General features: G+C 67.0%; 49 protein-coding genes and 3 tRNA genes. 26 read left to right on the top strand and 26 right to left on the bottom strand.

The features are described 5' to 3' along the window. The 3 genes from NA10_RS28065 to NA10_RS28055 form a co-directional block, all read left to right on the top strand. Positions 1-939, top strand: a 939-nt coding sequence (locus NA10_RS28065; protein ID WP_067573250.1) for a DUF4129 domain-containing protein, incomplete at its 5' end; no start/stop codon positions are given. Beyond that, entirely contained in the window at positions 936-1937 is a 1002-nt protein-coding gene (locus NA10_RS28060) for an AAA family ATPase (RefSeq protein WP_373862435.1), read from the top strand. The genes NA10_RS28065 and NA10_RS28060, both read left to right, overlap by 4 nt. Positions 1938-1940: 3 nt before the next feature. After that, a complete protein-coding gene (locus tag NA10_RS28055; RefSeq protein WP_067573246.1) occupies positions 1941-3236 on the top strand; it encodes a DUF58 domain-containing protein in 1296 nt (431 codons plus the stop codon). Positions 3237-3535: 299 nt separating this feature from the next. Here NA10_RS28055 and NA10_RS28050 read toward each other — a convergent pair whose 3' ends face one another. Further along, positions 3536-4321 (bottom strand): RDD family protein, encoded by a 786-nt coding sequence (locus NA10_RS28050; protein ID WP_067573244.1) that lies wholly within the window; start codon positions 4319-4321, stop codon positions 3536-3538. A gap of 60 nt (positions 4322-4381) precedes the next feature. Here NA10_RS28050 and NA10_RS28045 point away from each other — a divergent pair, with 60 nt between their 5' ends. Beyond that, positions 4382-5458, top strand: a complete 1077-nt coding sequence (locus tag NA10_RS28045) for a stage II sporulation protein M (RefSeq protein WP_084515318.1) — start codon at positions 4382-4384, stop codon at positions 5456-5458. 681 nt (positions 5459-6139) lie between these two features. On the opposite strand, the gene NA10_RS28040 is transcribed toward NA10_RS28045, so the two are convergent. Continuing rightward, positions 6140-6222 (bottom strand) — tRNA-Leu (locus NA10_RS28040). 255 nt (positions 6223-6477) lie between these two features. On the opposite strand from NA10_RS28040, the gene NA10_RS28035 reads away from it, so the two are divergent. The 7 genes from NA10_RS28035 to pknB all read left to right on the top strand — a co-directional run bounded on the left by NA10_RS28035 (position 6478) and on the right by pknB (position 16534). Continuing rightward, positions 6478-7959, top strand: coding sequence for an FhaA domain-containing protein (locus NA10_RS28035; protein ID WP_067573242.1), 1482 nt, complete (start codon positions 6478-6480; stop codon positions 7957-7959). Positions 7960-8164: 205 nt separating this feature from the next. Beyond that, the gene (locus tag NA10_RS28030) at positions 8165-8632 is read left to right on the top strand and encodes an FHA domain-containing protein FhaB/FipA (protein WP_067573240.1); all 468 of its coding nucleotides are present in this window, start codon (positions 8165-8167) and stop codon (positions 8630-8632) included. Further along, positions 8629-10077 (top strand): PP2C family protein-serine/threonine phosphatase, encoded by a 1449-nt coding sequence (locus NA10_RS28025; protein ID WP_067573238.1) that lies wholly within the window; start codon positions 8629-8631, stop codon positions 10075-10077. Before NA10_RS28030 ends, NA10_RS28025 begins: the two co-directional genes overlap by 4 nt. Next, complete coding sequence (locus NA10_RS28020) at positions 10077-11546, top strand: FtsW/RodA/SpoVE family cell cycle protein (protein ID WP_067573236.1); 1470 nt, start codon at positions 10077-10079, stop codon at positions 11544-11546. Before NA10_RS28025 ends, NA10_RS28020 begins: the two co-directional genes overlap by 1 nt. Beyond that, positions 11543-13030 carry a peptidoglycan D,D-transpeptidase FtsI family protein gene (locus NA10_RS28015; protein ID WP_067573234.1) on the top strand — a complete coding sequence of 496 codons (1488 nt, stop codon included), beginning with the start codon at positions 11543-11545 and terminating at the stop codon, positions 13028-13030. The genes NA10_RS28020 and NA10_RS28015 overlap by 4 nt, the downstream gene beginning before the upstream one ends. A gap of 34 nt (positions 13031-13064) precedes the next feature. Then, the gene (locus NA10_RS28010) at positions 13065-14627 is read left to right on the top strand and encodes a serine/threonine-protein kinase (RefSeq protein ID WP_067573232.1); all 1563 of its coding nucleotides are present in this window, start codon (positions 13065-13067) and stop codon (positions 14625-14627) included. Further along, complete coding sequence (gene pknB, locus NA10_RS28005) at positions 14624-16534, top strand: Stk1 family PASTA domain-containing Ser/Thr kinase (protein ID WP_067573230.1); 1911 nt, start codon at positions 14624-14626, stop codon at positions 16532-16534. Before NA10_RS28010 ends, pknB begins: the two co-directional genes overlap by 4 nt. Before the next feature lie 75 nt (positions 16535-16609). On the opposite strand, the gene NA10_RS28000 is transcribed toward pknB, so the two are convergent. The 3 genes from NA10_RS28000 to NA10_RS27990 are packed head-to-tail and all read right to left on the bottom strand — an operon-like array spanning position 16610 to position 18394. Continuing rightward, positions 16610-17071 (bottom strand): cytidine/deoxycytidylate deaminase family protein, encoded by a 462-nt coding sequence (locus tag NA10_RS28000; protein WP_245677950.1) that lies wholly within the window; start codon positions 17069-17071, stop codon positions 16610-16612. Further along, complete coding sequence (locus NA10_RS27995) at positions 17061-17759, bottom strand: RibD family protein (RefSeq protein ID WP_067573228.1); 699 nt, start codon at positions 17757-17759, stop codon at positions 17061-17063. The genes NA10_RS28000 and NA10_RS27995 overlap by 11 nt, the downstream gene beginning before the upstream one ends. Beyond that, positions 17756-18394 carry an aminodeoxychorismate/anthranilate synthase component II gene (locus NA10_RS27990; RefSeq protein WP_067573260.1) on the bottom strand — a complete coding sequence of 213 codons (639 nt, stop codon included), beginning with the start codon at positions 18392-18394 and terminating at the stop codon, positions 17756-17758. The genes NA10_RS27995 and NA10_RS27990 overlap by 4 nt, the downstream gene beginning before the upstream one ends. 137 nt (positions 18395-18531) lie before the next feature. On the opposite strand from NA10_RS27990, the gene crgA reads away from it, so the two are divergent. After that, entirely contained in the window at positions 18532-18798 is a 267-nt protein-coding gene (crgA, locus tag NA10_RS27985) for a cell division protein CrgA (protein ID WP_067573226.1), read from the top strand. 73 nt (positions 18799-18871) lie between these two features. Next, on the top strand, positions 18872-19309 hold the full coding sequence (locus NA10_RS27980) for a PH domain-containing protein (protein ID WP_245677948.1): 438 nt from the start codon (positions 18872-18874) through the stop codon (positions 19307-19309). Between the two features lie 10 nt (positions 19310-19319). Here NA10_RS27980 and NA10_RS27975 read toward each other — a convergent pair whose 3' ends face one another. Both NA10_RS27975 and NA10_RS27970 read right to left on the bottom strand, forming a co-directional pair. Then, positions 19320-20189, bottom strand: a complete 870-nt coding sequence (locus NA10_RS27975) for a rhomboid family intramembrane serine protease (protein WP_067573222.1) — start codon at positions 20187-20189, stop codon at positions 19320-19322. Between the two features lie 28 nt (positions 20190-20217). After that, positions 20218-20745 (bottom strand): peptidylprolyl isomerase, encoded by a 528-nt coding sequence (locus tag NA10_RS27970; protein WP_067573220.1) that lies wholly within the window; start codon positions 20743-20745, stop codon positions 20218-20220. Between the two features lie 138 nt (positions 20746-20883). Between NA10_RS27970 and NA10_RS27965 the strand changes: the two genes are divergently transcribed. The 3 genes from NA10_RS27965 to NA10_RS38300 all read left to right on the top strand — a co-directional run bounded on the left by NA10_RS27965 (position 20884) and on the right by NA10_RS38300 (position 23284). Next, complete coding sequence (locus tag NA10_RS27965; RefSeq protein ID WP_067573218.1) at positions 20884-21153, top strand: hypothetical protein; 270 nt, start codon at positions 20884-20886, stop codon at positions 21151-21153. A gap of 34 nt (positions 21154-21187) precedes the next feature. Beyond that, a complete protein-coding gene (gene glmS / locus NA10_RS27960) occupies positions 21188-23026 on the top strand; it encodes a glutamine--fructose-6-phosphate transaminase (isomerizing) (protein WP_067573216.1) in 1839 nt (612 codons plus the stop codon). Positions 23027-23101: 75 nt separating this feature from the next. Next, on the top strand, positions 23102-23284 hold the full coding sequence (locus NA10_RS38300) for a hypothetical protein (RefSeq protein WP_067573215.1): 183 nt from the start codon (positions 23102-23104) through the stop codon (positions 23282-23284). 49 nt (positions 23285-23333) lie between these two features. On the opposite strand, the gene NA10_RS27950 is transcribed toward NA10_RS38300, so the two are convergent. The 13 genes from NA10_RS27950 to dnaA all read right to left on the bottom strand — a co-directional run bounded on the left by NA10_RS27950 (position 23334) and on the right by dnaA (position 39082). Next, positions 23334-24176: an ABC transporter permease gene (locus NA10_RS27950; protein WP_067573213.1), complete on the bottom strand. Its 843-nt coding sequence runs from the start codon at positions 24174-24176 to the stop codon at positions 23334-23336. Then, the gene (locus tag NA10_RS27945; RefSeq protein WP_067573211.1) at positions 24173-25165 is read right to left on the bottom strand and encodes an ATP-binding cassette domain-containing protein; all 993 of its coding nucleotides are present in this window, start codon (positions 25163-25165) and stop codon (positions 24173-24175) included. Before NA10_RS27945 ends, NA10_RS27950 begins: the two co-directional genes overlap by 4 nt. Positions 25166-25580: 415 nt before the next feature. Then, the gene (locus NA10_RS27940) at positions 25581-26606 is read right to left on the bottom strand and encodes an adenylate/guanylate cyclase domain-containing protein (protein WP_067573209.1); all 1026 of its coding nucleotides are present in this window, start codon (positions 26604-26606) and stop codon (positions 25581-25583) included. A gap of 74 nt (positions 26607-26680) precedes the next feature. Continuing rightward, positions 26681-26753 (bottom strand) — tRNA-Ala (locus tag NA10_RS27935). A gap of 8 nt (positions 26754-26761) precedes the next feature. Then, positions 26762-26869 carry a DLW-39 family protein gene (locus NA10_RS38295; RefSeq protein WP_218021599.1) on the bottom strand — a complete coding sequence of 36 codons (108 nt, stop codon included), beginning with the start codon at positions 26867-26869 and terminating at the stop codon, positions 26762-26764. A gap of 29 nt (positions 26870-26898) precedes the next feature. Then, a tRNA-Ile gene (locus tag NA10_RS27930) sits at positions 26899-26972 on the bottom strand. Between the two features lie 125 nt (positions 26973-27097). Next, complete coding sequence (locus NA10_RS27925) at positions 27098-28057, bottom strand: DUF3566 domain-containing protein (protein ID WP_245677947.1); 960 nt, start codon at positions 28055-28057, stop codon at positions 27098-27100. A gap of 44 nt (positions 28058-28101) precedes the next feature. Next, positions 28102-30615, bottom strand: a complete 2514-nt coding sequence (gyrA, locus tag NA10_RS27920; RefSeq protein ID WP_067573207.1) for a DNA gyrase subunit A — start codon at positions 30613-30615, stop codon at positions 28102-28104. Between the two features lie 83 nt (positions 30616-30698). Beyond that, positions 30699-32738 carry a DNA topoisomerase (ATP-hydrolyzing) subunit B gene (gene gyrB, locus NA10_RS27915; protein ID WP_067573205.1) on the bottom strand — a complete coding sequence of 680 codons (2040 nt, stop codon included), beginning with the start codon at positions 32736-32738 and terminating at the stop codon, positions 30699-30701. 442 nt (positions 32739-33180) lie between these two features. Further along, on the bottom strand, positions 33181-33747 hold the full coding sequence (locus tag NA10_RS27910) for a DUF721 family protein (protein WP_067573203.1): 567 nt from the start codon (positions 33745-33747) through the stop codon (positions 33181-33183). Between the two features lie 242 nt (positions 33748-33989). Next, positions 33990-35162 (bottom strand): DNA replication/repair protein RecF, encoded by a 1173-nt coding sequence (recF, locus tag NA10_RS27905; protein ID WP_067573201.1) that lies wholly within the window; start codon positions 35160-35162, stop codon positions 33990-33992. Between the two features lie 133 nt (positions 35163-35295). Next, positions 35296-36465 (bottom strand): DNA polymerase III subunit beta, encoded by a 1170-nt coding sequence (dnaN, locus tag NA10_RS27900; protein WP_067573199.1) that lies wholly within the window; start codon positions 36463-36465, stop codon positions 35296-35298. 760 nt (positions 36466-37225) lie between these two features. Next, positions 37226-39082 (bottom strand): chromosomal replication initiator protein DnaA, encoded by a 1857-nt coding sequence (dnaA, locus tag NA10_RS27895; RefSeq protein ID WP_067573197.1) that lies wholly within the window; start codon positions 39080-39082, stop codon positions 37226-37228. Between the two features lie 516 nt (positions 39083-39598). On the opposite strand from dnaA, the gene rpmH reads away from it, so the two are divergent. From rpmH to NA10_RS27855, 10 genes are all read left to right on the top strand, one after another. After that, positions 39599-39742, top strand: coding sequence for a 50S ribosomal protein L34 (rpmH, locus tag NA10_RS36080; protein ID WP_083898281.1), 144 nt, complete (start codon positions 39599-39601; stop codon positions 39740-39742). A gap of 13 nt (positions 39743-39755) precedes the next feature. Continuing rightward, entirely contained in the window at positions 39756-40175 is a 420-nt protein-coding gene (gene rnpA / locus NA10_RS27890; RefSeq protein WP_084515316.1) for a ribonuclease P protein component, read from the top strand. Beyond that, positions 40172-40495 carry a membrane protein insertion efficiency factor YidD gene (gene yidD, locus NA10_RS36075; RefSeq protein ID WP_084515315.1) on the top strand — a complete coding sequence of 108 codons (324 nt, stop codon included), beginning with the start codon at positions 40172-40174 and terminating at the stop codon, positions 40493-40495. Before rnpA ends, yidD begins: the two co-directional genes overlap by 4 nt. Positions 40496-40499: 4 nt before the next feature. Next, positions 40500-41588 (top strand): membrane protein insertase YidC, encoded by a 1089-nt coding sequence (gene yidC / locus NA10_RS27885; RefSeq protein WP_067573195.1) that lies wholly within the window; start codon positions 40500-40502, stop codon positions 41586-41588. A gap of 66 nt (positions 41589-41654) precedes the next feature. Beyond that, positions 41655-42209, top strand: a complete 555-nt coding sequence (locus tag NA10_RS27880; RefSeq protein WP_084515322.1) for a Jag family protein — start codon at positions 41655-41657, stop codon at positions 42207-42209. Between the two features lie 103 nt (positions 42210-42312). After that, positions 42313-43014, top strand: coding sequence for a 16S rRNA (guanine(527)-N(7))-methyltransferase RsmG (gene rsmG / locus NA10_RS27875; protein ID WP_084515314.1), 702 nt, complete (start codon positions 42313-42315; stop codon positions 43012-43014). Between the two features lie 99 nt (positions 43015-43113). Next, entirely contained in the window at positions 43114-43539 is a 426-nt protein-coding gene (locus NA10_RS27870; protein ID WP_067573189.1) for an Ig-like domain-containing protein, read from the top strand. A gap of 398 nt (positions 43540-43937) precedes the next feature. Further along, positions 43938-44885, top strand: coding sequence for a ParA family protein (locus tag NA10_RS27865; protein WP_174562563.1), 948 nt, complete (start codon positions 43938-43940; stop codon positions 44883-44885). 4 nt (positions 44886-44889) lie between these two features. Then, complete coding sequence (locus tag NA10_RS27860) at positions 44890-45921, top strand: ParB/RepB/Spo0J family partition protein (protein ID WP_067573185.1); 1032 nt, start codon at positions 44890-44892, stop codon at positions 45919-45921. Between the two features lie 160 nt (positions 45922-46081). Further along, a complete protein-coding gene (locus NA10_RS27855; RefSeq protein ID WP_067573254.1) occupies positions 46082-46810 on the top strand; it encodes a hypothetical protein in 729 nt (242 codons plus the stop codon). Between the two features lie 121 nt (positions 46811-46931). On the opposite strand, the gene NA10_RS27850 is transcribed toward NA10_RS27855, so the two are convergent. From NA10_RS27850 to murJ, 6 genes are all read right to left on the bottom strand, one after another. Further along, the gene (locus tag NA10_RS27850; RefSeq protein WP_067573183.1) at positions 46932-48137 is read right to left on the bottom strand and encodes an N-acetylmuramoyl-L-alanine amidase; all 1206 of its coding nucleotides are present in this window, start codon (positions 48135-48137) and stop codon (positions 46932-46934) included. A gap of 146 nt (positions 48138-48283) precedes the next feature. Further along, complete coding sequence (gene trxA / locus NA10_RS27845) at positions 48284-48622, bottom strand: thioredoxin (RefSeq protein ID WP_067573181.1); 339 nt, start codon at positions 48620-48622, stop codon at positions 48284-48286. A 12-nt stretch (positions 48623-48634) separates the two neighbouring features. After that, a complete protein-coding gene (gene trxB / locus NA10_RS27840; protein ID WP_067573179.1) occupies positions 48635-49618 on the bottom strand; it encodes a thioredoxin-disulfide reductase in 984 nt (327 codons plus the stop codon). 167 nt (positions 49619-49785) lie between these two features. Then, on the bottom strand, positions 49786-50712 hold the full coding sequence (locus tag NA10_RS27835; protein ID WP_067573177.1) for an RsmA family anti-sigma factor: 927 nt from the start codon (positions 50710-50712) through the stop codon (positions 49786-49788). Between the two features lie 107 nt (positions 50713-50819). Then, positions 50820-51338, bottom strand: a complete 519-nt coding sequence (sigM, locus tag NA10_RS27830) for an RNA polymerase sigma factor SigM (RefSeq protein ID WP_067573252.1) — start codon at positions 51336-51338, stop codon at positions 50820-50822. 258 nt (positions 51339-51596) lie between these two features. After that, the gene (gene murJ / locus NA10_RS27825) at positions 51597-55463 is read right to left on the bottom strand and encodes a murein biosynthesis integral membrane protein MurJ (protein ID WP_084515320.1); all 3867 of its coding nucleotides are present in this window, start codon (positions 55461-55463) and stop codon (positions 51597-51599) included. Positions 55464-55599: the final 136 nt, after the last annotated feature.

The following is a 55599-nucleotide window of genomic DNA, read 5'->3' as shown; positions in this document are numbered from 1 at the left end:
GAGCGCTACCGCGCCGTCACCCGCGGGCTGGAACAGCGCGGCATTCTCGCCGAACAGCGCGCCCGCACCGCCCGCGAAACCGCGCACGCCGCCACCGCCGTCCTGCCCGAGGCGGCCGAACTGCCCTCGGCCGCAGACAGTTTCGACGAGATCGTGTACGGTGGCCGACCCGCCGCCGAAGCCGAGTACCGCAGGCTGGAGCAGGCCGATCAATTCTCGGTCGCGCCGCCGCCCAAGAACGCGCCGGTCGAGATCACCGAGGAACGCCGCACGGGTGGGAAGAAGCGCGGACCTCGCGCCAAGAAGGTCCGCGAACCGCTGGAACTGCCCGCGCTGCTGCGTGATTGGCGGTTCTGGGCCGGGGTGGGCGCACTGCTGGCCATCGTGCTGCTGGTCTACCTGGTGAGCCATATCGGCGCACCGCCACCGCGGCCCTCCAAGGAGCCCTACACACCGCCGCCGACCACGACCACCACACCGCCGCCCACCACCCGGCGCCCGCCGAACTTCGGTGCGGGGAACGACTCGATCTTCGAAACCCTGCCCGCCTGGGCGGCTTTCGGCGGCGCTCAGTTGCTCATCGCCTGGGGCACGGTGCTGTGGTGGCGCGGTCGCCGCCGTGGCTCGGTGGTGCGCGAACCCCTCCCGGTGGAGGCTCCCGCCCAGGAGGTGCTCGCCGGACAGGCCGGGCTGTACCGCAAATCTCGCGATCACGACCATGTGGCGGCGAAACTGCGAGCGGCCACCCTGCGACGGCTGCGGCCCGCGCTCGGCGTCACCGCCGAAACCACACCCGAACTGGTGATCGCGGGCCTGGCCGCCCGGCTGCGCGCGGACCCGGCCACCCTGCGCGCCGCCCTGTACGACCCGGTCCCGGACCGGGGTGCCCTCGAACTCGTGGCCGCACAACTCGAATGGATCGAAGCGGAGGTCTTGTGACCCGATCAGAGCCCACAGTCGTCGTGGACGGCAACCACACGCCGACACCCGAACAGGCCCAGCAGGCACTGCTGGCCCTGCGCGCCGAGATCGGCAAGGCGGTGGTCGGCAACGACCAGGCGGTCATGTACCTGGTGCTGGCCCTGCTGTGCCGGGGTCACGTGCTGCTGGAAGGCGTTCCGGGCGTGGCCAAGACGCTGCTCGTGCGCGCCCTGGCCACCGCCCTGGACCTGGAGCACACCCGCATCCAGTTCACCCCGGATCTGATGCCGGGCGATGTCACCGGTTCGCAGATCTACGATCCGCATTCGGCGGAATTCACCTTCCGGCGCGGACCCGTCTTCACCAACCTGCTGCTCGCCGACGAAATCAACCGCACCCCACCGAAAACCCAGTCCGCGCTGCTGGAATCCATGCAGGAGCGCCAGGTTTCGGTGGACGGCGTACCGCAGGCGCTGCCCGATCCGTTCGTGGTGATCGCCACCCAGAACCCCATCGAGCAGGAGGGCACCTATCCGCTGCCGGAGGCGCAGCTGGACCGATTCCTGTTCAAGGTCGAGGTCCAATTGCCCGGGCGCGAGGACGAATTCCGGATTCTGCAACGCCATGCCGCCGGATTCGATCCGCGCGATCTGAACGCCGCCGGACTGCGGCCGGTGGCCGGGGCCGCGCATATCGCCGCTGCCCGCAGGGCCGTCGCCCAGGTGACGCTGAGCCCGGAAGTGCTGGCGTACATGGTCGACCTGTGCCGTGCCACCCGCACCTCCCCCGCCGTCGCGCACGGCGCGTCCACCCGCGGCGCGACCGCGCTGATGGCGGCGGCCCGCGCCTTCGCCTGGCTCAACGGTCGCGGTTTCGTCACCCCCGACGATGTGAAAGCCGTTGCCACCACGGTACTTCGGCACCGTTTGCAGCTGCGGCCCGAACACGAGGTGGAGGGCGTCACCGCCGAAGGGGTGATGGCATCGCTGCTGATGTCCGTCCCCGTGCCGGTGTAGACCGTGGTCGTCACCGGCCGGACGGCTATCGCGGCGGGCCTGGCCGCACTCTTCGTCACCTTGGTCCTGCCCTCGTGGATCGGTGTGCTGACCGCCACGTCGGTGCTCGCGGTGCTCGTGATCGCCGATGTCCTGCTCCTGGGTTCGACAGCGGCACTGGAGCTTTCGCGCGCTCCGCTCACCACGGTGCGCGCCGGACGCGGGATCGAGGTCGAGCTCACCGCGCTGAATTCCGGTGACCGCACCCTGCGCGGCCGACTCTGGGACGACTGGCCCGCCAGCGCGGGGGCCAGGGAGCAGGTGCACGCGCTGAAACTGCCGCCCAACACCAGGATTCGACTGCATACCGAGCTCACCCCGGCCTATCGCGGCGAGCGCGGCGCCGGTCCGGTCACCGTGCGCCTGCTCGGCCCGCTCGGCATGGCCGGACGACAGGTGCGCCGAGAGGTTCCGGCGCGGCTGCGGGCACTGCCGCCGTTCCGCAGCGAGAAGCTGCTCGCCTCCAAAGTCAAACAGCTGCAACAGCTCGAGGGCCGCAATACCGTCAACCGGCGCGGGCAGGGCACCGAATTCGACTCCTTCCGCGAATACGTCGCCGGCGACGATGTGCGCACCATCGACTGGCGGGCCACCGCGCGCGCCACCGATGTGCTGGTGCGCACCTGGCGGCCCGAACGCAATCGGCACGTGGTCATGCTGCTGGACACCGGACGGGTCAGCGCGGGTCGCGTCGGCGACGGCACCCGCCTGGACGCCACCATCGAGGCGGCGCTGCTGCTCGGCGGACTCGCGGCCGCCGGCGGTGATTCGGTGGACCTGCTCGCCTACGACAACGCGCTGCGCGTGCAGGTGCGCGGGCTCGGCGGAAAACGCTTGCAGTACAAGCTCATGCACGCGCTCGCGAGCGTGACTCCGCAACTGGTGGACACCGACTACCAGGGCCTGCTGCGCACCACCCTGCGGCGTGCCCGCCGCCGCAGCCTGGTCGTCTGGTTCACTCACCTCGATGCCGCCACCGTGCAGGAGGGCCTGCTCCCGGTCCTGCCCGTCCTGGCCGAACGCCACCGCGTCCTGATCGTCGCGGTCACCGATCCGGATGTCGCGGCCGCCGCCACCCGCCGCTCCGACCACGACGACCTCTACGCCGCGGCCGCCGCCGAGACGGTGCTCGCCGAACACGCGGTCGCCCGGGAAACCCTGCGCCGCATGGGCGTCCGCGTCATCACCGAATCCCCCGACCGCCTCCCCGGCGCGCTCGCCGACGAATACCTGGAGCTGAAACAAACCGGCGCGATGTAAACGAAGGCGCGCAAGGGAATTCGCGATACGGGCGCAGTACCTCCTCACCCCGGCGCGTTTTGGCGCAGCCTCTCGTCATCCCGGCGCGTTTTCGGCCGGGATCCACACCCGCAGGGCTGCAACCGGTTTGGTGGATCCCGGCTGAATGCATGCCGGGATGACAGGGAGGGGCCATGCCGGGGTGACGAGTGACTCCCTGTCAGGCGACGGCAGGTGACTCCCTGTCAGGCAACAGCGGATGACTCCCTGTACGCGACGGCAGGTGACTCCCTGTCACGCAACGGCGGATGACTCCCCCGTCAGGCGACAGCGCGCCGGTCTACCGCGTGGTCCGGCTTCGGCGGGGGTGGGAAGGCGCGGCGCTGACGTTCGGCGAGGACCGCGCCCAGGATCTGGATGGGCGGGTAGCCGTTCAGCGGTGGCGTGCGCAGCCGGGCGCAGACGGTGATGACCAGGGCGCGGCCCAGGCGATCCTGCGCCTCGGGCGTCAGGGTGCGCACGCGGGTCAGGTACTGGCGCATGGCGACCGCGAGTTCGTCCGGAAGGCCGGTCATATCGAGTTGGCGGGCCCAGCCCTGCAACCAGGGCACCGGAATCACCAGCGCCGCGAAGGGCAGCCGACTGCGATCGTGTACCACCACCGTGCCCGCGAGCACGTCGCCGACGCGGCGGGCGTTCGGCGAGCACAGCGAGACCACCACCGCGATCAACCCGGTGCCCAGGATCCAGAAGTCCACGATGCCAGCCAGGCCGCGGGTGACCGCGTGCCGGAAGTCGATCGGGCCGCCGTCCGCGCACACCACCCGCAGGCCCAGCGCCATCTTGCCGAGCGACCTTCCGCGCGTGAGGGTTTCGCTGAGCACCGGATAGCCGATCAGGGTGAGCGCGATGACCACCACCAGCATGGTTCCGATCCACGCCGAATCCGCGTCCCAGCGGAACAGCAGATACAGGCACAGGAAGAACAGCATCGCCCCGAGTACCACCTGGATCATCAGGTCGAGCAGGAACGCCGCGGCCCGCGTGGGGATGCGCGCGATGGGCAGTTCTACGGCGACTGCCTCGCCGGTGGTGAAAAGGGCCATGTCACTCCTGCTGGGGGGCGACTAGCATTCTTCCGAGCCGAGGCACAGGAAGGCAACCGAATGGACCTGGACGCGTATACGTTCCTGCACCGGCCTTCCTGGGACCGGCTGGATCATCTGGCGACCCGCCGCAAGCGACTCTCCGGCGCGGAGACCGACGAACTGGTCCGGCTGTACCGGCTCGCCTCACAGCAGCTGGCCCGCCTGCAATCCCGCTCGGCCGATGCCGAATTGGTGGCCGGACTCTCCGCGGTGCTGACCCGGGCGCGCGGCCGGGTGCTGGGTGCGCGCACCGATACCGCGCGTGAGATCGGCCGCTTCTTCACCCACCGCTTCCCGGCGGCGGTGTATCGCGCCCGGCCGTGGTGGATCTCGGTGGCGACACTGTTCCTGCTCGCCTCGACCGCGCTGGGCGCCTGGGTGGCGCGTTCGGAGTCGGCGCGACGGCATCTGGGCCTGGATACCGATACCGACCGGTTGACCCGATCGGGCGGTGAGTTCGAGACCTACTACTACGAACACCCGCACGATGCCTTCGCCGCCAAGGTGTGGACCAACAATGCCGCGGTCGCGGCCGTGGCCCTGTTCATGGGGGTACTCATCCTGCCCGCGGTCTACGCGCTGGCCATGAACGCGCTCAATGTGGGCGTGAGCGCGGGCCTGATGGCCGACGCGGGCCGTCTGGACGCCTTCTTCGGGTACATCCTGCCGCACGGAATGCTGGAGCTGACGGCCATTTTCGTGGCCGGCGGCGCGGGCTTGAAACTGGGCTGGACACTCGTGGACCCCGGTCGCGAAAGCCGACCGCAGGCCCTGGCGCGACAGGGTCGTGCCACCGCCGTTATCGCATTGGGGCTGGTCGGAGTCCTGTTGGTATCCGGATTTCTGGAGGGGTTCGTCACCCCCAGCGGACTCCCGACGGCCGTCCGGATCGGTATCGGCGCGGTCGCCGAACTCGGTTTCCTGGTCTATGTCGTCGGCTTCGGCCGCCGGGCGGTACTCGAGGAGGAGACCGCCACGCCGTCCGCCGATCGGTTCGGACCGCGGGAGCACATATCCGGCAACTTGCCGGGCGGCGCACCGGAAACGGTTGCGGGAGTGTTCGATTCGACACTGGTGGCAACGGCCCGGAAGTGATTTCCACTGGCCGCAGCGAGTCCGGCTCAGCTGCGGCCAGCGTTGCCGATGACTCTACACAATCGTTATGGGTACGCAACCTCCGACCTGCCGGGCGGGCGCATGCGTCGACCAGGCGAAATACCCTTGGCGCGAAGACAACCCGCCGCGTTCGCTAATTGCTGGCTCACGCTTTGCGAGCGGTCCGCGGAGGGTTATGAAACCCCCCGCGCGGTACCGTTCGGGACACGAGTTTCGACCCCTCGCACGGACACGGTGAACACCCCCGGCGTCCGGTTTGCCGATTACTACCGTCATTACCCGACATCGCCGGTTCAACCCGCGTTAAGCTGGCGTTTCGGCCCAGCTCGGCATCATTGCCCAGCAGTCGCCGAAGAGTAAACAAACCACAAGTTTGTTTAACTCTGTTTTGGCTAAACGAGCATCAGGCAATGGCCGGAGAAAATCGGACGCATACTCGAACCGGCACCTTCCGGCAATCGATTTTCATCCCTCCGCGGACCATCGGAGGCCACCCGGCAACGCCCCGGCCGAGGAGTTCACCAGCGTGTCTGCGATCTTCGTCACACCCGGTTCACACCGGGGTGAGGGTCGCCTACCCGCGAACCCAATGACGGCGGCGCGGACTGGGAGCGAAAAGCGAAGAGCCCCATCCGGTTTCGGATGGGGCTCTGCGTTCTGTGGGCGAAGGGGGACTTGAACCCCCACGTCCTTACGGACACTGGCACCTGAAGCCAGCGCGTCTGCCATTCCGCCACTCGCCCGAGCGACTGGAAGAACGTATCACGGGGTACGCGTCAAAAAGAAATCGCCTGGTTATCGGCGCTGGGGGCGGCCGATGGCGCGACGGGAACCCGGACCCGTTTCCAGGAGTTACAGGTGTGGACGATCGTGGATATCATGCAAAGACCGTGTCCCCGCGGCGACACGCCATGTCCGCGTGTCGCTTGACACCACAGGAGAACCAGACACGAAGCGCGCTTCACTCGAGGGAGCGTCCTGACCCGAGAGGAGGGGCGATGGGAATTGTTTCGCGATTCGAACGTCGCCTCCAGGGTGCTGTCGGCGATGTCTTCGCCCGTGTCTTCGGCGGTAGCGTGGTCCCGCAGGAGGTCGAGGCCGCCCTGCAACGCGAGGCCGCGGACCATGTCCAGGACCTCGGCGGCGGACATCTACTGGCGCCGAACAGCTACGTCATCACCATCAACGAGTCGGACCTGGGGCAGCTCGTCCAGGGCGAGGGACAGGCCGACCACGACCTCGCGGTACGCGCTTTCGCCAAACACTTACAGGACTACATCCGTGAGCAAGGCTGGCAGACGTACGGCGAAGTGCACGTGGAATTCGAGGCATCCCCTACGCTGCACACCGGACAGTTCAGGACACGCGGTCGAGTGGACCCGGACGCCGTCGGCGGTAGCGTCGACCGCCGGGCGGGTCCGGCGGTGGGACCTGAACGCACACCACGACCCAACCCGCAACCAGGAGCTGGCCCCATGACGCAGAACTCAGGCTACGACCCAAGCCGTGAGCCCGCGGAGTCCGATCCACGAAACCGCGGGTACGCGCCCCCGCCCGCGAGCCGACCCGCTCCGCAGGGCTACGGCGAATACGGCCGCGGCGGTGCCCCGCAGTACCCCGACCAGCAGCAGCCGGGTTACGGCGCTGCGCCCGATCAGCAGGGGTACGGCGAATACCAGAACGGCTACGACTACAACCAGCCCGGTGGCCCGGGCTACGGCCAGCAGCCGGCGTACGGCGAGCCGGGCTACGGCCAGCAGCCGGGCTATGCCGATCAGGCGTACGGCCAGCAGCCGGGCTACGCCGACCCGGGCTACGGCCAGCAGGGCGGGGGCTACGCCGATCCCGGTTACGGCCAGCAGCCGGGCTACGCGGACCCGGGCGGCCAGCAGGGCTACGGCCAGCAGGCGTACGAGCAGGGCGGCTACGGCCAGCAGCCGGGCTATGCCGATCAGGCGTACGGCCAGCAGCCCGGGTACGCCGAGCCGGGGTACGCGGACCCGGGCTACGGCCAGCCGGCCGGGTACGGCCAGGCCGGATACGCCGAGCCGGGCTACGCCGAGCCGGGCTACGCCGAGCCGGGGTACGCCGAGCCCGCCGCCGCGTACGGCGACGACCAATACGGCCAGCCCGCCGGGTACGGCCAGCAGCCCGCCGGGGCCGGTTATGCCGCGCCCGCGCGAAGCGGCTCCGGCTACTCCGCCACGCTGCAGCTGGACGACGGCTCCGGCCGCACCTACCAGTTGCGCGAAGGTTCCAACATCATCGGCCGCGGCCAGGACGCGCACTTCCGGCTTCCCGACACCGGGGTTTCCCGGCGGCACATCGAAGTTCGCTGGGACGGCCAGACGGCCATGCTCTCGGACCTCGGTTCCACCAATGGCACGCTGGTCAACGGCTCGCCCGTACAGGACTGGCAGCTCGCCGACGGTGATGTCATCCGCGCCGGGCATTCCGAGATCCTGATCCGGATCGTCTGATCCCGTAAGCTCGCGGTGCAGATCACGATACGGCGGGATTTTCCTCGCTCGTATCGTGATCGCAACCGGTCAAGGGCCCTATGATGCTGCCAATACTCGCGGCTCGACGGGCCGCGCCGACCAGGCGCACCGGTTGGGGGTCGCGGAGCTTTCTCCGTACTGACAGCCCGTACCTACGACACGGTCGAACAGGAGGTGGAGCACCGTGCAGGGATTGATCCTGCAACTGACCCGTGCGGGGTTCCTGCTGCTGTTGTGGCTGTTCGTGTGGGCGGTGCTCCGGACCCTGCGCAGCGATATCTACGCGGCCTCCGGCATCCGGGTGCCGCCGCGGGCCCAAGGCGGCTCCGCGGTGCTCCCCTCCTTGCGCCGAGGCCAGAAGGGCGCCAAATATCTCGTGGTGACTCAGGGTTCACTCGCCGGCACCCGCATCTCACTCGGCGCACAGCCGGTGTTGATCGGGCGCGCGGACGACTCCACGCTGGTCCTCACCGACGACTACGCCTCCACCCGGCATGCGCGCCTGTCGCCGCGCGGGGAGGACTGGTACGTCGAGGATCTCGGTTCCACCAATGGGACCTACCTCGACCGGTCGAAGGTCACCACCCCCGTGCGAGTTCCACTCGGCACCCCCGTCCGTGTCGGTAAGACAGTGATCGAGCTGCGATCGTGACTCTTGTTCTCCGCTACGCCGCCCGTAGCGACCGCGGTCTCGTACGAGCCAACAACGAGGACTCCGTCTACGCGGGCGCGCGCCTACTCGCGCTCGCGGACGGCATGGGCGGCCACGCCGCCGGTGAAGTCGCCTCCCAATTGATGATCGCGGCACTCGCGCATCTCGACGACGACGAACCGGGCGATGATCTGCTCGGCAAACTCGATCGCGCGGTGCACGAGGGCAATGCCGCCATCGCCGATCAGGTCGAGGAGGAACCCGAACTCGACGGCATGGGCACCACGCTCACCGCCATCCTGTTCGCGGGCCGCAAACTCGGCCTCGCCCATATCGGCGACTCCCGCGCCTACATGCTCCGCAATGGTGAGCTCACTCAGATCACCCGCGACGACACCTTCGTGCAGTCGCTGGTGGACGAGGGCCGGATCACCCCGGAGCAGGCGCACACTCATCCGCAGCGCTCGCTCATCATGCGGGCTCTGACCGGTAACGAGATCGACCCCACCCTGGTGGTGCGGGAGGCCCGGGCAGGGGATCGGTATCTGCTGTGCTCGGACGGCCTCTCCGATGTGGTGAGCGATGAGACCATCGCCAACACCATGCGCGAGGGCTCGACGGACGAATCCGCGGACCGGCTCATCGAATTGGCCCTGCGCAGTGGCGGTCCCGACAATGTGACCGTGGTGGTCGCCGATGTCATCGACCTCGACTACGGGCAGAGCCATCCCATCGTGGCCGGTGCGGCCTCCGGCGAGGACGAGGACACACCCCCGCCCAATACCGCCGCCGGCCGGGCCGCCGCCATGCGGCCTCCGCGCGCCGCACCGCGCAGAGCCGTCCAGCAGTCCGAGCCGGAGCCGCCGCGCAAGAGTCACAAACTGCGCTGGATCGCCCTGTCGCTGGCGCTGCTGGTGGCCATCGGCGCGGGGCTCACCGTGGGCTACAACATGATTCGCAGCAACTACTACGTGGGCGCGGAGCACGACCGGGTGGTCGTGCTGCGTGGTCTGCCGGGTTCGGTGCTGGGTTACTCGATTCGCGATGTCGATCAGATCGCCTGCGTCACCCGCGGTGGCGATCTGCAATTGGCCGCTCCCGGTTCGGATTTCCCCTCCGGCTGCCGCGAACTGCGACTGGTGGATCTCAAGCCGACCGGGCGCGATTCGGTCGACAAGGGCCTGCCGCCGGGCTCCAGCGATGACGCGGTCAAGCAGTTGCAGAGCCTGACCCGCAATGATCTGCTGCCGCCGTGCGAGAAGCCGCAGCCGCCGTCGACGCCCCCGGCCACCCCGCCGTCGAGTGCCCCGCCGGTCGATCCCAACGCTCCGGGCGTCACCACCACGCCCGCCGCACCCATCACCACCGCACCGAGCACCCCCGCGGCGCCCACCACCACGACCGCGCCGCAGACGCCGGGGCAGAACTGCAGGGTGGCGGACTGATGTCCGCACCGGCACCACCGTCCGCTGGGGCCTTTCCCAGTCCACCGGGCGGATTCGCTCCCGCGCCCCCGCCGTCCACCCGGCGGAATGTGGAACTGCTGCTGCTCGGGCTCGCGGCGGTGGTCACGACGGTATCGCTGGTGCTGGTCGAAGCCAGTCAGGAACAGGCGATCACCTGGGAGATCGCCAAACTCGGCGCCGCGTATCTGGCGCTGTTCGGGGTCGCACATCTGGCGGTGCGCCGGTTCGCGGCCTTCGCGGACCCCCTCCTACTACCGATCGTGGCCCTGCTGAACGGGCTCGGGCTGGTGCTGATCCATCGACTCGACCTGGCCGAGAAGCAGGATGCGAACTTCGCCTCGCAGCCCATCCCCTCCCCCGATGCGAACCAGCAGGTGCTGTGGACGGGGTTGGGGATGGTGGTTTTCACGGGGCTTTTGATCCTGCTGCGCGATTACCGCACGTTGGCTCGCTACGCCTATACGCTCGGCCTGATCGGGCTTGCGCTGCTTGCCATTCCGGCGATCCTGCCGGACCGGTTCTCGCAGGTGAACGGCGCCAAGATCTGGATTCGGCTGCCCGGGTTCAGCGTTCAGCCCGGTGAGTTCGCCAAGATCCTGCTGATCATCTTCTTCGCGGGGGTGCTGGTCGCCAAGCGTGACCTGTTCACCGCCGCGGGCAAGCATGTGTTCGGCATGGAGCTGCCGCGCGCCCGCGATATGGGTCCGATGCTGGTGGTCTGGATCGTCTGCGTCGGCGTGCTGGTGCTGGAGAAGGATCTCGGCACCTCGCTGCTCATCTTCTGCACGGTGCTGTGCATGCTCTACATCGCCACCGAACGGGTCGGCTGGGTGGCGGTCGGCACACTGCTGCTGGCGATCGGATTCGTCTTCGCCTACAACGTCTTCGGGCATGTGCGGGTGCGCGTGGAGACCTGGCTGGACCCGTTCGCGGATTACAACAACACCGGCTATCAGATCTCGCAGTCGCTGTTCGGGCTCGCCACCGGCGGCCTGGCCGGGACCGGACTGGGCAGCGGACGCCCGTCGCAGGTGCCGTTCGCCAAGACCGACTTCATCATCTCCGCCATCGGCGAGGAACTGGGCCTGATCGGGCTGGCCGCGGTGCTGATGCTGTTCTGCGTCTTCGTGATCCGCGGGCTGCGCACCGCCATCGCGGTCCGGGACAGTTTCGGCAAGCTGCTGGCCGCCGGACTCGCGTTCACCATCGCCATCCAGCTGTTCGTGGTGGTCGGCGGCGTCACCAAACTGATTCCGCTGACCGGTCTGACCACGCCGTTCGTCTCCTACGGCGGCTCCTCGCTACTCGCCAACTACGCACTGCTGGCACTCTTGATCAAGGTGTCCGATGCGGCGCGCGCCCCGGCCCCGGTCCGTAAGCGGGTCCCGGAGCCGATCGCGGACGCGCCCACCGAACTGGTACGGCGACCGAAGGGTGGTACCGCGTGAACACACCCCTGCGCCGGGTGGCGATGGCGGTCATGCTGATGATCGTCGCGCTGCTGATCAACGCCACCTACATCCAGGTGCAGTTCGGTCCCATCGGCAAGGCGGACAGTCTGCGCAATGATCCGCGCAACGGCCGGGTGCTGCTGGACGAGTACGCCCGCCAGCGCGGCCAGATCTCCGCGCAGGGCACCGTGCTCGCGAGTTCGGTCTCCACCGACGACCGCTACAAGTACCTGCGCACCTATCCGACCGATCCGCTGGCGTACGCGCCGACGACCGGTTTCTACTCCATGCAGTACGGCAGCACCGGACTCGAGCATGCCGAGGACTCGGTGCTGAACGGTTCGGACAATCAGCTGTTCGGGCGGCGCTTCATCGATATGGTGTCGGGCCGGGATCCGCGCGGCGGCAATGTGATCACCACGATCAACCCGGCCATGCAGAAGGTCGCCTACGAGCAGCTGACCGCCAAGGGCTACACCGGTTCGGTGGTGGCGATCGAGCCGAGCACCGGGCGCATCCTGACCATGGTGTCGACGCCGTCCTACGATCCGAACCTGCTCTCCGGACACGACGGCGCGGCCGCCTCGCAGGCGTGGCAGACGCTACAGGCCGATCCGCGCCAGCCCATGCTGAATCGCGCTGTGTCGCAGACATATCCGCCGGGCTCCACCTTCAAGGTGATCGTGACCGCCGCGGCGCTGTCCAACGGCATCGCCAAACCGGAGGATCAGCTGACCGCGCAGCCGCGAATCACCCTGCCGGACACCAGCACCACGCTGGAGAACTACAACGGCAGCCACTGCGGCCCGGGCGATGCGCCCACCGCCTCGCTGACCGACGCGTTCCGGTTCTCCTGTAACACCGCCTTCGTGGACCTCGGTATCAAGGTGGGGGCTGCGAAGCTCAAGGACGAGGCGGCCGCGTTCGGTATCGGCACCCATCCCAATATTCCGATTCCGTGGGCGGACAGCACCGTCGGGACCATTCCCGACGCTCCCGCGCTCGGCCAGAGCAGCATCGGACAGCGCGATGTGGCGCTGACTCCGCTCGACAACGCGGTCATCGCGGCCACCGTCGCCAATGGCGGGGTGCGCATGCAACCGCATCTGGTGGATCAGTTGCAGGCACCGGATCTGAGCACCCTGGAGACCGTCAAACCCATGTCGGTCGGGCAGGCGATCAGCGCACCGGTGGCCACCCAGCTGACCAACCTGATGATCGAGTCGGAGAAGAACACCCAGGGAGGCACGCAGCAGCGCGGCTACCAGATCGCGTCCAAGACGGGCACCGCAGAACACGGCAGCGATCCGCGGAACACCCCGCCGCACGCCTGGTACATCGCGTTCGCGCCAGCGCAGAATCCGAAGATCGCCATCGCGGTGATCGTCGAGAACGGTGGCGATCGCGCCCTGGCCGCCACCGGCGGTTCGGTGGCAGCGCCGGTCGCACGCGCGGTGCTCGATGCCGGACTGGGGGGCTGAACGACATGACAGGGCAAGGTAGACAGGGTCGGAAATGCTGAACAACGGTGCGATGATCGCGGACCGCTACCGGCTGCATCGGCTGATCGCCACCGGTGGCATGGGCCAGGTCTGGGAAGCTCTCGACACCCGGCTGGATCGCCGGGTCGCGGTGAAGGTGCTCAAGGCGGAGTTCTCCGCCGATCCCACCTTCCGGCACCGCTTCCGCACCGAGGCCCGCACCACCGCGCAGCTCAATCATCCGGGTATCGCCGGAATCTACGACTACGGCGAGACCATGGACCCCTCCGGCGGCGAAACCGCCTATCTGGTCATGGAACTCGTGCAGGGCGAACCCTTGAACGCGGTGCTCAATCGGCTCGGGCGGCTCTCGGTGCAGCAGGGTCTGGACATGTTGGAGCAGACCGGCCGCGCGCTTCAGGTCGCGCACGCGGCGGGCGTGGTGCACCGAGATGTGAAGCCCGGCAACATACTTGTGACGCCGACCGGTCAGGTGAAGATCACCGACTTCGGCATCGCCAAGGCGGTGGACGCCTCCCCGGTCACCAAGACCGGCATGGTCATGGGCACCGCCCAGTACATCGCCCCGGAACAGGCCACCGGCGAGGACGCCACCTCCGCCTCGGATGTGTACGCGCTCGGCGTGGTCGGCTACGAGGCGCTCGCGGGCGAACGCCCCTTCACCGGCGACGGCGCGCTGACCGTGGCCATGAAGCATGTGCGCGAGACCCCGCCGCCGCTGCCCGCCGACCTGCCGCCGAATGTGCGTGAACTCATCGAGATCACCATGGCCAAGGATCCGGCCCAGCGCTTCGCCACCGGCGGCGAATTCGCCGACGCGGTGGCCGCGGTGCGCTCCGGGCGCAGAGCGCACACCCCCGGCGGCGGTAATCCCGCCATCCCCACCGGCGCGACCAGAGTGCTGCCGCCCGGCCCGACCATGATCATTCCGGGCGCGCGCGGCGATCAGGCCACCACCCGCTATCCGACACCGCCGCAGTCCACGCGGCAGCCCGCGCAGCCGCCGATGACCGGCTCCACCGTCATGATGTCGGGTCCGCACACCCCCGCCGGACCGCCCACCCCGCCCGGGCCCACGCATGTCGGCGCGTACGGCGGCGAGGAGGGCGGCGGCCGCTTCACCAACAGTCAGAAGGCCATGGCCGGGCTCGGCGTCGGCGCGCTGATCCTCGGCGCCGCAGCGGCTTTCATCCTGCTCAACAGCTCCTCACCGGAGTCGACGCCGACCACCAGAACCAGCGCCGTGATCGCGCCGCCGCCACCGCAGAGCACCACCACGCCGCCGACCACCACGCGGGAGAAGCCGGTTCCGCCGCCGCCGACCTACGATCCGACCACCGAGGCGCCGCCGACCACCACGCCGCCGGTCACCACCGTGCCGCCCACCACGGTGCCGCCGACCACCACGGTTCCCAAGACGACGGTCCCCAAGACCACGACCGCGCCGACCACCACCAGTCGCGACGTTCGGCCGCCTTGGGACCTACCATCATGGCCAGCGGTTCCCGGTGGCGCCCGGGGCTACTACGGCTCGCCGAACAGCAGTGCTCCCGCCCTCCCCCAAGGACCCTCATGACGACCCCGAAGAATCTCTCCTCCCGCTATGAGCTGGGTGAGATCATCGGCTTCGGCGGTATGTCGGAGGTGCACAAGGCACGCGATCTGCGACTCGGGCGCGATGTGGCGATCAAGGTGCTGCGCGCGGACCTCGCCCGCGACCCCACGTTCTATCTGCGCTTCAAGCGCGAGGCGCAGAACGCGGCGGCGCTGAACCATCCCGCCATCGTCGCGGTCTACGACACCGGCGAGGCCGAGATCGACGGCGGCCCACTGCCGTACATCGTGATGGAGTACGTCGACGGCGATACGCTGCGCGACATCGTGCGCTCCAAGGGTCCGATGGCGCCGCGCCGCGCCATGGAGATCATCGCCGATGTCTGTGCGGCACTGGACTTCTCACACCGCAACGGCATCGTGCACCGGGATATGAAGCCCGCCAACATCATGATCAACCGCGCGGGTGCGGTGAAGGTGATGGACTTCGGCATCGCCCGCGCGCTGGCCGACAGCTCCAACCCGATGACCCAGACCGCCGCGGTGATCGGCACCGCCCAGTACCTGTCCCCCGAGCAGGCCCGCGGCGAACAGGTCGACGCACGCTCGGACGTGTACTCGGTCGGCTGTGTGCTCTACGAAATCCTCACCGGCGAACCACCTTTCACCGGCGACTCACCGGTCGCGGTCGCCTATCAGCATGTGCGCGAGGACCCCCGGCTGCCCTCGCACGTGCATCCGGGCGTCCCGCGTGAACTCGACTCCGTCGTGCTCAAGGCCATGAGCAAGAACCCGGCCAACCGGTATCAGACCGCCGCCGAGATGCGCGCCGATCTCATCCGGGTGCTGGGCGGGCAGAAGCCCACCGCCCCCATGGTCATGAACGACGAGGACCGCAACAGCTTCCTCGACGACGAACTGCCGCCGCCGCGCTCCTACCGCACGGTCGAGCGCCGCGACGACACCACCGAACAGGAACTCGTGGAACCCGCGGGCGGCGGTGGCCGCCGGGGTCTACTGGTCGCGGCCGTGGTGGCGGCGATCATCGCGGTCGGCGGCATCATGTTCTGGCTGTTGCTCGGCCCCGGCAGCCATGCCGATCAGATCGCCGTGCCGGAACTCTCGAATCACAATTCCCAACTCGCCCAGCGGGATCTGGAGAAGCTCGGCTTCAGCGTCGCGGTCCAGGAGAAACCGGACAGCAAGATCGCCCAGGGCAATGTGATCGCCACCCAGCCGCTCGGCGGTTCGCGCATCGACAAGGGCAGCACCGTCACACTCCAGGTCTCCACCGGACCCTCGCAGGTCTCGGTGCCGCGCCTGGCCGGGCTGACCCAATCGCAGGCCGAACAGCAGCTGAACTCGGTCGGACTGCGCCTGAACACCGATGTGAAGCGTGAAGCCTCCAGCGTCGACGAGAAGGACAAGGTCACCAGCCAGAGTCCGGGCGAGGCGCAGAAGATCGACGCCGGCGGCCAGGTCACCATCACCCTCGGCTCCGGACCGGAGAAGGTGCGCGTCCCCGATGTGGTGGGCCAGAGCATCGATGTGGCACAACCCAATCTGGCCGACAGCGCCGGTTTCAAGGTGAGCGTCCAGGAGGTGCCCAACAACCTGCCCAAGGGCACCGTGATCAGCACCAATCCGGCCGCGGGCACCATGGCGGACAAGGGCTCCACGGTCACCGTGCAGGTCTCCACCGGCGACAATATCCAGATGCCGAGTCTGATCGGACTCACTCCCGCACAGGCTGTGGATATTCTGCGCCAGCGCGGCTGGAACGGGCAGATCACCCAGAATCAGCAGAGCACCCTGGATGCCGGGAGCGTCGGCCGCGTCATCGCTCAGCAGCCGTCCGCCGGATCCTCCATCGCCAAGAATCAGACGGTGACCATCACGACCGGGGTGCTGTCACTCGGCCCGCCGTGATCGATCCCGGAACAGCCGAAAAGCCGCTCTCCGCTCGGCCGGAGGGCGGCTTTCGTATTTATCCACAGGCGATTTCTACAGTCGCAGATGCCTGTTCATGGACATGGCCTCGTCCGCCAGATCGGCGAGTTCGACCACCTCGACGCCGTGTTCCCGGAGTTTCTCCACACCCTGGCAGTTGTGCACGAACGTCTCGGGTTCACGCCAGGCGATGACCACGCGGCGAATGCCCGCCGCCAGGATGCGATCGGTGCAGGGCGCGCGATCGGGACTGGCACGCTGGGCGCACGGCTCCAGGGTGCTGTAGAGGGTGGCCGCGGCCAGTCGATCGTCATCGGGTTCGAGTTTGTTCAGCGCGGATTCCTCCGCGTGCACCTTCGCATCGGTCTCGCGGGACCAGCCGTGCATGATCTCCACGCCGTCCGCGCCGACGATGACAGCGCCCACCGAGAAGGCGGTCTCGCTGGGCGGGCAGAGCCGGGCCAGTCCGATGGCGTGCCGCATCCAGCCGCGATCCGACCGTGCTTCATCCGACACTCGAATCCTCCTTCGGCAGATAGCGCAGTACGGCGATATCACCGATGCGGGCGACCTCGGCCAGCCGCATGCGATGGTTCGGGCCGCCCGGGTAATCGGCGGGTCCGAGGAAACGCGGGGCGGCCGGATCACCGACCACCAGGGGCGCGACGGCCATGCTGATCTCGTCGACCAGATCGGCGGCCAGGAAGGCGGTGTGGACGGCGCCGCCGCCCTCCACCATCAGCCGTGCGACGCCGTGTTCGCCGAGATCATCGAGCAGTGCGGCGAAATCGACTGTGCCGCCGAGGGATACGACCTTCGCGAGACCGTCCAGTCGATGCCCGATCCGTTCGGCTCCGGAATCGGTTGAGTAGACGATTCTTTCGCCACCGCAGTGCCACAGCCGCTGCTCCGGATCGATATCGCCTGTCGCGGTGACGATCACCCGCAGCGGATACTCCGGCTTACCGTCCGCCACCCGTCGCACCCGCCGATCGGCATTGTTGACCAGCAGCCGCGGATTGTCGGTGCGCAGTGTTCCCGCGCCGATCAGAATCGCGTCGGAGTCGGCGCGCAGCGCGTCCACCCGATCGAAATCGGCGGCATTGGACAGCAGCAGCCGGTCCGGTCCCGCATCGTCGATATAGCCGTCGATGCTCACCGCCACCGACAGCAGCACATGCGGCCGCCCCTGACCGACACTCATACCAGGGCCGCGACCTCCGCCTCGAGCGTTTCGACCAGGCCCTCCGACGGGCGCTGCCCGACCACGCCGAGCCAATTCGCGAGCATCCGATGCCCGCCCTGGGTGAGGACGGATTCGGGATGGAACTGCACGCCGTGGATCGGCAGGGTGCGATGCCGCAGTGCCATGACGATCCCGGATTCGGTGCGGCCCAGCACTTCCAGCTCGGGCGGCATGGTGTCCTCGACCACCGTCAGCGAGTGGTAGCGGGTGGCGGTGAACGGATCCGGCAGTCCGGCCAGCACGCCCACGCCGATATGGAAGACCTCGCTGGTCTTGCCGTGCAACAGCTCGGGGGCGCGGGTCACGGTGGCCCCGAAGGCGACGCCGATGGCCTGATGCCCGAGGCATACCCCCAGGAGCGGCTTCTCCTGCCGGGCGGCGGCCTTCACCAGCTCGATGCTGACGCCCGCGCGCTCCGGCGTGCCCGGGCCGGGACTGATCAGAATTCCGTGGAAGTCCTGCACGACGGCGTCCACGTCCGCCAGTCGCGGGTCGTCGTTACGCCAGACGGTCGCGTCCACACCGAGCTGTCCGAGATACTGGACCAGGTTGAATACGAAGCTGTCGTAGTTGTCGACCACCAGAACACGCATGATCTGAGCGTAGTGGGCGCGCCCGCTCACGTCGCATGCAATACCGCCGTTTATTCCCCGCGGGTGACTCGCGGCCGTTGCGCTCGAGTTACCTGGGATAATGTCTACCGAGACTGCACGCCGAAACTGAGGACGTCATGCCCAAGTCGAAGGTCCGGAAGAAGACCGACTACACGATCAACCCGGCCAGCCGCACGCCTGTGAAGGTGAAGTCGGCCGGTCCGTCACCGGTCTGGTACGTCTCCATCATGCTGGGCTTCATGCTCGCCGGTCTGGTGTGGCTGCTCGTGTACTACCTGGCGGCCGATCACATCGCCTGGATGAGCGACCTGGGCGCATGGAACTTCCTGATCGGGTTCGGCCTCATGGTCGTCGGCCTGATCATGACCATGCGCTGGCGATGATCGCCTTACACGATTGTTATTCATACACACCTGTGGATGACCTTGTGGACAACTCGAGGAGAGAGTGGGGAAAGTGACCGCTGAGCCCCAACTCTGCTGGTCCACACCCCCGGCCGCACTGGCCGTCTGCGGTATCGGCGGCCTCGTCATGGCCGTCGCCGCCTTCGTCACCGATGACGCCCCGGGCCGCCTGTTGATCGGCCTGGCCGCGGCCGGTCTGCTGTTCCTGGCCTTCATGGGATTGCGGCAGCGCCCGCGCCTGGCCGTGGAGACCGGACCGCAGCCCAAGATCGTGGTGCGCGGCCTCGCCGGACCCCGGTACTACACACCCGAGCAGGTGCTGCGCGCCCGCATCGTGAACTATCGCCGCCTCGGCCGGCGCATGCCCATGCTGGAAATGGATGTGCGGCGCGACGGTGCGGAGCGGCTCATCATCTTCGGGCGCTGGGATCTGGGCACGCGCCCGGAGAACGTGCTGGACACGCTGCGCGCCTACCTCGTCAATCAGTAGGCGCGCGCACTCAGTACAGGCTCGGTGCGCCCAGCGCGGTGACCAGAATCGCGATCACGCCGACCGCCGCCACCGCGAGCCAGCCGATCCGCATGGCCGTGGCGGGTGTGCTCGCCCGCAGCCAGCGCGGCAGGTACAGGATGCCGCCGGTGGCCAGCGTGCCCGTGAGCAGGCCGCCCAGATGCGCCCAGATCGAGATGCCCGGCACCGCGAAGGTGATGATCAGGTTGATCACCAGCAGCACCAGGATCTGGGTCAGGTTCTGCCGGGTCCGCAGCATCACCACCGCCACCGCGCCGAAAATGCCGAAGATCGCGCCCGAAGCGCCCGCCGAGGCCGAGGCCGGATCGGAGAAGACGGTCACCGCGGCCGAACCGCCCAGCAGCGACACCAGATACACGCTGATGAACCGCGCCCGCCCCAGTGCCGTCTCGCAGTAGGGGCCGAGCACGTAGAGCGCGAACATATTGGCCAGCAGGTGGATCGGGCCGATATGCAGGAACCCGGAGCCGAGCACCCGCCACCAGTCGCCGTGCCCGACCAGGCCGGGCACCAGCACCCAGTCGTAGAACAGCTGGGAGAACTTGTTGTCCATCAGGCTGCGCGCCTGGATCGCCGTGATCGCGAAGACGATCACATTCGCGGCGATCAGCGTCCAGGTGACGTACGGTTCCGGGCGTTTACCCGCCGCCGCGCCCGCCTGATTGCGCACCGGCCGCACATCGGTGCGGCCCTGCTGGACGCACTCCACACAGTGCTGCCCGACCGCGGCCGGGGTCAGGCACTCCGGGCAGGCCGGACGCCCGCAGCGACTGCACCCGAGTCCGGTGGGCCGATCGGGGTGGCGGTAACAACTCTGGGCGGGTTGCTGCGGGTTCATGGCGAATTCTCTTCGGAGTCGGCCTGATTCAGGCGATGGTGATCTTCTCGATCACGACATCGTCCTTGGGACGGTCATTGCGATCGGTGGCGACATCGGCGATCAGGTCGACCACCTTGCGCGAATCCGGGTCCACCACCTCACCGAAGATGGTGTGCTTGCGATTCAGATGCGGCTGCGGACCCACGGTGATGAAGAACTGCGAACCATTGGTCGCCGGACCGGCATTCGCCATGGCCAGCAGGTAGCCGCGGTCGAAGCGCAGCTCCGGATGGAACTCGTCCTTGAACTCGTAGCCCGGCCCGCCGCGCCCGGTACCGGTCGGATCGCCGCCCTGGATCATGAAACCGTCGATGATCCGATGGAAGACCGAGCCGTCGTAGAACGGGCCCTCGGTGGTGCCGGAGGCGTTCTTGGTCGTGTACGGCGCGCTGCCGTCGGCCAGGCCGAGAAAGTTCCGCACGGTGGCGGGGGCGTGGTGACCGAAGAGCGCGACCTTGATATCGCCGTGATTGGTGTGCAGCGTCGCAACAGCAGTCTGATTCGGTGAGGTCACGCGACCAGCGTAGAGCCAGGGGCCGGACCGGCTCGCTCGCGGCACGCTATTAGCGGGCGTGACCTGCACAGTGTGATTTTCTGCCCGACTTCGGGCAGAAAAGTTGGCGAAAGCCTTCCGATAGGGCAGGCTCGGTCCGTGACTGACGGGGTTCCGGCCGATCTGGTGCGCCATGTGGCGGCCTCCACCGGCCTGCCCAGCGCCATCGCGGCCCGGGTGGTCGCCGATGTGGTCGGCTATTTCGACGAGACCGCCGAGGAGTTCGTGCGCCGCAGGCATGCCGAACTCCAGCGGCGGCAGTTGCGCAATGCCGAGATCTGGCAGCTCATCGCCACCGAACTGGCCGAGCGCCGGGTCGCCGCCCCCGCCTTCACCGAACGGCAACTGCGCCGCATCGTGTACGGCTAGACGCACCGCCTTACGAAGAGGAGACCTGCGCGCAATGTGTGGAATCGTCGGATACATCGGGCACCGCGAATCGGTACCGGTCCTGCTGGAGGGGCTGCACCGGCTCGAATACCGGGGCTACGACTCCGCCGGACTCGCCGTACCGCATCGCGGGCGACTGCGCATCACCAAAACCCAGGGGCGCGTACAGGATCTGCGCAATCGCGTGGATGCCGAGGGCGCCCGATTGCGCGGCACCGTCGGCATCGCGCACACCCGCTGGGCCACGCACGGTGAACCCAGTGACGCCAACGCGCATCCGCATACCGACGGCTCCGGGCGAATCGCCGTGGTGCACAACGGAATCGTCGAGAACGCCGAACAACTGCGCGCCGCGCTCACCGCCGACGGCGTGGAATTCCTCTCCGACACCGATACCGAGGCCATCGCGCACCTCATCGCCGCGGCGCTGGAGAGCACCGACACCCTGGAAGACGCCGTGCGCTCGGCACTGCACCACGTCGAGGGCACCTTCGGTCTGCTGGTGCTGGATTCGCGCCGCCCCGACGAACTGGTGGTCGCCCGCAATGGCAGCCCCATCGTGCTCGGCGTCGGCGACGGCGAGATGTTCGTCGCCTCCGATGTGGCCGCGCTGGTGCACCACACCCAGCGCGTGGTCTTCCTCGACGACGGCGAGCTGGCTACCGTGCGCGCGGGCGAATTCCGCACCAGCACACTCGGATTGGATGCCAGCCGCACCGACAAGACGCCCACCACCATCGATATGGCGGCCGAGGACTACGCGCTCGGCGGTTATCCGGACTTCATGCGCAAGGAGATGGCCGAACAGCCGGACGCGGTGCGCCGCGCACTGCGCGGACGCCTCGACGAACGTTTCGCCACCGCCATACTCGGCGGGCTGAATATGGACGCGCGCGAACTGCGCGGCATCAGCAAGGTGGTGTTCCTGGGGTGCGGCTCCGCCTATTACGCGGGGCAATTGGGCGCGCAGCTGATCGAGGAACTCGCCCGCATCCCCGCTACCGCCGAACCCGCCTCGGAATTCCGCTACCGCAATCCCGTGGTCGATCCGGACGCGCTGTACATCGCCATCAGCCAATCCGGCGAAACCCTGGATACCCTTGCGGCCGTTCAGGAATTGCAGCGCAAGGGCGGCCGGGTCATCGGCGCGGTGAACGCGGTCGGCAGCGCCATCGCGCGCGAATGCGGTGCGGGGATCTTCCTGCACGCCGGACCCGAGGTGTCGGTGGCCTCCACCAAGGCGCTCACCAATATGACCGTCTCCTTCGCCATGCTGGCGCTGCTGCTGGGCCGGGTCCGCGATCTGTCCGCGGCGGGCGGTGAGCGGATCGTCTCCGGTCTGCGCGCGCTCCCGGACGCCATCGAGGCGGTGCTGGAACGGGACAAGGAGATCGCCGAGATCGCCGAACGCTTCGCCAAGGCGCGCAGCATGTTCTTCGTCGGCCGGGTGCGGGGCTGGCCGGTGGCGCGCGAGGGCGCGCAGAAGCTCAAGGAGATCTCCTACATTCACGCCGAGGCGTACCAGGGCTCCGAACTCAAGCACGGCCCGCTGGCGCTCATCGACCCGGAGATGCCCAGCGTGGTCCTGATCCCGGGCGATGAACTGCTCGCCAAGAACATCAGCACCATCGAGCAGATCAAGGCCCGCGGCGGGCCGGTCATCGCCGTCACCAATACCGATCTGCCCGACGGCCTGGCCGATGCGGTGATCCGGGTCCCGGCCGTCGCGACCGAACTCGATCCGATCATCCTGACGATTCCGCTCCAGCTGCTGGCCTATCACATGGCCATTGCCCTGGGCCGGGATGTGGACAAGCCGAGAAACCTCGCAAAGAGCGTTACCGTCGAGTAGCTTTCGCCGCCCATTCGACCTCTCCCCCGCGCACCCTTGGGTGCGCGAAACGCTTGGCTGTGTCAAAGTGGTCGGATGGGCATGGGGCGTTTTCGGAATCGGATCATCGGTGCGGCAGTGCTCGCGATCGCGGGCGGTGCCGTCGCTTTCTTCGTGAGCCGGCGACCGCAGCCCCCGGCCCCCGCCGCGGAGCCGCCGCGCCTGGGTTATTCGCGCAACGGCTCCGCCTCCACCGCGATCGCGGAATCCACTCGCTGAGTGGGTAATTCACCCATTTCGGGCTGAGGGTCGCACGGGGCCGGCGGGGTTAGCGGCTCACCGACCGCTTGTACTGGGCCAGCGCCAACGGGACGAAAATCGCGAGAATCACCACGACCCACATCAAGGTGGTCAGCTCGGGATGCCGCATCGGCCACACATCGGCGCTCGGCCCCATCGGACTGGTATTGCCGAACAGATTGCGACTGGCCTGCGTCACCGCCGAGACCGGATTCCACTCCGCGATCACCCGTAGCGCCGTGGGCAGCGTCGCGGTCGGCACGAAGGTGTTGGCGATGAAGGTGAGCGGGAAGATCACCATGAAGCTGGCGTTGTTGTAGACCTCCGGCGCCCGCACCAGCAGCCCGACCACCGCCATGATCCACGAGACGGCATAGGCGAAGAGCAACAGCAGCACATAGGCCAAGACCGCGTCCAGGAATGATCCGCGAATCCGCCAGCCCACCGCCAGACCGGTCAGCGACATGACCACCAGGCTCACCACATTGATGCACACATCGGCGAGCGTGCGGCCGATCAGCACCGCCGCCGGCGCCATGGGTAGCGACCGGAACCGGTCGATGATCCCCTTCTGCATATCCTCGGCCAGGCTCAGACCGGTGAAGGTCGCCCCGAAGACGACGGTCTGCGCGAAGATGCCCGCGATCAGGAATTCGCGATAGGACGTGCCCTGCAACTGAATCGCCGAACCGAAGACGTAGGCGAACAGCAGCACGAACATGATCGGCGACAGCGTCGAGAAGATCAGCACATCGGGTACGCGCCGAATCTTGATGACATTGCGCTTGGTGATGGTGACGCTGTCGGTGAACACCATGGCCAGACGCGCTGTGAGCGAAGGCTTTTCGGGGCTGAGAACTGCGGCGGTCATCGGTTGCCTCCCGTGGACGGCTCGGCGGACTTGGCGCCGTTGATCAATTCGTCGGCCTCGTGACCGGTCAGCGACAGGAAGACATCGTCGAGCGAGGGCCGTCGCAGACCGACATCGTGAATCACCACTTCATGTTTGGCGAGTTGCCCGATGGCATCCACCAGCGCCTGCGAGCCGTCGCTCACCGGCACGATGATCCGCCGCAGACTCGGTTCCAGCCGGATCTCGCCCCGCGCCAAGCCTTCCAGGGCGCGCTGCGCGATCGCGAGACTGTCCACATGGTCCACGACCAATTCGATGCGGTCGCCGCCCACCATGGCCTTGAGCTGATCGGCGGTGCCCTCGGCGATCACATTGCCGTGGTCGATGACGGCGATGGAATCGGCCAGCCGGTCCGCCTCCTCCATGTACTGGGTGGTCAGCAGCAGGGTGGTGCCACCGGCCACCAACTCCTCGATGACATCCCAGAGATCCTGGCGCGCACGGGGATCCAGGCCGGTGGTGGGTTCGTCCAAGAACAGCACCGGCGGATTGGCGACCAGCGCGCCCGCCAGATCGAGTCGGCGGCGCATACCGCCGGAATAGCCCTTCACCGGGCGATCGGCGGCATCGGCGAGCCGGAAGCGCTCCAGCAGTTCGCGGGCGCGGTCCTTACTGGGCTGGGTGCCCATGTGATACAGCCGCCCCACCATTTCGAGATTCTCGAAACCGGTGAGGTATTCGTCGACCGCGGCGTACTGACCTGAGGCGCCGATCCGCGCGCGCAATAGCTGGGGATCCTTCAGCACGTCCACCCCCGCGACGGTGGCGCGACCGGAATCCGGGATGAGCAGGGTGGTGAAGACCCGGACGGTGGTGGTCTTGCCCGCACCGTTCGGGCCGAGCAGAGCGGTGACGGTGCCTTCGGGCACCGAGAGATCGAGTCCGTCAAGTGCGACCAGTTTGCCGTACTTCTTGACCAGACCCTCGGCGACTATTGCGTCGGGCATGATTCTCCTGATGTCTCGCGATGCGGGCAGCCGCAGGGGCTCTGAACTGCATGGATGCTGCGGAACGAATCGGACATACGGGTCTGAGTATGCCCCTGCCGGGCGAGGGAATCCACGCATTTCCCCCCGCGGCCCGGCGGGATCGGAACGCGAGCAGCGATCTACTCGAATCCGATTCGCCGACACCGTGATCCCGGGCACGAACGTATGTTCGCACGAGGGTACGACAGGTTTCGCGCGAAAAATCTTCGAACGCGGTGCCCCGATTTACACGCAAACAGCCGGTGTCGCGTAGGATCGTTCCCGTCGGCCCCTCCCCCCCGGGCCGACCTACGCGGGCCTCGGCTAACTCCCCCCCTTCGCCGAGGCCCGCCCCTATGCGCGGGGTAGGTTCACCACCCGCTCGGCCGGATTTTCAAACCAGGGGACGAACTTCGTTGCGGCGCAGGACGTGTCCGTGCAGACGGTTGATGCCGCGGACGCGAACCGTGCGCAGGTCGCGGAGATCGAATTGCGGATTGCCGCGCACGGCTTGGGCCGCGCCGTCGTCGATCAGGACGGTGCCCGGGCGGGCCACACCGGTGAGGCGGGCGGCGACGTTCACGACCGACCCGTAGAGGTCGCCGAAGCGCTGCAGGACGTGGCCGTAGGCCAGACCCACCCGGAGCTCCTGGGTGACGCCGTGCGAAGCCGTGGCGGCCTCCTGGATGGCCAGGGCGATGCGTGCGCCCTGCTCGGCGGTGGCGGCGGCGAACATGACCTCGTCGCCGACGTTCTTGATCACCCAGCCGCCGTGCGCGGTAATGGCATTGCTGGTGGCGGTCTCGAACGCCTCCAGCAGGGCGGAGAGCTCCTCGGGATCGAGGTGTCGGGTCAGGCGGGTGTAGCCGACCATATCGGCGAAGCCGACCGACAGCACCCGCATGGTGTCCCCGGCAACCGCGCCGTTGTCGAGCGAACGCGAGATCGCGGCATCGAGGTGGCGGCGGAATGCGTAGCGCTGCAAGGCTTCGAACTCCTCGACCACCTCGGCGGTGACCACCCGGGCGATCTCCTCGCGGTCCGCGGCGGGGTCCTCGTCGGTGCGCGCGGCGATCCGGGCCAGAATCTCCTCGGTGACCAGATCCACCTGCCATTCGGCCAAGCGCGCCATGGAACGCCCCAGCGTCCGCGCCGCAGTCGTCTGCCGGTGAATATCGGCCGACGCCAGCACATTCAGCCGACTGAACGCCTTGGCGGCCTCGACATCGGCATCGGTGTATTCGACGGCATCGTCATCGGGATCGGCCGGAAAACCGAGCGAAACCCACAATCGCCGGGTCAGCGACGACGGCACTCCCGTGCGCTTGGCGACCTCGCGGCGATTGTATTTACGCGGCCCGTTCAGCAGGTACGGCTCCACCACCGACTGGACCAGTTTGGAGATCTCCGGGGAAGCCATGCCGCCACCTTACGGTGCGAAGGCATTCGGAACTGTGGCGCTGTCATGTGTCACGACGCACAGCGGAAAAGTTGTGGAGCCTAGGGGAATCGAACCCCTAACCCCTGCCTTGCAAAGGCAGTGCTCTGCCAATTGAGCTAAGGCCCCGAGCCGGATCAGCGAGTGGTGACCTCGTGCCAGAGGTCCGCATCATTGCGCTGACGCAGCTTGCTGATTCCGAAGACCACCGCGGCGATGACGCCGATCGTGAGGAGAAATTTCATGAATCCCACCCTACTGTGATGTTCGAGAGTGGGCCTAGGAGGACTTGAACCTCCGACCTCTTCGTTATCAGCGAAGCGCTCTAACCGCCTGAGCTATAGGCCCTCATCCGGTTCCGAGTGTGTCACTCGAACCGAGGCTGAAGATTACCCGAAGGTTGTGCGGATAAGCAAAACGGCCGGTCACAGCCCTGTTCGAGGGGGTGGACCGGCCGTTCGCACGAGCGGTTTCTAGTCCGGATCGGCGAGCGTCAACTGGATGCCGCCGACCAGATCGGTGCACTGGTTGTAGACGAAGACGCCGACGGTCGACAGCGCCGTCAGCAGCACCACATTGATCAATCCGATGACACCGGCGTAGCCGAACACCGTGCCCGCGTCGATCAGCCCGGAGGACGAGGAGTCCGAGACCATATCGGTGAACGTGGAATTCAACCGCTCCCACACACCCATACCCTCGAGCACCAGGTACAGCAGGCCGACCGCCAGCATCCACACGAAGAACAGGGCGACGCTGATGACCAGCGACACCTTCAGCGTGGACCACGGATCGATATGGCGCACCTGCACGGTGGCGCGCAGCGGCTCACCGGTGGCAGCGGCGGCGGCCACCGCCGCGGGGGCGGACGGCGAGACCGGACCGGCCGGCGGAATCGGCTCCGGCGGCGGCAGCGGATGCCGCATCTCCGACAGATCCGGCAGATCCTTCACCAGCTCCGGACGGGCGATGCTGCGGGTCGGCCCGTCGATACCGACGGACTTCACCATGGCGGCTTCCTTGCGCGCCGCCTTGGCCGCCAGGTCGGTGGTGGTGCGGGCGTTGGAGACCCCGGCGTTCAGACCCACGCCACCGGGACGACCGGTGGTGGGGGCCTGACCCGGCCGGTACAGATTGGACTGCGGTTCCCGCTGCGGCAGCTGCGACCACCCGCCGTTCTGATAGGGGGAACCGGCGGATTGCCCCTCCCCGGCTTCGGGGGCGGCCACCTCCGCCTGATCACTCATTCGCCCGGTGACGTCCGAAGCGAAATCGCCTGAATTGTCAGGGGTTTCATTAGGGGACACCTGCGGCGCACCACCTTCGTTTCCCGAACCCGGTCGCGGAATGGGCCGCGGCGGAATCGGAGACGGGGCGATTCTCTCGGTCACGCCATTGGCATGACCGCGCTGGTCATTCGGCTGATTGGTCAATGGTGAATCCTTCGATCCGTTGTGCCGCCGCTGCTGGGGTGAAATTACTGCTTCGCCGAACCGCTGGTGTCCTCTTCGGCAACCTGGTCGGGCTCGTCCGCGTTACGCGCGATCGCGAGCAACGTATCGCCTTCGCCGAGGTTCATCAATCGCACACCCTTGGTCTGGCGTCCGGCTTTGCGAACCTGATTGGACGCGGTCCGGATAACACCGCCGCCGGATGTGATGGCGTACAGCTCATCATCGTCATTGACGATGAGCGCTCCGACCAGACTGCCACGTTTGACGTCGTATTGGATCGTCAATACGCCCTTTCCGCCACGGCCCTGCGCGGTGTACTCCTCGAGCGCGGTGCGCTTGGAGTACCCACCCGCCGTCGCGACAAGCAGATACCCGACATCGCCCTCGCGAACCACATTGAGCGACAACAGTTCATCGGTGGTGTTGAACCGCATGCCCTGTACGCCGGAGGTGGCGCGGCCCATCGGGCGCAGCACCTCGTCATTGGCGGAGAAGCGGATGGACTGGCCGTGCGCGGAGACCAGCAGCAGATCGTCTTCCGCGGAACACAGTGCGGCGCCGACCAATTCGTCCGTATCGCGCAGGTTGACCGCGACAATGCCGCCGGTGCGGTTGGAGTCGAAATCGGTCAGACGGGACTTCTTCACCAGACCGTTGCGGGTGGCCAGCACCAGGTACGGGGCATCCTCGTAGGTCTTGAGCTGGATGACCTGGGCGATCTTCTCGTCCGGCTGGAAAGCCAGCAGGTTCGCCACATGCTGACCGCGCGCGGTGCGCATGGCCTCGGGCAGCTCGTACGCCTTGGCCCGGTACACCCGGCCCTTGTTGGTGAAGAACAGCAGCCAGTCGTGCGTGGAGCTGATGAAGAAGTGCCGGACGATATCGTCCTGCTTCAGGCCCGCGCCCTGCACGCCCTTACCGCCGCGCTTCTGCGAGCGGTACAGGTCGGTCTTGGTGCGCTTGGCGTACCCGGTCTCGGTGATGGTGACCACCACGTCCTCGCGGGCGATCAGGTCCTCGTCCTGCACGTCGCCATCGGCGGCGATGATCTTGGTGCGCCGATCGTCGCCGTACTTGTCGACGATCTCGGTGAGCTCATCGCGCACGATGGCGCGCTGGCGCTCCGGCTTCTCCAGAATGTCCTTCAAATCGGCGATCTCGAGCTCGATCTTCGCCAATTCGTCGATCAACTTCTGCCGCTCCAGCGCGGACAGGCGGCGCAGCTGCATATCCAGGATCGCGGTCGCCTGGATCTCGTCGATCTCGAGCAGCTGCATCAGGCCGGTGCGAGCGGTCTCGGTATCGGCCGAACGGCGGATCAACGCGATCACCGCGTCCAGCTGATCCAGCGCCTTCACCAAACCGCGCAGGATGTGGGCCCGCTCCTCGGCCTTGCGCAACAGGTACTTGGTGCGCCGGACGATCACGTCCAACTGGTGATTCACGTACAGCCGGATCATCTGATCCAGGCGCAGCGTGCGCGGCACCCCGTCCACGATCGAGAGCATGTTCGCGCCGAACGAGGTCTGCAGCTGGGTGTGCTTGTAGAGGTTGTTCAGCACCACCTTGGCGATCGCGTCCCGCTTGACCGTGACCACGATGCGCATACCGACGCGGTCCGAGGACTCGTCGTGGATGTCGGCGACACCCGCGATCTTGCCGTCCTTCACCTGCTCGGCGATGGCGTTCACGAAATTGTCGGTATTGACCTGGAACGGCAGTTCGGTGATGACGATGGTGGTGCGCCCGCGGGCGTCCTCCTCGATCTCCACCACACCGCGCATGCGGATCGAACCGCGACCGGTCCGGTACGCGTCATTGATGCCCTGGGTGCCCACGATCAGGCCCGCGGTCGGGAAGTCCGGACCCTTGACCCGCTCGATGCACGCCTCGAGGGTGGTCTCCTCATCGGCGAGGTGATTGTCCAGCGCCCAGAAGATGGCCTCGGCCAGCTCGGTCAGATTGTGCGGCGGGATATTGGTGGCCATACCGACGGCGATGCCGTTGGAGCCGTTCATCAACAGCGCCGGGACGCGCGCCGGGAGCACGGTCGGCTCCTGCGTCTTACCGTCGTAGTTCGGCGTGAAATCGACCGTCTCGTGGTCGATTTCACGCAGCATCTCCATGGCCAGCGGGGTCAGCCGGCATTCGGTGTAGCGCATGGCGGCCGCACCGTCGTTACCGCGCGAACCGAAGTTGCCCTGACCGTCGACCAGCGGGTACCGCAGCGACCACGGCTGCGCCATACGCACGAGGGTGTCGTAGATGGCGGTGTCACCGTGCGGGTGGTAGTTACCCATGGTGTCGGCGACCGGGCGCGCGGACTTCACATAGCTGCGATCGGGGCGATACCCGTTGTCGTACATCGCGTACAGGATCCGGCGATGCACCGGCTTCATACCGTCGCGCACCTCGGGCAGCGCGCGCCCGACGATGACGCTCATGGCGTAGTCGATGTAGGAGTTCTGCATCTCCTGCTGGATGTCGACCGGTTCGATGCGGTCGCCGCCCGACGGCGGAAGTTCGGTCTCAGTCATGAATTGGTCTCCGTGGGAAGTCTTCTGGTGGGTTCCGGACGCAAGGGGGACCCGGGGGAATCGATCCCCCGGGCCCTACTTCGCTAGACGTCGAGGAACCGAACGTCCTTGGCATTGCGGGTGATGAAGCTGCGGCGCGCTTCCACGTCCTCACCCATGAGGATGGAGAACAGCTCGTCCGCGGCGGCGGCGTCATCGAGGGTGACCAGACGCAGCACGCGCACGCTCGGATCCATGGTGGTCTCCCACAGCTCCTTCGGGTTCATCTCACCGAGACCCTTGTAGCGCTGGATGCCGTCATCCTTGTTGATCTTCTTGCCCGCGGCCAGGCCGCGCTCCAGCAGTCCGTCGCGCTCCCGGTCGGAGTAGGCGAACTCCGGTTCGGTGCGCTGCCACTTGAGCTTGTACAGCGGCGGCTGCGCGAGGTAGACGTGCCCCTGCTCGACCAGCGGCCGCATGAAACGGAACAGCAGCGTGAGCAGCAGCGTCGAGATGTGCTGACCGTCCACGTCGGCGTCGGCCATCAGCACGATCTTGTGATAGCGCAGCTTGGCGATATCGAACTCGTCGTGGATACCGGTGCCGAAGGCGGTGATGATCGCCTGGACCTCGTTGTTCTTGAGTACCTTGTCGATTCGCGACTTCTCGACATTGATGATCTTGCCGCGCAGCGGCAGGATCGCCTGGTACATCGAATCGCGGCCGGACTTGGCCGAGCCACCGGCGGAGTCGCCCTCCACGATGTAGATCTCGGACTTCACCGGATCCTTGGAGCGACAGTCGGCCAGCTTGCCCGGCAGACCGCCGAGGTCGGTGGCGGACTTGCGGCGCACCAGCTCGCGTGCCTTACGCGCGGCGACGCGTGCCTGCGCCGACGACACCGCCTTGGTGACAATGGTCTTGGCATCGGCCGGGTTCGCCTCGAACCAGTGCGCGAGGTGCTCGTTGCAGGTGCGCTGCACGAACGACTTCACCTCGGTATTGCCGAGCTTGGTCTTGGTCTGACCCTCGAACTGCGGGTCCGAGATCTTCACCGAGACGATGGCGGCCAGGCCCTCACGGATGTCGTCACCCGTCAGGTTGCCTTCCTTCTCCTTGAGGAGCTTCTTGTCCTTCGCGTACTTGTTCACCACCGTGGTGAGCGCCGCGCGGAAGCCCTCTTCGTGCGTACCGCCCTCATGGGTGTTGATGGTGTTGGCGAAGGTGTGCACGGACTCGGAGTAACCCGAGTTCCACTGCATCGCGACCTCGAGCTCGTGGCCGGTGCCCTTACCGGTGAAGCCCACCACCGAATTGTGGATCGGCTGCTTGGTGCGGTTGATGTGCTTGACGAAGTCCTCGAGCCCACCGGGGTAGTGGTAGGTCCGGGTCTTCACCTTCGGCGTGGCGGCCGGGGCGTTCTCGTCGAGATGCTTGGGCGCCTCGGCGGTATCGCTGACCACCTCATCGGTGATGTCGGTATCGGCCACCCGCTGATCGGTCAGGGTGATGGTCAGGCCCTTGTTCAGGAACGCCATCTCCTGCAGGCGGCGCGCGACCGTCTCGAAGTTGTAGACGGTGGTCTCGAAGATATTCGGATCCGACCAGAACCGGATGGTGGTACCGGTGCGCTTGGTCGCCTCACCCTGCACCAGCTTGCCCGGCTTGGAATCCTTGTACTCCTGGGTCCAGTGGTAACCGTCGGTGTCCACCTCCGCCTCGAGACGACTGGACAGCGCGTTCACCACCGAGATGCCGACACCGTGCAGACCGCCCGAGACGGCGTACGCGTCGGAGTCGAACTTGCCGCCCGCGTGCAGCTGGGTCATAACCACCTCGATGGTGGGCACACCCTGCGCGTGCATGGCGACGGGGATACCGCGGCCGTCGTCGACGACCTCGACGCCGCCGTCGGCCAGCAGGGTCACATCGACGCGGCTGGCATAACCCGCCATCGCCTCGTCGACCGAGTTGTCCACAACTTCCCAGATGAGGTGATGCAGACCGCGCTCGCCGGTGGAGCCGATGTACATACCGGGACGTTTACGAACCGCTTCGAGGCCCTCGAGGACGGTGATGGAGTCGGCACCGTAAGCCGGGTTGCCTGACTTGGGCTGGGTCGAGCCGTCTGCGTTGGAGTCCATGGCAGCCACTGGTCGGTAGCTCTCCTTACTTGCTGATCCTCCGGGCGCAGGACGGGGAGCACACGTGGGGCCCCAGGGCATGTCTGCTCGAGGGTTACGGGTCCACGCGCGAGCTGTCGCCGAACGCGCCGGGAGGTATCGCCGCTAGTTACTCCACCATCCTACTGGTACGACCGACACAGAATGCACCTATGACACCCCTGAGTGCCTCATACGTGCGTGAAATCGACCAGCAATATGTCCGGTCATAGGTGAGAGGGGTTCGGAGACCGTCAGCGGGTTATGGCAGCACACCGCGGGGAGGGTTAGCGGCGAGGTTCACCACGATCGAGATCCGGACCGTCTCGAACCCGGCACGCGGGACCGACGGTTTCCGGCACGTTCCACGTGAAACGGTCACCTGACCAGCGGAGCTGCCTCGCGCACAAGCGTTTTCGAGCGTTTATCCGTACGTGTCGCGCGGGCCGCGGCCCTTGATATGCCGCTCACCCTTGCGCCAACTGGGGGCCGTCGGGCCATTGATGCGCAACTGTTTGACCACCCCGTGACCCACCGCGGCCGCGATCTTGGCCAGCATCTGCGACTGGAACATGCGCAGCTGCGTCGCCCACGCGGTCGACTCCGCCTGCACGCTCAGCACGCCGTTCTCCAGTGAGACCGGTTGCGCGTGCGAGGCGATGTCCTCCCCCACCACCTTGGCCCACTGACCGAAGACCATGCCCTCGGCCACCTTGCCGGACCAGCCGCGGCCCTTGGCCAGCTTGCCGGTCAGCGCGCCGAGCAATTGGGGATCGCGGTCATCCGGGCCGGAACCGGACCAGCCGCGCCGACGACCGCGCAGTGCGCGCACCCCGCCCGTCCGCGGTGACGCCCGGCCCTGACCGACGGATTTACCCGCGGCCCGCGCCGCCGCCCGGGCATCCTCGAGGGCGCGCCGGGCCAGATCCACACCGCGAAGCTCGGATTCGGGTCCGACGGCGGGCTCCCCCGGTTCCGGCTGCTCAGCCATGCACAGGTCCTCTCCTCCGCGTCATCGGTTCCGAGATCCGCGGCGGTTCCAAGATCTCGACGTTCCCGAGGATTCTGCCCCATAGCGCCGACAGGCACGCCGTGGCCAGCGGTGATGTCGCACTCGCGCCATCGATCGGCGCGCCCGCACACCCTTGGGGAGAAACCTGGGGAATTGGGGATAACTCCCTGTCGGCCAGCCCGATTCGGGTGGCGTCCCGGCTGCGGGCACGCCGGGGCCGCCTACTCCCCGATGCGAGATGTCCGGCGATCCGCCTCGCCCGTGGTCTCCACCCGCATCGGGGCCGCCTCGAGTTCGGCGGGCACATCCTCGGGCACCGCCGCGGTGATGAACACCTGCTCCGCCTCCGCCGCGACCGCCGCCAGCGCGGTGCGGCGGCGGCGATCGAGTTCGGCGAAGACGTCATCGAGGATCAGCACCGGATCGGTGCCGGCCGTGCGCAGCAATTCGAACGCGCCGAGTCGCAACGCCAGTGCGAAGGACCAGGATTCGCCGTGACTGGCGAATCCCTTCGCGGGGGACGAGCCGAGCATCAACTCCAGATCGTCGCGGTGCGGGCCGACCAGGCACACCCCCCGCTCCAACTCCTTCTGCCGCGCGTTCGCCAACTCGCGCAACAGGATCGCCTCCAGATCGGCGTCGTCGTCGAGCTGCGGGGTGCGCGCCGGATCGAGCAGTTCCGGTGGGAGATAACCACTTCGGTACGCGATCGACGCCGGGCGCGACTCCGGTGCGATCGATTCATAGGCCTGTGCGAGATGTGGATAGAGTTCGTGCACCAGTCGCAGCCGCTGCGCCAGCAGTACCGCACCGTGCGCGGCCAGATGCCCGTCCCATACGTCGAGGGTGCTCAACTCCGCCCCGCGACCACCCGAACGAGCAAGTCGCCCAGCGGTTTTCAACAGGGCCGAGCGCTGCCGCAGCACCTTGTCGTAATCCGCGCGCACCCCCGCCAAGCGCGGCAGGCGCGCGGTGGCGAGCTCGTCCAACAAGCGTCTGCGCTCCCCCGGATCCCCGCGCACCAGTGACAGATCCTCCGGCGCGAACAGCACCGTCTGCAGAATGCCCAGGATCTCGCGCGGCCGCCGGACCGGCGAACGATTGATCTGCGCGCGATTGGCCACACCCTGATTGAGCTCCATATCCACGCGCAGCTCGCGCCCGGTGTTCACCACCGTCGCCCCGATCCGCGCCTTCTGCGCGCCCATCCGGATCAGCGGAGCGTCGGCGGAGACGCGGTGTGAGCCGAGGGTGGACAGATATCCGACGGCCTCGATGAGATTGGTCTTGCCGTTGCCGTTGGAGCCCAGGAAAACCGTTCGGCCGGGCGTCAATTCGAGCTCGGCGGCCTCCCAGGACCGGAAATCGCGCAGCGACAGGGTGCGCACGTACATCCGGCTAACCCACCCTGCCCTTCGCCCTGGTGAAATGGAAAAACCCGGTGGGAGGAGCCGAAACCCCTACGCGCACCGAGTTTTTCACAGGTTTGTCAACACTGTGCACAGTGTTCTACCGGTCTTCGGTGACTCAGCCCGGCAGCCGCACCGGCATCAACAGGTAGATGTAGCTGCTGGCCAGCGCCGCGAACGCACCCGAATCCAGCTGGGCCGGATCCTCTTCCGGTGCGGGCACGAAGACGGCCGGACGGCTCGGGGTGGTGAAGCCGAAGGTCACCTTGTCGGTGCGCAGCGCGCCCAGGCCGTCGACCAGGTAGCCCGGGTTGAAGGCGATGGTCAGCGGCTCACCGCGGAAATCGGCCTCCAGCCACTCCTCCGCGCGACCGGCGTCGTCACCGCCGGCGGAGAGCAGCAGGCCCTCCTCGGAGAACTCCATGCGCACCTGAGCGCCGCGCTCAGCCACCAGGGCCACACGCTTGATGGCCTCGACCAGCGCGCTCACCGAGAGCGTGGCGATGGAGGTGTGCTCCTTGGGGAGCAATTGGCGGAACTTGGGGAATTCGGCGTCGAGCAGGCGCGTGGTGGTGCGGCGCCCGCCGTTCACAATGCCGAGCAGACCGTCCGAGCCCGTACCGAAGGCCAGCTGCACCGGCTTGTCGGAGGAGCCGAGCGTCTTACCGGCCTCGGAGAGCGTGCGAGCGGGGACCAGCACCGCGGTCTCGACATCGGCGCGGCCCGGGTTCCACTCCAGCTCGCGCACGGCGAGGCGGAAGCGGTCGGTGGCGGCGAGGACGACCTTGGGGCCCTCGATCTCCACCCGGATGCCGGTGAGCATGGGGAGCGTGTCATCGCGGCCCGCGGCGACGGCCACCTGGCCGACCGCCTCGGAGAACAGATCCACCGCGAGTTCGCCGGTCTGGGGAGGAAGTTCGGGAAGCTGGGGATAATCCTCGACCGGCATGGTCGGCAGCGAGAACTTGGCGCTGCCGCAGGCGATCAGTACGCGGGTGCCGTCCACCGATACATCGATCGGCTTGTTGGAGAGCGCCTTGGTGATATCGGCCAGCAGGCGGCCGGAGACCAGCACCTGCCCGGGACCGGCGACCTCGGCGGCCACGCGCATCTGCGCGGAGACCTCGTAGTCGAAGCCGGACACGGTGAGACCATCTTCATCGGCCACGAGGAGCACACCGCCGAGCACAGGCACCGGGGGCCGCGACGGCAGGCTGCGGGCCACCCAGGCTACGGATTCGGCGAAGTCCTCGCGAGCGACCCGAAACTTCATGCTTGCAAGCTCCATCGCCCGGTCTGTTCCTCTCCCAGTCTCGATCAGTCGTGATCTGTGAATGCTGCTGCAGGGACTTCCCCCTGGAACCCATGCAGTCTCGCACAGGGGGCCGACATCAAACCGTACCCGCGATCCGCGCGCGCCGGGTCGGAGGGTCCGCGGCGATCCCGGATGTCCTTCTTGTCCATGCGTCGTTGTGCACGAGCCGGGGACCGCTCCCAGCGAACCGTTCGCTCCCCACCCGAGTTTCCACACACCTGTTTTAAAAGAGAATTTCAATTAGAGAGAAATGAAGTAGTAGTAGGCGGTGTGGAATCTGTGGACTTCCGCTCTTTCCGCAGGTCCGGGTGCGCGGCGGCGTGTGGATGTCTCGAGGGTGTCTCGAGGATGAACGGCGCATGGCTGTGGAACCACCGCCGGTTTCCACATTCATCCTCGAGTCATCCTCGAGTTGCTCCCCGGTTTCCGGCCCACCTGCCCACATGGGGGCGAATCGGTGGACAACTCCGAGTTTCCTCGAGGACTCCCATGGGACTCCTCGAGGAATCCACAGGGCACAACTCCCATCTTCCCAGGTCAGACCTCGAGGATGGATTCACCTGTGGGAACTGTGCACTACCCGCTGTGCACACCTGTTGACGGAGCCCTGTGCGCAAACCGGTGCACAACTCGAGGATTCCACACAGTTTCCTCGAGGACTCCTCGAGGAATCCACAACCCCGAAAACACAAGACCCCCACGTCAGAAGACGTGGGGGCCTGTTAGCTGTGGATCAGCGGGAACGCTGTTTAATCCGGGCTGTGAGTTCTTGAACCTGGTCGTACACCCGGCGCCGCTCGGTCATCTCCTTGCGCACCTTCTTGTCCGCGTACATGACCGTGGTGTGGTCGCGGCCGAAGGCCTGGCCGATCTTGGGCAGGGATAGGTCGGTCAGCTCGCGGCACAGGTACATGGCGATCTGCCGGGCCTGCGCGAGCGGGCGGGCCTTACCCGGACCGGTCAGCTCCTCCAGCGTGGTGTTGAAGTACTCCGCGGTCACGGCCATGATCGTGGACGCGGTGATCTCCATGGTCGCCGCATCGGGCATGAGGTCACGCAGCACCACCTCGGCCAGCGACAGGTCCAGCGGCTGCCCGTTGAGCGAGGCGAAGGCCGTCACCCGGATGAGCGCGCCCTCCAGTTCCCGGATATTGCGCTCCACCCGGCTGGCGATGAGTTCGAGCACGTCGTGCGGGACGTCGAGGCGATCCATCCGGGCCTTCTTGCGCAAGATGGCGATGCGCGTCTCCAGTTCCGGCGGCTGCACATCGGTGATCAGGCCCCATTCGAAGCGGGTGCGCAGCCGCTCCTCCAGCGTGGCCAGCTGCTTGGGCGGCCGGTCAGAGGACACCACGATCTGCTTGTTCGCGTTGTGCAGGGTGTTGAAGGTGTGGAAGAACTCCTCCTGGATGCCTTCCTTGCCCTCGATGAACTGGATGTCGTCCACCAGCAGGATGTCGGTCTCGCGATAGCGGCGCTTGAAGGCCACCTTGCGGTCGTCGCGCAGCGAGTTGATGAAGTCGTTGGTGAACTCCTCGGTGGAGACGTACTTCACCCGCATGCCCGGGAACAGCCGCTGGGCGTAGTGCCCGGCCGCGTGCAGCAGGTGCGTCTTGCCCAAACCCGAAGCGCCCCAAACGAATAGCGGATTGTAGGCGCGTGCGGGCGCCTCCGCGATGGCCACCGCCGCGGCGTGCGCGAAGCGGTTGGAGGCGCCGATGACGAAGGTTTCGAAGGTGTACTTGGCGTTCAGGCTGTTCGCCGAGGACGGCTGCGGGGTTTCGCGCTCGGGCGACTTGTTGAAATAGGTCGGCCACGAATTGCGCGCGTTCACCACCGGCTCGTCCTGGTGGTGGTCCTCGTCCACGGGCCGTCGGGTCTGCTGCTGCACGGGGATGGGCGCGGGTTCGGGCTCGGCGAACTGGGCGGGCGGTTCGGGCGAGAACAGCGATTCCTGCCCGGGCGGCATGGCCGGTGGCCGGTGGTTCTCGCGGCGGCGGGGTGGTTGCTGCGGTTCCGGGGCGGGTGCCGGCAACTCTTCGGCCATCTGTGGCTGACCGAATTCCACCGGTGGATAAGATTCGCGCTCGCCGTACTCGGCGGGATAGTCCGGGGTGGGGGCGTAGCGGGGCTGTGGATATTCCGGCTGTGCCTGGTAGTGCGGCTGCTGACGCTCCACCGGGGCCGGTGGCGGGGGTGCCGGCTGATAGCTCATCGGCGCGTGATCGGGCTCACGCGGCCGTTCGGGGCGCGAGGTCATCCGGGCGTGCCGGGGCGCGTTGGCCGAACGATCCACCGGGGAGTTCTGCTGTGCCCTTATCCGCACGCCGAGGCCCTCGACCTGAAGTCCGCGCCGGGCCAGCGAGCGCAGGATGGGTTCGCGCAGATCGCGTTCCACGACCTCCTGGGCCATGGTTCCGGGCACCGAGAGCAGGGCGAATCCCTGCGCGAAGGTGATCGGTTCGATGATGCCGAGCCAGGCTTTGTGCGCCTTGCTGACCGGCTGGATCTCCCCGTCCGCGGAGCCGCTCGCGAGTTCGGCGATCACCTCGGGCCAGACAGCTGTCAGCACATTCTGCTCGTCGTCCACGAACGTAGTCCTCCCCGGAGCAAGGTCGATTGGAGCAGACGGGCGGCGACTGCTCGATTCCCCCAGGTAACCGGGCGTCGACGAGCTCCGTCAGCCCTACGAATATGCCACTCCAAGGGTGTTTCCACACAATTATCCACAGATGTGGACAACCTGGGGATGCGTGTCGCATCCCGTCGAATCCCCCTATTCGGGCGCAGACCTGCGGTTCTTCAGCAATCAGCTGGCAACTGCACGCTAGGTCGCTCCAACGCCTCGATGGACCGTACAGGAACCGGACCATCGACGCGAACCGCCTGGGCAGGGCCGAAAGGCCGGGCTTTACCCCGAGTTTGACCCTCGTCCAGCAGATCAGTACCCTTCTACAGTCACCCTATGGTGCGGTGGCGGCTGTGTGCTGCCCGTGCCGATAAGGGTATTTGCGCCGATGGATCCCAGATTCGCCGGATCGCAGACCGTTTCACCGACAAAGCTTCGGGCGTCAACCGACGCCCACCACCTAGAGGAGTGTTGACCGTGGCCAAGGGCAAGCGGACGTTCCAGCCGAACAACCGTCGTCGGGCGCGCGTCCACGGCTTCCGTCTCCGGATGCGGACCCGTGCGGGCCGCGCCATCGTTTCGGCGCGCCGTGGCAAGGGCCGCAAGTCTCTGACGGCCTGATTCGAGATCGTCGGTGCTGCCTGAGCCGTATCGGCTGCATCGACGTACCGACTTTTCCCGGACGGTGCGCCAAGGCCGGCGGATCGGGAGACGGGATCTCGTTGTGCACGTACTGCTACACGACGATCAGTCGAGCGGACCGGAACCATCCATCAGGGTGGGCGGTCCGCGTTTCGGCTTGATCGTCAGCAAGGCGGTGGGTAACGCGGTGGTACGCCACCGGGTGGCCCGCCGCCTGCGTCATATCTGTGCGAGCGTCGCGGTGGATCTGCCCGACGGCACGGATGTGGTTCTGCGCGCTCTGCCGGGCGCGGCGACAGCCCCTTCCGTCGATCTCGAGAAACAGATCCGGAGTGGGCTGCGCAAACTCGGCACCCTCAGCGAATCCGGCACGGCCGGTGGCGAATCGGGAACAGCTGGCAGCGACTCATGAACGTCCTGCGCGCCGCTGCCCGACTACCGGCCCAAGCTCTGATATTCCTCATCGAGCTGTATCGGACCTATGTCTCCCCCACCCGCATGCCCGTCTGCCGCTTCACTCCCACCTGTAGTGAGTACGCGGTGACGGCGCTCCGCACGCGCGGTCTGTTCGTCGGACTCGGACTGGCAGCCGTGCGCATAGCGAAATGCGCGCCCTGGCACCCTGGTGGGTGGGACCCCGTACCGGAACGTTCGCGTCACCGGCACGCGGCAGCAGCCAATGAAGGGTCACCGTCCGCGGTGACCGGCGATACGAACGACGGGAGTACATAACGCCGTGCTCGATTTCATCTACTACCCGGTGTCCGGGATCCTCTGGTTCTGGCATCGCGTCTTCGGGTGGGCGCTGGGCGACGACAGTGGTTTCGCCTGGGCGCTGGCCGTGGTGTTCCTGGTGTTCACATTGCGGTTGGTGCTGTACAAGCCGTTCGTGAAGCAGGTCCGTACCACCAAGCAGATGCAGGAGCTGCAGCCGCAGATCAAGGAACTGCAGAAGAAGTACAAGAACGATCGTCAGCAGATGACGGTCGAGATGCAGAAGCTCCAGAAGGAACACGGCTTCAATCCGCTCATGGGCTGTCTGCCCGTGCTGCTGCAGGTGCCGGTGTTCCTGGGTCTGTTCCATGTGCTGCGCTCGTTCAACCGGACCGGTACCGGTATCGGTCAGCTCGGCATGACCCCGTATGACAACGCGCATACCGCGAACTACTTCTTCAGCGCGGGCGACGTCCAGTCCTTCTTGACCGCACGGCTTTTCGGCGCTCCCCTCTCGGGCTTCATCACCGAGAAGAACGCGGTGCTGGAATCCTTCGCCGAGTACGGCGGTATGCCGAGCAAGGTCGCCATCATCGCGGTCTCGGTGCCGCTGATGATCATCGCGGGTCTGGCGACGCACTTCAACGCGCGCGCCTCGGTGGAGCGGCAGAGCGAGGCGGCCGCCGCCAACCCGCAGGCCGCCATGATGAACAAGCTGGCGCTGTACGTGTTCCCGCTGGGTGTGCTCGTCGGTGGTCCGTTCCTGCCGATCGCCATCCTCATCTACTGGGTGTCCAACAACATCTGGACCTACGCGCAGCAGCATCTCGTCTTCGGCCGCATGGAGAAGGAAGAGAACGAGAAGAAGGACGCGGCCCTCGAGCGCCGCGCCCAGAACGCGCCGAAGCCGGGCGCGAAGCCGGTCGATACGCGCAAGAAGCCCGTGGTCGATGCGCCGTCGCAGGCGGACACCAATGGCGTGGATATGGCCAAGACCGATGCGCCGCAGTCGAATCAGAACGGCTCCGCGAAGTCGGGTCAGGCCAAGCAGAATCAGGCCAAGAAGCGGTCCGGCAATCGTGGTCGCGCCAACCAGAAGCGGCGCCGCTGATCTTCTCCAGGGGCTCACTGCGATACGCGGCAGGAGCGCCGACAACTCCAGATGAAGGAAACAACCATGACTGTTGAAACCGACGGAGGGGACCCCACTGTGACGGCTGCGACGGCGGCACCGGAGACCGGGAGCGCCCCCGCGCCCGTGGTCGATGTCGAGGAAGCACTCATCGAAGAGGGTGAGATCGCCGGTGACTACCTGGAGCAGCTACTGGATGTGCTCGACTTCGACGGCGATATCGACCTCGATGTCGAGGGCGACCGGGCCGTGGTGAGCATCGACGGCGGTAAGGATCTGGCGAAGCTGGTCGGTAGTCGCGGCGAGGTCCTGGACGCGCTGCAGGAGCTCACCCGGTTGGCGGTGCAGCAGGCGACCGGTGTGCGCAGTCGGCTCATGCTCGATGTCGCGGGCTGGCGCGCGAACCGTCGTAGCGAGCTGAGCGCGCTGGGCACCGAGACCGCCAAGCGCGTGCTGGAGTCGGGCGAGCGGGAGGCGCTCACCCCGATGACTCCGTTCGAGCGCAAGATCGTGCACGACGCGGTCGCCGCCGTCGACGGTGTCGTGAGTGAGAGTGAAGGCGTGGAGCCGAGCCGACGGGTCGTCGTCCTCCCCGCGTGACACGCGCATCACACTGAAGGCCAGGGCCCCCGCGTCGGACAGACCGGGGGCCCTACGCTTGTCCGGAGTGCGGAGAGTCCCGAGAGTCGGGTTAATCGGAAGGATGTTTCACGTGGAACCTGGCACGGAGATGACCGATCTCGGTCTCGAACCGCCTGCCGCCGCCGCTGTGGTTTTCGGCGATCGATTGGAATTGGCCCGGCGGTACTACACGGTGCTCGCGGGTGCGGGTGTGGAGCGCGGCTTGATCGGACCCCGCGAAGTGCCCCGGCTCTGGGATCGGCACATCCTCAATTGCGCGGTCATCGGTGAGCTCATCCCCCAGGGCGCGACCGTCGTCGATATCGGCTCCGGCGCCGGACTGCCCGGCATCCCGCTCGCCATCGCACGACCGGATCTTCGAATCACCTTGGTGGAGCCGCTCTTGCGCCGCACCGTCTTCCTGGCCGAGTTCATCGAGGCGGCCGGACTCGAGGTGACCGTGGTGCGCGGACGCGCGGAGCAGTCGGGGGTGAAGAAGGAAGCGGGCGGCGCGGATGTCGTCACCTCCCGCGCGGTCGCCCCGCTGGCGAAGCTGGCGGGTTGGTCCATGCCGCTGGTGCGCGATCACGGACGGATGTTGGCGCTCAAGGGAATCAGTGCCCTCGAGGAATTGGAGCGCGATCGTGCCGAACTCGCCAAGGCGGGGGCGGGTCATACCGAGGTGCTCGAATGCGGTGTGGGCGTATTGGAAACGCCCACCATGGTGATCAGCGCGGAGAAGTTGCCGCGGGCCGATCGCCGCAAAGCGCGTCCGAAGAAATAGCTGAAACATAGATCTTTCAAAATCGCTGTGCGACCCGCCGCGTCTAGGTACTGTCCGGGTCACCCCATACAGAGGTGGGGTAGGAGCACAGGAGCTTTCATGAAGACCACACGGCGTGCCGGATTCGGCGTCGCACTGCTGGGCGCATTGGCCACGACCGCGCTGGTGGCCGCGCCCCAGGCCAATGCCCTCGTCAATGGGATCAGCGTTTCAGGCACCACCCTCTATGTCGGGCAGACGTACACGGTCACGGCGGATGTCACCTTTACCTCGGGACTGTTCCAGGTGACCTTCACCGACAATGGCACCGAGATCGGCAAGGCGTACCCGAGCAACAGCAAGGCGTCCGTCCAGTGGACTCCCAGCACCACGGGTTCGCATGAGCTGAAGGCGACGCAGGAGATCATCAGCAGTAAGTCCACCACCGTCACTGTGACGACTCAGCCGACCACCCCGGGTGGGGGCACCGGCTCCTCCGGGAACAACCCGCTCGCCGGATTGCTGAGCTCGCTCTCCGCCAAGTAGTCCGAATGGTCCAGTAGCTCAACGGGGCGAGTGGTCCACTCCCCCACCGCGACCCGAACGGGCGCGACGGCCAGCCCGCCGTCGCGCCCGTTCCGTGTTCCTGGCCGGGTGGCAGAGTGTTTGTCCGGCTTGGTTTCCCGTGAAACATCGCCCCAATTCCGTTCGGGGTGAGCGATTATGCGTGTCGCGGGTGCGGGATTGTCGTTCAACTTCCGTATTGTGTCCCGTACTGGCAAGCTATGAACGTCGAGCGTGAGTGCCCCACAGTGGCGGTGCCCGGCGGCTCTCCCTACGCGCATCCACTCGGCCACGTGTCTTTGAGTTTCTCGGGGTTAGGAGCCTGTATGTCCAACGGTCCGGCGAATGTTTCACGGGAAACAACGTCCCGGGTACCCGGCATGCTCGATACCGGAACCTTCGATGTAGAGGAGTTCAGCCGCACCCCGTTCGGGAACATCTCCCCCAGCGAGACCCCGATCGCCGCGGAGGCGCAGCGCGCCAGCCAGGTGCTGCACCCCGGCAATTCCGCCATTGCGCGCCCGCGCGAACAGCGCGTCATCACCATCGCCAATCAGAAGGGCGGTGTGGGTAAGACCACCACCGCCGTGAATCTCGCGGCCGCGCTGGCGGTGCAGGGTATGCGGGTGCTCGTGGTCGATCTCGATCCGCAGGGCAATGCCAGCACCGCGCTCGGCATTCCGCATCACTCCGGCATTCCGTCCAGCTATGAACTGCTCATCGGTGAGTGCACCGTGCGGGACGCCATCCAGCAGAGCCCGCACAATGAGCGACTGCTCTGCATTCCGGCCACCATCGATCTGGCCGGCGCCGAGATCGAACTCGTCTCCATGGTCGCCCGCGAGGGCCGGTTGAAGGCCGCCATCCAGGAGGCGAACCTCGCCGGATACGACATCGACTACGTCATGATCGACTGCCCGCCCTCGCTCGGACTGCTCACGGTGAACGCGCTCGTGGCCGCCAAGGAGGTGCTGATCCCCATTCAGTGCGAGTACTACGCGCTGGAGGGTGTGGGTCAGCTGCTTCGCAATATCGGTCTGGTGCAGGCGCATCTGAATCCCGAATTGCATGTCTCCACGGTCGTTCTCACCATGTACGACGGTCGCACCAAGCTCGCCGATCAGGTGGCCGAGGAGGTGCGCGGCCACTTCGGTGACGCGGTGCTGCGCTCGGTCATCCCGCGCAGTGTGAAGGTCTCCGAGGCGCCGGGCTACGGCATGACGGTGCTCGATTACGATCCGGGCTCCCGGGGTGCGATGAGCTACCTCGACGCGGGTCGCGAGATGGCGTCCAAGGCGGCGACAGCGAACAACGAAAGGGGTCAGTAGACCGATGAGTCAGGCGAAAAAGGGTGGACTTGGACGAGGTCTCGCCGCGCTGATCCCCACCGGCCCCGCGGCCACGCCGGGTGGGTTGGGCAGCGCTGCCGCCAATGTCGTCATCGGTCTCGATCCGATCGGCCCGCAGCCGGCTTCGGCCTTCCTGCACCGGGTTCCCGATCCGGCCGATACGACCGAGCCGACGGTGGTGCAGGAGATCGACGCGGGGGCGACCTATCGGGAGATTCCGCCCGATCAGATCGTCCCGAATCCCAAGCAGCCGCGCCAGGTCTTCGATGACGAGGCGCTCGCCGAACTCGTGCACTCCATCAAGGAGTTCGGTCTCATGCAGCCGATTGTGGTGCGGCAGGTGGAGACCCTGCCGACACCGCAATACCAGCTCATTATGGGTGAGCGGCGCTGGCGGGCCAGCCAGGCCGCGGGCCTGGAGGCTATCCCCGCCATCGTGCGCGAGACCGCAGACGACGCCCTGCTGCGGGATGCGTTGCTGGAGAACATCCACCGCGTGCAGTTGAATCCGCTCGAAGAGGCGGCGGCCTATGAACAGCTGCTCGAGGAATTCGGTGTCACCCATGAGGAATTGGCTTCGCGAATCGGCCGTTCCCGACCCGTCGTGACGAATATGATTCGCCTGCTGAAACTTCCGATTCCGGTGCAGCGCCGGGTAGCGGCGGGTGTGCTCTCCGCCGGGCATGCCCGCGCGGTGCTGGCTTTGGAAGCGGGAGCGGCCGCGCAGGAGGCGCTCGCGATTCGGATTGTGGCCGAGGGTATGTCGGTCCGTTCCACCGAGGAAGCCGTGAAGTTGGCGAATCGGAATCCGGATGCGGCGGCCACTCCCCCGGCGCCGAAGCGCAAGCCGATTCAGATGCCGGGTTTGCAGGATGTCGCCGAGCGGTTGTCGGAATCCTTCGACACGCGCGTCACGGTGGCGCTGGGTAAGCGTAAAGGCAAGATCACGGTCGAGTTCGGTTCGATCGACGATCTCGAGCGAATTGTCAGCCTGATGGAGCAATCGAAACTCTGAAATCGGCCCTACTCTGGGGTCGAGGCGGAAACGTCACTGTGACGCAGATGTTTTTATCCCCCGAGAGGCGTGTTGCTTTGATCGCTTATTCTTGCTGGCGAGTAGATATCGATGCGGCGTGAGTGTGGATGAATCGGACAGCTGGAGGCTGAGCAGAGCGGTGTCGACCAGCGTTACCGCATTGACCCTCGGCGGACTCGACAAACTTCCGGCACATGCGCGACGGTGTGTGTTCTGGGAGATCGATCCGGCGGTGGCCGCGGACTCCCGAGAATTCAGCGACCCGGTCTTCGAGAAGGAGGCCTGGCTCTCGACCGTACTCCTGGAGTGGGGGTCGTGCGGGCAGGTCGCCTTGATCGACGGTCAACCGGCCGGGGTGGCGCTGTACTCGCCGCCGAGCGTGGTGCCGCGCGCCGGACTCTTCCCCACGTCCCCGGTGAGCCCGGATGCCGTCCTGCTGACCACGCTGCGGGCCGAATTCCCGTATCACAGTGGCGACGTAGCCCAGCAGCTGATTCAGGCCGTGGTGGGCGATCTGGTGCGTCGTGGTGTGCGGGCCATCGAGGCGTTCGGTATTCGCTGGGATCCGCCGACCACCCATATGGCGGATCTGGGTTCGATGATGTTCATGGAGCGCATCGCCCCCACCCCTACGCGCGCCGCGAAAACCCCGTCCGCCTCGGCCGGGTGCACGCCGGAGACGTGCATGATCGATGCCGATTTCCTGGAGGAAGTCGGATTCAAAGTGATTGCCGCGCATCACCGTTTCCCGCGGCTGCGGTTGGAGCTGGACAGTGACCACCTGTGGAAGGAAGACGTCGAGCGTGCGCTCGATCAACTCCTCGCCACCGCGGCGCTGAGCATGCCGAACCGCCTGATCACCCTCTGAGGCAATCACGGAACTCTCGTAGGCTCTCAGGGGCTTGCCCCTGAACCCCAAAGGAAAAGCCCTTTGCCCCGTACTACGGGCAAAGGGCTTCTTCATGTTTCAGAGTATTCAGAGCCGGAACTCAGATGCGGTCCGCGGCGGCCAGTTCCTCGGCGAGCAGCTCGGCGAAGGTGTACGTACCGGTTGGCTGATCATCCTGCCCGAGCAGGTACAGCCGCTTCACCGAGATCAGGATGGCCTCCGCGATCACATCCCGCATACGCGGATTGGTGAGCACCGAAGAATCGTAATCGCTTGTGAGATAACCGATATCGACCTGCACGGTCGGCATCTTGGTGAGGCGCAGCAGATCCCAGGTGCGCGCGTGCGTACGGCAGTCCTGTAGCGAGGTGCGCGCCACGATCTCACGCTGGATGAAGCCGGCCAGCACCTGGCCGATCATCGAGGTGGAGCCGTGCGAATTGCCGAAGTGGAAGCTCGCTACACCGCTGGCGGAGGTGCTGGGGTTACCGGCGCAGCGCAGCGAGATCATCAGATCGGCGTCGAAGGTATTGGAGGTCTCGGCGCGTTCGGCATCGGAGGGGTTGGCGCCCCAGGGCCGGGACAGGAAGGTCTCCATACCCGTTGCGGCCATGCGTCCTTCGAGGCGGCTGGCCAGATCCCAGAGGATCTCCGATTCGTAGACGTCGCCGAATTCGCTGGGTACGGCCGAGCCCTTGTCCGGTCCGCCCAGACCCGGATCGATGACGATGCGCTTGCCGGTCAGCTGCGGACCGGCGCGGTGCACGACCTCCTCCTCGGCGATGCGATGCGGATTGCCGCCGGTGACGCGCGCGCCCAGCAACTCCAGTGAGCGGAGTGTGTCCGGCCCGCAGATGCCGTCCCCGGCGAGGCCGATCTCACGCTGGAAGGAGGTGAGCCCCTCGTGGGTGTGCGGTCCGAAGTAGCCGTCCACCCGGCCCACGTAGAAGCCCAGATCCTGTAGGCGGCGCTGCAGGGTGGCGACGTCGTCGCCGTACAGCGGTGCCGAGAGCTGATAGATCAGGGTGCGTGCGCCGAGGCGGTAGGAGGCTTCCTTGAGCGCCCGGTAGGTGGCCGGGCCCACCACGCCGTCGACGAGCAGGCCGCGATGCTGCTGGAAGGCCCGCACCGCGGAGTCGAGGTCGTGGTCGAAGGTGGCTTCGACATCTTTCCAGTACTCGCCGTTGCCGTTGCCGTTGCCGTTGGTTTCGGCGGCCGGGTGTGAGTTCAGGAATCCGAGACTTGCGAGGGTGCTCCGAACCTCAGCTACGGCTGGTCCAGTATCGCCGTGACGAAGTCGGTGCATGCGTAAGAGCCCTTTCCTTCCGCCAACCCGGGTACCCACTCGTGCACAGGTTTACACAACCGTGCACGACCGGAGCGTCGGTCGATTGTCTCAGACCCGGACCAGATTTCGGCAACTGTCGAGTGCAGGCATCGTACGGCGCGTCGTCAGATAACACCCTCGAGTTCACGCAGAAGGGCCGCTTTGCCCTTTGCGCCGACGATCCGCTTGACTTCCTTGCCCCCTTGGAACAGCACCATGGTAGGCAACGACAGGATGCCGTAGTCCTTCGAGGTCTCCGGATTGGCGTCCGCGTCAACCTTTGCGATGGTCAGGGTATCGGTATGGCTGGCGGCGATCTCCTCGAGCACCGGCGCGACCATCTTGCAGGGACCGCACCAGGCCGCCCAGAAGTCGACCAGGACCGGCTTCTCGCTGGCCAGCACATCCTGTGCGAATGTCTGGTCGCTGACCGTGATGGTGGCGGTGGTCTTGGCGTCGGACATGGGTCGATCTCCTTAGTTATTGACTTCCACCGGGCGACCGGCGTGATCGAGGGTATTGCTGGTGATGTCACCCTGCTCGGCGAGCCAGCGTTCGGCGTCGATGGCCGAGCGGCAGCCGGTTCCGGCGGCGGTGATGGCCTGGCGGTAGGTGTGGTCGACCAGATCGCCCGCGGCGAAGACGCCGGGGACCGAGGTGTAGGTGGACTGGCCCTGCACCTTGACGTAACCCTCGTCGTCCAATTCCACCTGGCCGGTGACGAGTTCGCTGCGCGGATCGTGGCCGATGGCCACGAACAGGCCGGTGGCGGGCAGTTCGCTGGTCTCGCCGGTGCGGGTGTCGCGCACGGTGAGGCTGGTGACGGCCGAATCACCGTGCACCGCAGTTACTTCGGTGTTCAGCAGGAAACGGATCTTCTCGTTGGACTTGGCGCGCTCGAGCATGATGCGGGAGGCGCGGAACTCCTCGCGGCGGTGGATGATGGTGACGCTGGCGGCGAACTTGGTGAGGAAGGTGGCCTCCTCCATGGCGGAGTCGCCGCCGCCGACCACCACGATGTCCTGGCCCTTGAAGAAGAAGCCATCGCAGGTGGCGCAGGCGCTCACGCCGCGGCCGAGGAGATCCTGCTCACCCGGGATGTTCAGGTAGCGCGCGGCCGAGCCCATGGCCAGGATGACGGCGTACGCCTCGAAGGTCTCGCCGCCGACGGTGACCTTCTTGATGGTGCCGGACAGATCGAGGGCGTCCACGTCCTCGGTGCGGATGTCCGCGCCGAACCGCTTGGCCTGCTCGCGCATCTCCTCCATGAGGTCGGGGCCCATGATGCCGCCGCGGAAGCCGGGGAAGTTCTCCACCTCGGTGGTCGTCATGAGCGCGCCGCCGAACTGGGTGCCCTCGAAGAGCAACGGCTGCAACTCCGCTCGCGCGGCGTACACGGCAGCCGTGTATCCGGCCGGTCCGGAACCGACGATGATCAGGTCGCGAACAGCGGTAGTCAAGAGGGCCTCCGAAGGCAGATGTTTAACAGGCAGGTCGGTCAACAACAGGGTAAACGGTGTTGTTCCCGAAGTTCCGGGGGCTGGGCGCGGGGGTGAGCCCGCGCACTCCCGGGAAAAAGGGGTAGGGAACCGTGCCCCGTACCCCTTCCTACCAGTGCTGTTGCGTCTCAGCCGATATCGACGCTGGTGAGCACCTGCGGGTCGGCGGCGGTGCAGCCGTTGCCCAGTACCGCGGCGGTGATCTGCGGCGCCTGCGGTCCGGCGAGCAGTACCAGGACGGCGGGCTGACCGGTGTAGGTGACGGTGCGCGAGCCGAGTACGGGGCGGTCCAGCTGTGCGGCGGCCAGGCAGGCCGATAGCGCATTGCCCTTGGCGAGCGGACCGCTGATGTCATGGCGGCCCATGGCCGTCAGCACGTCGACCGGTGCGAAATCGGCGGCCAGGGTGTTGTCGGCGGGCTGGGCCGGGGCGGGGGCGGCATTGCGGTTGTGCACGGCGTCCACGGCCACCACTCCCCCGGCCAGGATGGCGGCGGCCGCCGCGGCGGCGGTGAGCCAGCGCAGGCGGCGGGAGAAGCGCTGTTCGCCGCGGCCCGGTTCGCCGATCGGTTCGTACTCGTCCTGCTCCAGTTCCTCGGGTGTCAGATCGCCGAGTTCGCGCGGGTCGAGTTGGCCGGTGTCGAACATGGCGGAGCCGTTCAATACCGGCATGGGCGCGGTGGAAGGCGGTGCGGGATGGGTGGATTGGCGCGGTACCGGCAGCCGGTGCACGGTGGCGAGCAGACCCGGTTCGGCGGGTTCGGTGGCGGCGAGGTCGTCGATCATCCGCTCCAGCCGGGAGGTGATCTCGACGGGCATGGGGTGGACGATGTGCTCATCGCGGCCGAGGTCGCGCAGGCGCAGATTCACCTGGTCGAGGGAGCGCAGGTAGCGCATGGCCTCGGGATCGCGGCGCACCTGCGCCCACAGTTGTGCGGACAGGTCCGCCGGGACGTTCCCGGCGTGCAGATCGGCGAGCAGTTCGGGGGTCCACGGCGGTCGCGGGATGGTCCCGGCCGCCATGGCGCCGCCCTGTACTGCGTCGTCCTCGTTCATCGCCCCTCCAGATCGGACCCTCATGGGAATTCGCAGACCTGTCTTAGTTTTTGACGCACCGAAGGTAACTTCGGTTCCCGAATATCGCGCGCCGGGCGCGCCGTATTTCAGGTGTTCATCGATTTCAGGTGTTCTTCGAGCCGCCGCCGCCCGCGGGCGCACCGGCTCTTGACGGTCCCGGCCGGAACGCCCAGCAGCACAGCGGCTTCCGCGATCGAATACCCTTCCAGCTCCACGGCGACCAAGGCGGTGCGCTGTTCGGCGGGCAGCGTGAACAGCGCGGCATCGACCACGAGGGCGGCGTCCAGACGCGCGAAATCGTCGCGGGGATAAGGGGGTTCGAGTACGGACTCGTCGGACAAAGGTACCGTGCGGCGCAGTTTGTTGCGACGGATCCGATCCAGGCAGGCGTTCACCACGATGCGGTGCAGCCAACTGCGCACCTCGGCGTCGCCGCGGAAACCGCCCGCGCCGCGATGAGCGGAGAGCAGGGCGTCCTGGAGGGAGTCGGCGGCGTCCTCGGGCGTATAGGAGGCGCGTAGCGCGGTCTGCCAGAGATGGTCGCGGTGGCGGCGTAATAGCTCGGCGAAGGCGTGCCGCTCGCCCCGGGCGTGCGCGGCGAGCAGATCGCGATCGGTGGCCTCGCCGACCCGGGGGCGGGTCCGGACAGCCGTCGCTGTGGGCCGAGTTCGTGGCTCGGTCGCTACCCCGAAATTCTTCGCAGAGGACAATGCAACTCCTGAAACCAGCAGAGAGTACGCAAGATCATAACGAAGATAACGATTCGGCAGCAATGAATTGCGCGATAAAAGCGCAGCTAGCGGGCGTTTTCGGGCGAACCGGACAGCATCGTCGATAACCGGATCGTCCCGAATGTCACGAGATTATGGTGCGGCCTCGAACCGGACCTCGGCGATGGAGGTCTGGTACTGCCCGCCGTTCTGCGCCAGCGCGGTAATCCACACCAGCACGTAGCGGGCGGGCTGATCGGCCTGCACCGCGATCTCGGTGGTGCCGTTGCCGAGCGTCGCCGCCCCGATCAGCTGGGTTTGATCCAGGGTCGGCGAGGCGGTCGGCGAGGTCCGGATCTCCACCTGCGTGCCCGGGGTCGGCGAATCGATGATCACCTTGGTGAGCTTGCTGGGGCTGCCCAGCGTGGTCAAAATCCCCACGCCCTTCTTGAGGGCGGGGAACTGCTGGAAGTACGCGTCGGTGCGCCACAGCGTGGTCGGATTGTTGTCCAGCACCGCGCCGATGCTGCCGACGCCGTCCGGGGTGCCCTCGGGCGAGAACACCATGGCTCCGGTGACCGGTACCGGTACCCCCGCCGCCGCGCCCGGGGTGGACCCGGGCGCGCCCGGGGCCGGGGGCGCGACGCTGGAGGTGGTGAGCCCGATATTGCGCTGCTCGTTCAGCGGCGCCTCGGAGCTGCCGGGCGCGAAGACGCTCAACAGCCACCAGATGATGACGCCGACCACCAGCGCGGCGAGCACGCCGAGCCCGACCAGGATCCACATCATCCGCTGCGAGCGTTCCTTCTCGGCGGCGAGCAGTTCCGGATCGGCCAGGGTCTCGTCCGGTGCAGAGGGCGGGCGCTGGCCCAGGCGCAGCACCGGGATCAGATCGGTCTTCTGGTCCACCACCGAGGCCTGCTCCAGCACGTGCTGGACGGTCGCGGCGGTGCGCACACCCTTGTTGGACTCCAGCGAGCGCACCGCGACCGCGGAGATCTCGAAGGGCACCTCGGGCCGAATCGTCCTGGGCTCCACCGGAGTTCCGTCCGGACCGAAATCGGCCAGCGGCAGACCGCCGACGGTCGCGGCCGAACCGGTGACCCCGCCGACGCGAATCGGCCAGTGCGCGGTGATGAGCGCGTAGAGCATGGCCCCGAGCCCGCGCACATCGGATTGCGCGTCCGAATCGCCGAGCGTGCCGGGGAAGGCCAGGACGGCGTCACCGGAGGCGCTGATGCGCACCCGATCCGGATGGTCGATGGAGAGCGAGCCGCCGCCGCGGTGCGCGAGTTCGGCCGCGGCCGCCAGCGCCCGGATGGCGCGGGCCGCGCCGATCGGGGACGGCACGGTATCGGCCATCTCCTTGAGTGAGCGGCCCGGCGTCCATTCGGCCACCACGATGCCGCCGGAGGAGCCGCGCACCACATCGAGCACGCGCGCCAGCCCGGGCGAGTTGATCCGGCCCAGGCGCAGGGTGCGGGACAGGATCGCCTGCGGCCCATCGTGTCCGGAGTTCTCGGCGGCCTGCTGGTCCGCGTCGACGAAGGTGAGCGCGACCTCGCGGTCCAGCTTCACATCCAGGGCCTGCCAGAACTTGAGTCCGCGCGCGCCGCCGTGACTGGCCAGCAGTCGATAGCGGCCACCCGCGACCGAGGCGCCGGGCAGCAGTTTCGGCCCGCGCTGCACGCGCTTGGCGGCCTCCACCCGCATGGGCGGCATCTGCGGCGAAATCGCCTCGTAGACACCGGTTTCGGGACCCGCGTGGTCCTGCTGCTCAGGTAGCTCCTCGGAGTCGTTCCGGTCGCGACCGGTTTCCCGGTGCGCGGTGTCGTCCTTGCCGCCCTTTTTTCCGTCCGTGCGATCCGGAGTCGGGGGCGCATCCGTGGAGAGCCCACCGCCCGCGGCCGCTGCGGATTCGGCGGCCGGGACGCCGCTCGCCGCGTCGTCGCTCACCCTCGTTCCTCCTTCGCCCTGGTATGTCGGAGACCGATGTTGTTGGGCCGGACCCGGTGTCCTGCGGACGCCATCGTCAGAGGCTGCGCGCGAGCCTTCGGCGCTTGCGCTTGCCTGCCGAACAGGGTACGGGAACTCGCCCTTGCCGGTGTTGTCAACCGCACCGGGTCGGATGACGGGCAGCACCATGGTCTGCGCGTCGAGGTAAGGGTCGAACCGGTAGTAGTACGGCGCGGCCCGCAGATCCGGTTTGGGCAGCAGGGTGGTTTCGCCCATATCGCCCAGCGTGCCGCCGTCGAGTTCGAGATCCGGTGCGGGCGCGGTGATACCGAGTCGCCGCGAGATGGCCACGGTGATGGCGACGATCTCGGGAATCCCGGCCAGGCGCATCAGGCCGAAGGCGACACCGAACATGATGACCGCGGTCAGGCCGACGCGCACCAGTGAACCCAATCCGCCGAACGAGTCCGACAGCCGGTGCAGTCCGATGACCCGGTCGGCGATCAGCATGACCGCGCCGCCGGCCAGCGAGGCCAGTACCACCCGGGTCACCGTGCGCCCGACATTGGTCATGCGCAGATCGCCGAGGCTGCGGTGCAGCAGCCAGCCGCCGATGATCGCGCCCGCCACGAAGCCGAGTCCGTTGGCCACGCCGAGCGCGATGACGACGTGGTTCTCGGCGAAGAAGACCGGGGCCAGCGCGGAGAGCACGACCTTGACGCCGGTGATGCCGAGGATGATCCAGGTCGGCGTCCACGCCTGTTCGCGCGCGTAGAACACCCGCAGGTGGATCAGCACCAGCGCGTACGGAATCAGCGTGAACGCGGACCAGGAGACGGCCTCGCCCAGCCGCATGGCCTGGCCGGTGCCGAAATGCCCGTAGCCGAAGAGGGCTTCACCGATCTGCGGTCCGGCGAAGGTCATGAAGGTGACCACCGGGACGAGCGCGATCATGGTGAGCCGGGTGGCGGTGCCGAGATCGTCGACCACCGCCGGTGTGTCGTCGGCGGCGGCATTGCGGCTCAGTCGCGGCATGATCGCGGTCAGCAGCGTGACGCCGAGGACGCCGTACGGCAATTGCAGTAGCAGCCAGGCGTTTTGGTAGATGGCCGGACCGGCCTTGTCCCAGTGCGAGGAGATCCGGGTGGCGAAGGTCCAGCCGATCTGGCTGATGCCGACGTACAGGATGATGGCCGCGCCCATGCCCGCGAACTGTTTGAGCCGTTCGTCGACGCCCCAGAGCGGGCGCAGATCGATGCCCTCGCGGCGGATGGCGGGCAGCAGGCTGACCATCTGCACCACTACGCCGAGCGTCACGCCCAGGCCCAGGATGAGCAGTTTCGGTTCGCCCATGCGGACCGGGTCGAGGCTGATCTCACCGGGTGTCATGCGATAGGCGATGAGCACGGTCAGGACCACGAGATTGTTCAGCACCGGGGCCCAGGCACCGGGTTTGAACACCCCGTGGGTATTGAGGATGGCCATCAGCAGCGCCGAGGTGCCGTAGAACATCACCGCGGGCAGCAGCAGGAAGGCCAGTGCGGTGGTGAGCGCGGTGCTGACCTTGCCGTCATTGGAGAGGAAGACGTGCGTGGTCAGCACCGGCGCGAGGATCAGGACGAGGACGGTGCCGGTGCCGAGCACGGTGAGCGCGGCGGTGAAGAGTCGCCGGACGAAGGCGCTGCCGCCGTCCGGATCCTCTTTCTCGGCGCGGACCAGGGTCGGCACCACGATGGCGGTGAGCACCGCGCCGAGCAGCAGCTCGGAGATCATGGTCGGGATGGTGCTGGCGACGGTGAAGGCCGAGGCGATGGCCGGGCCGAGCACGGTCAGCAGCAGCAGCTGTTTACCGAAGCCGGTGATGCGGCTGGCCAGCGTCGCGATGGCGATGGAGCCGGAGTCGCGGACCAGTTTGGCGTTCGAGCTCTCGGGTGTGGGTGCGGTGGCGACACGCTGTTCGCGGGTGCTGGGTCCGCCGGGCGGTTTGCGCGACGGTGCTTGGCGCGGTAGCGGATTGGACTGCGGGGTCGGGTAGCGCTGGCCGCCGGGGGGCGTATTGCGCATGACCGGTCCGAGTGGTTGGTTCGGATCACCCTGGCGATGGCCCCAGTGGTAGCGGTCCTCGGGTGCGATGTGCGCGTTGCCGGGGGGCGGTCCGGCGGGGCGCGGTGGCTGCGGATTGGGCTGCGGCCGCCGGGGC

The sequence above is a fragment of the Nocardia acidivorans NBRC 108247 genome, from assembly GCF_001625085.1.
GTDB lineage: Bacteria > Actinomycetota > Actinomycetes > Mycobacteriales > Mycobacteriaceae > Nocardia > Nocardia acidivorans.
Note: the sequence above shows the minus strand (reverse complement) of the source record. Positions and strands in the feature narration are given on the sequence as shown.

Bases quoted from the DNA above. Each gene is read 5' to 3' on its own strand.
- NA10_RS28050 (WP_067573244.1), bottom strand. From the start codon at position 4,321: ATGGCCCTTTTCACCACCGGCGAGGCAGTCGCCGTAGAACTGCCCATC.
- NA10_RS28045 (WP_084515318.1), top strand. From the start codon at position 4,382: ATGGACCTGGACGCGTATACGTTCCTGCACCGGCCTTCCTGGGACCGG.
- NA10_RS28035 (WP_067573242.1), top strand. From the start codon at position 6,478: ATGGGAATTGTTTCGCGATTCGAACGTCGCCTCCAGGGTGCTGTCGGC.
- NA10_RS28020 (WP_067573236.1), top strand. From the start codon at position 10,077: ATGTCCGCACCGGCACCACCGTCCGCTGGGGCCTTTCCCAGTCCACCG.
- NA10_RS28010 (WP_067573232.1), top strand. From the start codon at position 13,065: ATGCTGAACAACGGTGCGATGATCGCGGACCGCTACCGGCTGCATCGG.
- pknB (WP_067573230.1), top strand. From the start codon at position 14,624: ATGACGACCCCGAAGAATCTCTCCTCCCGCTATGAGCTGGGTGAGATC.
- NA10_RS27995 (WP_067573228.1), bottom strand. From the start codon at position 17,759: ATGAGTGTCGGTCAGGGGCGGCCGCATGTGCTGCTGTCGGTGGCGGTG.
- NA10_RS27990 (WP_067573260.1), bottom strand. From the start codon at position 18,394: ATGCGTGTTCTGGTGGTCGACAACTACGACAGCTTCGTATTCAACCTG.
- crgA (WP_067573226.1), top strand. From the start codon at position 18,532: ATGCCCAAGTCGAAGGTCCGGAAGAAGACCGACTACACGATCAACCCG.
- NA10_RS27975 (WP_067573222.1), bottom strand. From the start codon at position 20,189: ATGAACCCGCAGCAACCCGCCCAGAGTTGTTACCGCCACCCCGATCGG.
- glmS (WP_067573216.1), top strand. From the start codon at position 21,188: ATGTGTGGAATCGTCGGATACATCGGGCACCGCGAATCGGTACCGGTC.
- NA10_RS38300 (WP_067573215.1), top strand. From the start codon at position 23,102: ATGGGCATGGGGCGTTTTCGGAATCGGATCATCGGTGCGGCAGTGCTC.
- NA10_RS27950 (WP_067573213.1), bottom strand. From the start codon at position 24,176: ATGACCGCCGCAGTTCTCAGCCCCGAAAAGCCTTCGCTCACAGCGCGT.
- NA10_RS27945 (WP_067573211.1), bottom strand. From the start codon at position 25,165: ATGCCCGACGCAATAGTCGCCGAGGGTCTGGTCAAGAAGTACGGCAAA.
- NA10_RS27940 (WP_067573209.1), bottom strand. From the start codon at position 26,606: ATGGCTTCCCCGGAGATCTCCAAACTGGTCCAGTCGGTGGTGGAGCCG.
- NA10_RS38295 (WP_218021599.1), bottom strand. From the start codon at position 26,869: ATGAAATTTCTCCTCACGATCGGCGTCATCGCCGCGGTGGTCTTCGGA.
- gyrA (WP_067573207.1), bottom strand. From the start codon at position 30,615: ATGACTGAGACCGAACTTCCGCCGTCGGGCGGCGACCGCATCGAACCG.
- gyrB (WP_067573205.1), bottom strand. From the start codon at position 32,738: ATGGACTCCAACGCAGACGGCTCGACCCAGCCCAAGTCAGGCAACCCG.
- NA10_RS27910 (WP_067573203.1), bottom strand. From the start codon at position 33,747: ATGGCTGAGCAGCCGGAACCGGGGGAGCCCGCCGTCGGACCCGAATCC.
- recF (WP_067573201.1), bottom strand. From the start codon at position 35,162: ATGTACGTGCGCACCCTGTCGCTGCGCGATTTCCGGTCCTGGGAGGCC.
- dnaN (WP_067573199.1), bottom strand. From the start codon at position 36,465: ATGGAGCTTGCAAGCATGAAGTTTCGGGTCGCTCGCGAGGACTTCGCC.
- yidD (WP_084515315.1), top strand. From the start codon at position 40,172: ATGAACGTCCTGCGCGCCGCTGCCCGACTACCGGCCCAAGCTCTGATA.
- NA10_RS27880 (WP_084515322.1), top strand. From the start codon at position 41,655: ATGACTGTTGAAACCGACGGAGGGGACCCCACTGTGACGGCTGCGACG.
- rsmG (WP_084515314.1), top strand. From the start codon at position 42,313: ATGTTTCACGTGGAACCTGGCACGGAGATGACCGATCTCGGTCTCGAA.
- NA10_RS27870 (WP_067573189.1), top strand. From the start codon at position 43,114: ATGAAGACCACACGGCGTGCCGGATTCGGCGTCGCACTGCTGGGCGCA.
- NA10_RS27865 (WP_174562563.1), top strand. From the start codon at position 43,938: ATGCTCGATACCGGAACCTTCGATGTAGAGGAGTTCAGCCGCACCCCG.
- NA10_RS27860 (WP_067573185.1), top strand. From the start codon at position 44,890: ATGAGTCAGGCGAAAAAGGGTGGACTTGGACGAGGTCTCGCCGCGCTG.
- NA10_RS27850 (WP_067573183.1), bottom strand. From the start codon at position 48,137: ATGCACCGACTTCGTCACGGCGATACTGGACCAGCCGTAGCTGAGGTT.
- trxA (WP_067573181.1), bottom strand. From the start codon at position 48,622: ATGTCCGACGCCAAGACCACCGCCACCATCACGGTCAGCGACCAGACA.
- NA10_RS27835 (WP_067573177.1), bottom strand. From the start codon at position 50,712: ATGAACGAGGACGACGCAGTACAGGGCGGCGCCATGGCGGCCGGGACC.
- murJ (WP_084515320.1), bottom strand. From the start codon at position 55,463: ATGCGCAATACGCCCCCCGGCGGCCAGCGCTACCCGACCCCGCAGTCC.